The sequence below is a fragment of the Chryseobacterium sp. KMC2 genome (assembly GCF_016756935.1).
Lineage (GTDB): Bacteria > Bacteroidota > Bacteroidia > Flavobacteriales > Weeksellaceae > Chryseobacterium > Chryseobacterium rhizosphaerae.
Window position 1 is genome coordinate 1 of sequence record NZ_JAESIT010000029.1, and the last position, 56,450, is coordinate 56,450.

The window sequence follows — 56,450 nt, forward strand, 5'->3', positions numbered from 1 at the left end:
AAAGCAGAGCGCATCTTTTTACTTGGAACCAACGCATCTTTCCGGAATAAAAGACCATCATGCAGCTCATACAGTAAAAAATCTGGAAACTGATGAATTTCCGAAGCTATAACCTGTTCATCGGTAAAACCTTTGAGCCAAATCGTTTCGTCGTCCACTGCAATCAGTACATTTTTCCAGTCTCTGATTGACCCCAGAAAATCTTCATCCCTTCTGGGAAGTTCTGCCCAAAATTCTTTTATACACTTTGAAGGATCTTCTGCCATAAGCTTTCAATTTCTTGCCGGATATATTCTTTCTGTTCGGGATTTCTGATCCAGTCGCAACGGGTCTGGAGGTATCTCAGTTTATCTTTAATCACATTCTGTTCTTCAAAACTCAGTGTTCCACCATTCCATTTATCAGTAAGGATCTTCACATCCTTCATTACTTCTTCCGGATTGGGTGTTTTGTTGTGCATCGCCTGTGGATGGGAATTCGGGTGGTCATCTTTTTCAATGGTCCTGTTGATTATTCCTTCCAGGATCTCAATCTGCTCTTCTGTATCCCAAATATGTTTCAGAACCCAGAGATCGGAGAGAATGGCTTCATTTCTTCCACAGATCAGGGCACTTGCAGCAATCAGGTTTTGAAGCTTCACGGCTCTACGGTCTGAAATGGCAATTCCGGTATTTCGTAGGTTTATAATAGTATTCAGATAGACTTCATAAATGGGTCTAAGATCAATTGTTTTACACAAATTCTGAAGCTCTCTGATCTCATGTACATGAATTTCGGGAGTTTCAGTTTCTTCTTCATTTTCAAGTTTTCTTCCGGCTAAAAGAACCTGATGTAATAATTCGGGATTCACATAATCTACGTTGATTCTCACCAGGAAACGGTCAAATAATGCATTTAATGCTTCATCTTCGGGAAGAACATTACTTGCACCTACAAACATCAGTGCCGGTAAATGTTTAGTTTCTTTCCCTCTTTTGAATATTTTTTCATTAAGGGCCATCAACAGCGAGTTCAGGATAGCGGAATTGGCATTGAAGATCTCATCCAGGAATACCATGGACGCTTCAGGCATCATTCCTTCTGTATTGGTAAGAAGCTCTCCTTCTTTTAATTTTCTGATATCAAAAGGTCCGAAGATTTCATTGGGTTCTGTAAAACGGGTCAATAAATATTCAAAGTTTTTCCCATCTTTTACCGTTTTGGACAATGTTCTGACAATGGCTGATTTTGCAGTTCCCGGAGGACCATATAAAAAAGCATTTTCTCTCGCCAAAAGACAGATTCCCAGTAGATCTACTACATCATTTTTACCTACAAAAGTATCTTTTACGTAGGTAAGGACTGTATTAAGTTTATTGATATTCTGAGTCATTAGTTTTCTTCAGTTATTATTTTTAGTTCTCTCCAGAATGCGTCTTTATGCATTCCCAATTCTGAAATAAGCATTTTATTGATCGTTGGAATTTCCGCCAGTTTATAATCTCTTTTTTCAAGAATTCTTTCGAGATACAATTTCCGGTATGTACTGTCTTTTAATTCTTCTTCCCAGTTTATACCCTTCAAATCAAGATCATATCCTATTCCCGAATAATGAAATTCTGTCAGAATATCTTCAAGCATCCCAATCAAAACATCTTCCGGATCCAGTGTATTCAATGCTACAATGATCTGTGGCAGGAATCTCAAAGACAAATCCGCAGATAGTACAGAAGAGATATCTTTTTTTTCTTTAAACCTGAAAATAAGGCGATCTATATTTTTTGCTGTATTTTCTCTGATCAGATAAAGCTGAGCACTGTGATACAGTATTTTTCCTGCCCACACTGCTGCTGCTCTGTCACATGGCATTCTTCCAGATAAAAATTCAAGCCTTTCCTTTTCAAATTCTGTCTCAAAATAATCCCCTGCCTCTGCTTCTTCTTTCGAAGAAATCTCCTGGAAGTTTGAGAAAAGGGTAATGCATTCAGTTTTCCTGAGCAAAAAGATCGTATCTAAGAATGGTGACCTGGTTTCCATCATCTAACAAAAATAGAATTATTTCGTTGAGAATAAAACTTTTGAATAGGGGATTGATGTTAAATGTTGCTTTCTCTATTTCAGTCCCCATATAACAATATCAGGCTACTATTTCAACAATATTGTTTTCCGGATCAAGAATAACACTTTCATAGTAACCGTCACCTGTAGTTCTGGGTTCTCCGGCGATGGTATAACCATCTTTTCTCAGGACTTCTGTAAGTTCATTTACATTTTCTTTAGTTTTGACAGCAAATGCCAGATGGACAATCCCAAACTGTTGAGAATCATAAGAGCCTGTATTTTCTTTAATACCGGAACGGGTCATAATTTCAAGACGGCTGCCACTATCAAAACTCAGAAAATAGGACTCAAAATTTTTAACAGGATTATGGTATTTTTTGTTGGAAACGGCTCCAAAATATTTCTGATAGAATTCTCTGGTTTTTTCAAGATCTTTTACCCAGATGGCAATATGTTCAATTTTCATTTTTCTCTATTTTACTATTGTATAGCAAAGTTAGCAGGCTTCACTTTGCAATATCCGCTCTCTGTTATTCTATTCTTGTTCTGTATTTACCAAAAATACGGGTTGAAAATCATTTAAAAGTTCAGGTTTGCAATGAATACAGGCTCTCTCAATATGAAGTTTTCAACAGACGGTATACAAAACCGTATTTAAAATACTTATATATACCATTTTATGCATTATCTTTTCATGAGGTGGCTTCGTTATTCACTCCCTGTAATGTCACAGACAATCTAAAAGTTATTATCTTTGCATCTGTCAAAATAAAATTATGAGTATTCACATCAGTGCAAACAAAGGAGAAATTGCTAAAGTAGTATTGCAGCCGGGGGATCCGCTTCGTGCACAGTATATTGCTGAAAATTATTTAGAAAATGCAAAACTGGTAAGCAAAACCAGAGGTATATTTTATTATACAGGTCTTTATAAGGGTAAAGAAATCACAGTAGGGGCAAGTGGAATGGGCTTTCCAAGTATTGGGATCTATTCTTTTGAACTGTTTACAGAATATGAGGTAGATACTATCATCAGAATTGGAACTTGTGGTGCTTATAATACAGATCTTAAGCTTTTTGATATTTTGAATATTGAAAATGCAGCCAGCGAAAGTACATATGCTAAATATGCATGGGGAATTGAAGATGAGATTCTTCCTCACCAGGGAAATATCTTCAACACCATTAATGAAACTTCTAAAGAATTATCATTACACGCAAAAGCAATCAATATACACAGTAGTGATATTTTCTACAGAAAAGATCCTGAAACTCCTGCTATTGCTACAAAATACAATTGTCCTGCAGTAGAAATGGAAGCTTTCGGATTGTTTGCGAATGCTCAGCATTTAGGAAAAAATGCTGCTACTATCCTTACGGTAACTGACATTATTCCAACGCATGAAAAAATTTCTGCTGACGAAAGAGAGAAAGCCCTGAATCCAATGATGGAGCTGGCTTTGGAATCAGCATTGAAAAGTCTATAAAAGCGAATTCGCTTAAGAAATAAAAAAAGAGCTTTACTGTATCAGTAGAGCTCTTTTTTATAGCCTGAAAAATTTCCTGGCAACTTCTGTAGTTTCATCTGCAACTTCGGAAATACTCATCTTCTTCAAATAGGCAATGGATTGCGCAACATACGGTAAAAATGAGGGTTCGTTCCGCCTGTTCTGCATTCTCGGCATATTCTTCGGAAGCATGAAAGGAGCATCTGTTTCAATCATCATCCTGTCTAAAGGTGTGTATCTGATGACGTCTTCCAGGTGTTTAAACCTTTTCTCATCACTGATCGCTCCGGTAAAGCCCAGGTAAAACCCTTTATCCAGATATGTTTTTGCTTCATCCAGTGTTCCGGTAAAGCAATGAACTACTGCTTCCGGTAATTGGGAAAGATATTCGTCTGTAATATCATTAAACCTTTTAAATGCCGATCTTTCATGAAGGAAAAGAGGTTTATTCACGTCTATGGCCAACTCAAGCTGAGCCTTATAGCATTTTTCCTGAACGGGTCTTGGGGAGAAATCACGATCAAAATCCAACCCGCACTCTCCTACTGAGATCACATGTTCCTGTTGTAAAAGTTTTCTAAGTTCGCTGATGCTTTCGTTATTAAAAGATTTGGCATCATGGGGATGGATTCCTGCTGTAGAAAATAAAATGTCCGGATAGTCTTCTGCTATTTCTGCAGATTCTTTACTTCCACGTACGCTTGTTCCTGTGAGAATCATATGTTCTACTCCGTTATCCAAAGCGCGGTTAATGATTTCTTCGTGTTCATTGTAGAACTGTTTATTGGTCAGATTAATGCCAATATCAATGTAGGTATTCATTTCTTTTTTGTTTTATTATTTTTCATATAAAAATATCTTGTTACATATTGGTTTTTCACAGCATCTTTCAATTCTTTTTCTGTATAAAACCTTTTATAATCAGAGCGCTTCAATCCGTTAATTTCTTTTGTTATTTTGACCCATATGGTTTTCCTACGGGCTTTTTTAGTTTTCAGGAAACGTACTTCTTCTTTCAACTGATCTTCGATAGCAGAATTTTCGGTCCTCCGCCATTTTTTATTCCCATATTTCTGTAATTCACAGGAAATCTTACCCTCTTCTCCGGCTCTGAAATCTCCTTTGTTGTAAATATTCCTCATGGTTATTGAATAAAAATGATCATCAACAGGTATAATCGCTATTTAATTTCCGCAAAATTATCCGTTAACAGCGCAACCTTTTTACGCAGTAAAAATTATTCATTGATAAATTTTTCCAGAAAACCTATCAGTTTGGTTCCGCCATGGCTCCATCGTATTCCGTGGCCTTCTTTTTCCCTGACTTCAAAGACCAAACCGTGTTTATAATGAAAAAATACATTCCACCAGGTTTGGTTTTCGAGAATATAACAGATTCTCTTCATTACCTTCTCCTGTTTCTGTTGGTTATTGCCTTTGACTTCGCCCCAAAAATGATCATCCATTCTTCCGGTATGTTTTTCCCAGGCTCTCTGGGCAATGGTTATTTCATTGTTGAATGGTTCTTCGCATGCATTAATTAATACATGCTGAAGAGGAGGAATAGCATTCTCATCACGGATACTTGCCGGGGTAAGCCTTTGCCCCAACATAATAAGCCAGTCCTCAAAAGGAGTTTCTTCTAATTTTATTGCTTTAACCTCATCAGAATTATTGCTTTCCAATAAGCGAATAATCCTATCAAAAATGTCATGGCGGTTTATTTTTATTTCTTCAGTAAAATAAGGCAAATCCCAATCCAGCTTATTTTCTTTATAGGCCCGGATATTTCCTTCCAGGTTTTTCACATGTTCTTTTTCTAAAATAGCCTGGTGTTTTTCTTTCCAGGAATCAGAAATAAAGGGAATATACTTTTCAAAGCCATCCATTCTTCACCATGTTTTTATAAGATTGACGGAAAGAGACTCTTCTTGAATCAGATGTCCAATAAGATTAAACCATTGTTTACAGTGATCCAAAATCCATGCATCGGAAGAAATAATAATTTCTGAACTTTCTGCCAGAAATTTATCTGGATTAAACTGGAGCTCACTCTCCCAATTCAGGTTGTTTTCTGAAGCAAATGCAAGGACCATCTGTTTTACTCTTCCACTGTTGGAAACCGGTTGGTCAAAAACCCAGACCAGCTTTTGGATTTTATTTTTTTTAAAGAAAGAAGCTACCAATTCTACAGCTTTCAACGTCTGATTAACTCTTTTATAAGTTCCGTGAATTCCGGAAAGGTCGCGAAAACAACCGTCTGCACCTTCAAAAATATAAGCTTCGGAAAGCAGACTTTCCAACAAAATCAATACATTAAAACCATCAAGATAAATTATTCTGTCTTTTAATTCTGAACTCTTCAGTTGTTTTAAATTTCTCTCATGGATCTGCATATCGGAAGCTGATGCACCGCGTAAAGCCTGTATTTGTCTGGTCTTTAATCTATATCTGTTACCTACAAGTTCTGATCCTGCTTTTTCCGCATAACCTCTTGTCAGCAAATACTGCATATCCTGAACAGCCAGTTTCAGCTTACCGAGTTGCTTTTCTGAACCGAACAAGTTATCATCACCTGTATTTTTTCCACGGTTTCTGTTATTCATACTCAAAAATAGAATTTTTAAAGGTTTTTCACCTATAAACTTTTCCAAAAGAATCTTTAGCAACACCACAATAATATCATTTTGTTCACTTTATCATCCATCTGTTATATTTCCTACAACAAAAGAGATACTTTATACAATGTTTTGGTGTTGATTAGGGATAAGTTTGCAAAGACTTAAAAAATACCCTTATGAATACACTGAAAAAACTATGTTATCTGTGTGCAGCTATGCTTTTAACAGCATCTTTTGTATCATGTTCTGATAATGATGACGAAATTATTATAGAACAGCAGACTCCCTCACAGGTTCTGTCTTCTACTCCATGGGAAACTACAGGAGCTAAAGATAAAAATGGAAATAATATAGCATTAACTGATGCCAGCGTAGCCGGATATGTAGGTTTTGCTTACTTCAAAGCAGATGGAAAATTTGCTATTTACGGGCTGGATGATATCTTGAGATCAAGAGGAACCTGGTCTGTAGATGCGCAAGGTAAAAAAAGAACTATTGCAGCACTTAATCCGGACGGCTCTACTATTTTCACCCGTGATGTTGATATTCTTGTCCTTAATAAGAATGAATTCACCTATAGAATCTATCCTAGTTCAGCGGATCCATCGCTTTATTATGACATCATTCATACAAGAACTTCTCATGCCGAACCGGGCAACGGACAGCTTACTTTAGCTTCTACTCCGTGGGAAACTACCGGTGCTAAAGATAAAGACGGAAATAATGTAGCATTAACCAATGCCAGCGTAACCGGATATGTAGGATACTCTTATTTCAGAGCCAATGGAACATTCAAAATTGTAGGATTGGATGATGTTTTCAGATCTCAGGGGAAATGGTCTATTTCTGCTGACGGAAAGAAGAGAACCCTTATTGGGATCAACCCTGCTACCGGAGCAGTTACTTTTACAAGAGTGGTAGATATTCTTACCCTGAATGAGACTACTTTCACCTACAGAATTATTCCTGATGCAGCTAATCCGGCAGTATTCTATGACATTATACACACTAAGGTTACCCATAGTGAACCTCAGTAGTGATTATTTTTTTGATAATTAAGGAAGAACCTGCTCAATATCGGCAGGTTTTTATTTTAATTAATGATGTATAGAAAAGATCAGATATAGTCTTCCCACCATTTCTTCCAATCTGTTTTATCCAGGTTGTTTAAATTCACTTTCTCACCCATAACAGGTAGGGTAATAGGCTGCCGGTTTTCTTCTGCATATTTTGAAACCTGCTCAAGTGGTTCGTACCAGGTATGCTGTGCTAATTTAAATTTTGAATTATGAACAGGAATGAAGTTTTTTGCTTTCAGCTCTTTCACTTCTGTAATAATCTGTTCGGGTAAAGAGTGAATATAAGGCCATTTTTCATTGTACTGTCCACATTCCATTACCGCTAAATCGAATGGTCCATATTTTTCTCCAATTTCTGTAAAATGGTTACCATAGCCACTGTCTCCTCCTAAAAACAGTTTCATAGTGGGGGTTTTTAATACAAAGGAAGTCCAGAGTGAGATATTCCTGTTCAGCAGTCTTCCGGAGAAATGCCTTGCCGGCGTGAGAGTAATCCTGAAGCCTTCCGCCACATCAATACTTTCCCACCAGTTTTTTTCCACAATTTTCTCCGGTGCCCAACCCCAATATTCAAAATGCTGGCCGGTTCCCAAACCACAGATTACCTTTCCTACTTTATTTTTTAAAGCCTGAACCGTTTTATAATCCAGGTGATCCCAATGATCATGGGAAATAATAAGGAAGTCTATATCCGGCATATGTTCCGGTTTATAATAATCTGCTCCCGGAAATGCTTTTATAGATCCGGGCATGGGAGAAGCATTTCCACTGAAAACAGGATCTATCAAAAACTTTTTGCCATCAATCTGTATGAAATAAGAACTGTGTCCAAACCACACGAGAATATTTTCGTCAGGTTGAAGATTTTTAAGATCTGTTACTACAAACGGAAGCGCAGTTCCGGGTGATGTATTTTCTATTTTACACAGGCTTCCCAGAAGTGCTTTGGTCATACTTTCCCCTTCTAACAAAGCCGGTGTTACCAACATATTTTGAAACTTCCCATGGGTATAATTGGAAAGTGTACTGAAATATTCTTTTCTTTTTTCATCAGGGAATTGCCCCAGTTGTTTTACTAAATTCATTGTATTTTTTTTTTACATCCTAAGTCTCTCCTCTTCCATATCCAATCTTGTCAGATAATGTCTTATATATTCTTCGTTAATATTCGGGTTACGTCTGTTTTCTTCCCGAAGCCAAATTCGCTGTTGCTCCAAAGTCTCAAAATAGATTTCTTTAGCTTCCCCGGAAAGCTTATGAACAGAATCTTCTTTGTCTTCCTGTTCCCAACGGTCCATCAGTTTGTTGAAGTATTCATTTTCATTTCTCCTCTCTTTATAGTTTTCATCCAGATACCTGAAAGCAACCCTGCGCATTTCTTTTTTCAAAAAACGTTCTGATTCGTCTTCAGACATATATCCTCCATTGGAGTCGGATAAATTCAGTTTCTTTATCAATGCCGGCAAGGTCAATCCCTGAAGAATCAAAGTAACTAAAATGACCACAAATGTAATAAACAGGATAAGGTCACGATGAGGAAAAGGCTGCCCGTTCTCCATGACAACGGGAATAGATAATGCCGCCGCCAGTGAAACCACACCCCGCATACCGGTCCAGCCCATTAGAAATGGGGCTTTCATACCGGGATCCCGGTCTGCTACATTGATGAAATTCCGCATAATCAATGTTGTAAATACAGCACCAAAAGAAGCCAGAAAACGGACAATAATCAGTACTGCTGTAACCAACAATCCATAGCTTACTGCTTCGGACAGGCTTATTCCTTCTTTGTTCAGTCCTACCATAATTTCGGGAAGATCCAGCCCTATCAGAAGGAAAACAATTCCGTTGATCAGGAATACAAAGCTTTCCCATACGTTGGAGCCTCTCAGTCTGGATTCTGAAGTTCTGAAAATTTCATGCCTTCTTACGGAAAGAAAGAGTCCGCCACTTACGACTGCCAGCACACCGGAAGAATGAACTTCTTCAGCAGCAATATACATGACATAAGGTGCTACTAAACTGAGTATGGCATCCATATTAACATCGGTGGGGAATATTTTTTCAATTTTAAGAAAGATAAAAGCCAGTACAACCCCTATTCCAAGGCCTCCAAACACCATCCATCCAAAACTTAGTACAGCATCCTGCCAGATAAACTGTCCTGTTGCTACGGCTACCATGGCAAATCTAAAAATAATCAGAGAGGAAGCGTCGTTGAATAAACTTTCGCCTTCTAAAACAGTGGATACATTTTTAGGGGCCTTTACAAATTTTAAAATAGCTCCTGCACTTACGGCATCAGGTGGTGACACTATTCCTCCCAACACAAAACCCAGGGCTAATGAAAATCCCGGAATATAGGAATTGGCTACAAAAGCCACAGATATTGCAGTAAGGAAAACAACAATAAAGGCAAAACTGGTAATGATGCGCCTCAGTTTCCATATTTCCTTCCACGAAACCGCAAACGCAGCTTCATATAAAAGCGGAGGTAGAAAAATTATAAATATAAGCTCCGGATCAATCTTTATAGCAGGCAATCCAGGAATGAAACTGATCAGTAATCCTGCAATCACCAATATAATAGGATAGGCAACTTTTAAACGATTGGCCAGCATTATCGAACCGATAATCACCAGAACCAATCCTAAGTAATAAATAAAATCTTCCAACATTGTTTTTTGAATTATTTGTAAACCAAATTATATTATTTCTGAAAAAAAAATGTCTCCAATTTGATTTTTAAAATAAATATAAGCATTCAATGTGGAAATTTCATACTGCTATACAAAGAAATGTACAGCAGTATTTTTTCAAACCAGTTTTTCCTGAAAGAACGGAATCAGTTGTTCTACAGCTTCATCTACATAATTTTTTCTGTCATATAAGGACATATTCCCCTATATATTATAGTCTATAATTTTTTATTGGTTTCGGAATACTTTGGGTGACAATCCGGTTTTTTTACGGAAGAATCTGGCAAAATAATTGGGATAGTCGAAGCCAAGGCTATAAGATATTTCACTTACAGAAAGTGTCGTATTTTTTAATTTGTCTTTAGCCAGTTTTACTACATGGTCATGGATGTGATCTAATGGAGATTTACCGGTAAAATGTTTAATGAGATCACCGAAATAATTGGGTGAAAGATTACTTTTTTGGGCAAAAAAAGCGACAGAAGGCAGTCCTGCTATATTTTCGTTTTCTCGGAAATAGTTTTCCAGGTTTTTATAAAACTCGTCTATGACTTTGTGATAGATAGTGCTTCTGGTATCAAACTGCCTGTCGTAAAAATCTTTAACATAGGTCAGTATTAAATTAACATAGGAGATGATTACTGTTCTTGAATAATGTTCTTTTTGAAATTCATTGTTTGCTTTTCTGAAAAGATCCCATAAAATTGTTTCCTCATCTTTGGTGAGAAAAAGAGCTTCGTGATTATTATAATGAACAAAGCTGTAGTCCTTTGCATATCTTTCAAGGTATTTAGCATTTATCATAATGCAAAGCCCTGAAAACGGAGGGGCAATTTCCCACTCCAATGTATTCTGAGGGCAGTCTACATACATATAAGAAGAGTCTGACTGATCTTCCAGCAATGGATAGGAAACAAACTTAACCTCCATAGGCGGTTTGATTGCTAAGAGATAAAAATCTATTGTAACAGGATCAGACTTTAGCCTGATATCTTTTTTATCCTGAAAATCTACAATATGAAGCTCATCACTTTTTAACCCGTCAACATTCAGGTAACGGCTAAACTCCGGTATGCTAAGTATTTTTGTTTTCATTTTTACAGGGCTTCAATAATGGGGTGAAATTAGATTTTTTAAGCTATCCCATCAGGATACAAATTCAGGAAAAACGGATACATTTTACTGTTTCTCTATGTAGAATATTTATTTTTAAGTTACTAATTTATAGAGTACCAAACCAGATACCAGACATACAAGCATCAATACACCTCCCACTTTGAGCATGGAAGTCCAATACTCCTTTCTATCGAATGTAAAATCTACAGGATTGATACTGTATACAGAATAAATCCAGGGATTTATACGCAAGTCCGGTCTGAAGTGTGCAATTCCCTGTAAATACCTTCTCCGCAAAGCTTTCAGATTTTTTATATAGTAAGTATAGCCGGCATCCATTCCTTCAAAATCAACATCTACTACATATCCTCTGTCATTCACCTGCAACATATATTGTTTGTTTCTGGGGCTGAGACCTACATCATATTCATCTGAAAAACAGTATTTTTCTAAATTAGCATACAAAACCTCATCTACACTGCCGTCAAACCTTTCATAATGAACTCCTTTATCATCAACCACAATTTTCTTCACTTCTCTCTTTCTTATTTTTTTCTGATAGCGAAGAAAACGGTAAAGCAGAAACGCTACAACAGGATAATACAGTATTCCCACTGCTACCAACACCATTACGTGATTACAGAGTATAGCAGGCAATGCCAGAATTGCCAGAAACACGATCAGTAATATAAGTACCCCAAAAATTCTGGTCAGCCAGGTCATGAACCACGAAGGTTTAGAAATAAGGGGTGAAAATTCTTTCATTATATCCTCTTGCATCTGTTCAAGATACAAAAAAATATTAATATAAAAGAGCCACAGTAGCGTGCTGCAGCTCTTAATACAAAATTGAAAATAAGATTTGTTCTACTAAAAACTATGATTAAAATTATACGATTGTATATGTTTTTTCTGTAACGGTATTATATGTATCGGAAATTATATTGTCTACAAATCTCCATTCTGCCAGAGAACTTCCGGAAGTAAATTTCACATGCAGATATCCTCTTTTATAAAGGTTGGCATAATCCAGATCGTCGATCAACATTGAAAATGCCTGAGCCAATTCTATAGCTTTCGTAGGGTCGGATGAAATTCCCAGATATCCTTCAAGTCCCGGAGAAGATACGGAACTGCAGGCAAGCTCTGTCCCGATGTGATTTCCCTGGGCATCTTTCAGTGTTCCCAGCCACGCATTATGAGTATCCCCTGCCAGTACCACTACTTTTTTCCCGGCAAGAAGAGAATACAAGTGTTCCCTTTCCATAAAATAACCATCCCAGGCATCTAAGTTATAAGGTAATGTTGTTGTAATTCTTGCAATTTCCTGTGGGGTAAGGGTTGGGTCCTGTTGTTTGTATCTTGTTTTCAGAACAATCAATTGGGTAATGGTAGTCTGAAGTGCCAGCATGGTAGCCGGCTGTGCACTTCCGTGCTGTTTTATTTCTGCAAGAATCTGATTAAGCAACATCAGGAGTTCAGCTGGGACCATCATTTTTGTCATGAGGATCTGCTGCCCCAATACCTGCCATTTTGCAGTGCTCCCATTGATCTGAGAGCTCAGCCATGACATCTGCTCGCTTCCGACCAGTTTTCTGTTGGTGCTCAAAAAATCTGCTGTAAACTGTGCCTGATTAAAGTTTCCGGCGTTATCCAGATAATCTGAATATTCCATTTGTTTATCTCTTGCGATCACCCTTGTATCCATCATGTGAAGGGAAACAATATTACCGAACTGGAAACTTCTATAGATCTTCAGATCTTTTCCTGTTTTCAAAGGGATATATTCACTATAAGCCTGGAAGGCAGCCATCTTTCTGGCCTGGAAATCTCCTTCATTAGGCTGATGATTTTCCGCTCCGGATTTGTAGGTATCATTCGCAAATTCATGATCATCCCACACGCAGATAAAAGGTTTTTTCTGGTGAAGAAGCTGAAGATTTTTATCTCCTCTGTACTGTCTGTATCTTTCCCTGTAATCATTAAGACTAAGGATTTCCTTAGCCGGTTTATGGGCTCTGCCAAGCTGGTTGGTATAAGGGTTTGTTCCATATTGTCCCGGAGCGTATTCATAGATATAATCTCCAAGGTGTACCACTACATCGGCTTCAGATTGGGCAATAGCACCATATACATTAAAAAGCCCGGCAGGAAAGTTAGAACAGGAAACCACAGCCATTTTCACTTCGTTTACGGTATCTGTTTTTGAGGGTAATGTAAGGGTCTCTCCAACAACAGAAGCTTCTTTGGTAGTAATATTATAAAATCTATAGTAGAATTTAGTATTTGATGGAATATTCTGTACATCAACGGCTACGGTAAAATCATTAACAGATGTAGCTGCTGCCTTGCCTCTTCTCAATACTTCTGAGAAATTGCTGTTTTTACTTATCTCCCAGGTAATTTCAGCATCAATACCTGTAGAGTATCTTGTCCAGATAATAATTCCCCCTGCTGTAGGATCGAAACTCGCTACTCCGGATTCAAAACCTGCATTTTTAAGGTCAGAGGGAGCATTTTCATTAGCATCATTAAAATCATTATCTGTACAGCTTTCAATTAAAGGAGCAATAAAAATCCCTCCTGCCGCCAGTAATGAATTTTTAAGAAATCTCCTTCTGTTAATCGGGTTGTTGTTTTCCATCATTATTTTTTCTGCAAAACAACGTTATCTGATCAAGAAGGCTGTTAACTCAATTTTAATTATTCTTTATGGTTCTTTAAACATCTGTTTAATTCGAATTTTACCTGTTTCCGGAAACGATATTATCTCGAACATTATTTTTCCACACCTATAATTGAAAATAGGATTATTTAAGATTTTGTGAGTTTTAATTGGATCTGAAATTCATTAACCATTTTATCAAATACAATTTCCAATGAGCCTATCTGAAGATTCGAGGTATTTTTTATGATAATCAATGGGTTTTTACGGTCATCAACAGTAGAAGTATATTTTAGATCTTCATTATGGTCAATCTCCTTAATTATGTTCTGCAGGTACTTCTTCACTACACTTATATCAGCATCCGAATAGAGCGTAATTTTAAAAATAGATTTTGCAGGATACACCAGCATTTCGAAGGGCCTTCCCCTCAAAAACACACCATAAGAAATATAATCCTGATCTGCATACTGAAAGCCTATACCATTGATAAAGTCTTCCGGCTCTCCATTCTCAATTCTGTCATGAATCACTGCAAGATTGGCTATCAGGTCTTCAACAGACTGATCACATTTATAGCAGTCTGTTACTTCATTTTCCTTTCTATCGGCATAATATTCTTTTGAATTTTTAGTATTCAATAATGCAGTATAATACAAAGAACCTATCTGCCCCGGAAAAACAATCTGATTCTGAAATTCCTCTTTTACCTCCTGAAATATTTCTATCATACCTATGTCCAATGATTCTGATATAAGCTTTGTTTCTCCCGGTTTTAATCTTACCATTGAGTTTACTGCACCAAAAATTATAAAACTCACATAGTCTTTAGGCTTAGATTTAAATAAGACTGAATAATTAATTAAAATGGAATCTTTTGTATTGGAATTGGTTATACTCGTTTTATAATTAACTTTATGATTCTTAACATCTTCAGAAGACTCAATAAGTTTAAAATGGATATATTTATTAAGTTCTTTGGAAAAATTTAAAATTTTACGGGCAGTCCAAAAACTCCAACTATCATAAAAATAATCCAATTTTTTTGATTCTACATAGGCAAAATCGATATCGTTTCGCAATTTAGAAATGACCTGATCATAGGATTCTTTTTCTATATCAGAAAGAGGTCCATGGTTTTTTAAATAAGTAACTAATCGGTTAATATAAGCTGCCTTCATTCCCATTTCAATGGCAATTGTCCTTTGGTAGGAATTAGCACCCCTTGCCAGATAATTTCCATTTTCCCCTAATGAAAAAAAAAGTTTCAGTGCATTTATTTCATTATTTTTTAACTGCTGATCAAAATTTATGTCTTTTTCAGTGAATTCAGATATACTGTCAAATCCATTTATTGAAACTTTTCTCACAATATTGAAAAAAATTTCAATATCCTTATAATTGTTTACATCCATAGCATTGTAACCCGCCACTAGATCGGCCTGGGTCTCATCTACTAAGAGCTGTTCCTTAGAAACAAGCGAAGAGTATCGTTTAAAGGTTTCTTTTCCCCATTTAAAATACTGTTTTGCATGCATTTTTTCATGAGCAATAATCAGACGTATTAGAAACCTTTTGTCAACATGATCGAAATTTTTAATTTTTTCCAGAATTTCATTTTTGTTGATAATAACTCCATAATCGTAATCATATTGAATGCCACTGATATCACTTATCCAGATATCTGTTTTGTACAGCGTTTCGTTCAGTTTAGCATTTTCCTGAAATACCAATATTTCAAAATCATCTTTTACGTTGGGTTTTCTAATTTTACCGGGGTCTATCTGTCCGAACACAAAATTCTCACAGAATAGTAAAAAAAGAATACAGAAAAGTTTCATGGCTATTCATTTTTCATGTTTTTACATTTAAGGGCTTGCAATCCGCATATTAAGGCAATACTTGCAAGGGAAATCAAAATGCAATATCCAATATTTAAAACCTGCATATTCTTTTTAATTTCCTTTTCAGGCCATATTTTATATAACTGAGTGACATCAGTAATATTTTCACAACTCTTAATAATCTCAAGATCCGGGATATCAGGATTCTTTTTTCTGATCGATTCGGCACAACCTCTTATCGCAACAGCAAATTGATCCCCTTTTACAAATCTGGAGGCCTCTACCCCATCTGAAGAAAAGATGACTGTCTTTTTTTCTATCAGGTGATTATAATAAAAGAAACTCCCGATAAAAAGAATACCGAATACAATAAACATTATAAACCAGTTTCGGGCAAATATCCCTTTTGAGTAGGTATACCCCAGAAATAAAAAAATGATTGAAATAAAAATCAGAATGAAGTTGTAGATATTTCCACCGGCAAACAACTCAGTTTCTCCCTGATAATTAAATATACCAGGTTTTAAAACAAAAAGTCCAATGATCTGGAGTAATACTGCCGCAAACTGGACAATATTTTCTAATGTGGTTTTAAATTCAGTTGTCATAAATCAGGTATTTTTTGTCCAGTACAATAGGAAGTATACAAATATCATTGGCCGATCTCCCGGCCGTCAGAATAAATTCTTTACGGTATTTCTTTTCTTCAAAAAATATTTCAATGATATTCTTTCCATAAGAACCACTTAATGACAGTTCTCTAATATCATCACAGGGGAAAGAATTAAACTCTGTTTCACTAAGCTTTCTATTTTGGAATCCTACTTTCGTATATTTCAAAACAGCACATTTCAACGTATCTATTTTATTATTTTCTGATTTTAAAACAATGAATTTAACTTTACGGGAAATCGCACATTTAGGACATGGTTCCAACCCTTTTATGCTCTTTAACGAATCTAAATTGGCATTGTAGATCTCAAAATCATTTACCGTGCCTTTAATATATCCGGAAACATATGCCTTATTAATATAATTAGCTTTCAGCATTGATAATTCTCTTGTTTCTTCAGCCATGATCCGTTTTCTTTCTACCGTATCTTTAATCTGAGAAATGAATTCGTATTCGTTTTGCTTTAAAGCAATTACATTCTTTAGATCATAATTCGAAATGGTATTGTCTTTTAGGATATCTGATTTCTTTCCAATAAGAAAGCCTATATGATCATAATACATTTTCTTTAGCTGCTTATTGGATATAGTGTCGGTTTGGGCAAGGCTGGGAAGAGAAACTCCCAACATGATCATTATTATAAGAGTTTTCATCGGTTTTATTTTAGTTTTTAGTTTTTTTCAAAAGTGATTCTGTAATCACAACATGATACTCTAATTTACACTTTTTTGTATATATAAAACAATAACCCTTTGATTTTTAATGAAATAATTTCATAGAAAGAAACAGAAAATTGCCCTGTTGATTGGATGCTTACATAAAAAGCAAATAACAAAGCACTCACATTATTCTGCAAGTGCTTATTTCTTTGGGTTAGTTCTTCAATATATATTCCCCGGAAAAGTGTACTCTGTAAACTTTACACCGTGGCCTACTGTATTTATAGGAGATATTGTATAGCAGTACAATTGAAAAAGTACATGCCAGTTACATCCATATCTTATAGTACTTCCGGATGATCATTCGCTGCGCTTACTGTCTTTTCAATTTCCTTTAAGTAGATGGAAAGAGGAGTTCCTGTTCTTTTTTTGAAAGCCAGTGTGAAAGCCTGCTCATTATTATATCCTAATTCTTCTGCAATAAAAGGTATTTTATAAGACCGAAATCTTCTATCCCTTGCCAATCTGCTGATCGCATAGTCAATACGAAGATCATTGAGATAAGCTGCAAAGTTTTTCCCTTTATGGGTATTGATTACTTCTGACAAGTATTTAGAATTTGTTTTTACTTTTTTCGCCAAAGTTCCCAACGTAATTCCCCTGTTTAAAAACTGTTCTTTATTCTCAAAAGCATCAAGCTCCTTCAGAATACTTTGCGTTATATCTTCCGAAATCGTTTTCGTTGCTTTATCTTCTGTGTTTTCTATATTTTGAGGTAAGACAATATCCGGTAATACTTCTTCTTTTTGTATTTCAACCTCTGGTTCCTTCTTATTTTCATTAACAGACTGAATTAAGTCCTGAGCAATCTTTCGGTATTTTTTTTCAGCGTTTTTATATTTAAAATAAAAATTTATAAATAATAAAAGAACTATTAATAAGGCTCCCAGCACTATATAAAGGAATATCTTTCGTTGTTTGAGTTCTTTGGTAATGCTCTCTTTTTCCTGTAACAGATTAGGAGTGTCATATCTTCTCGGTAACTCTCTTGATATATACCTGAAACGGGTATCCAATACTTTATCGACATCTAAAAATCTTTCAACATAATAAAGCTGTTTTTCTTTATCTTTTTTCTCTTTATAGTAATCAATAAGGTAAGTATATACTTCTCTGAGCTCAGGAAAAACATAATTTGTTTTAAGCACCATAGAATCTATTTTAGCAAAATTCTCTATGGCTTTATTGCTTTCCTGTAATCCCGCATAAGCCTTTCCTAAATTTAAAAGAGTATAATTTTGATTTCTTTTGCTTGGATAACTTGCGGTGAAAAAGAAGTTTTTACACTTCTGTAAATTTTCAATAGCTACATTATATTTTTTTAATTTTAAATTATAATAGCCCAATAATCCCAAATTCTGATGGTAAGCATATACGTTTTTGCTTTTCTTAGCAGCCAGTAATCCATCCTGGATCAATATATATGCAGAATCCATTTTATTGATTTCTATATAGGCATCTGCTAAATTTAGTTTAAGAATAGTATGCTCACTCTCATTCATATAATCAGCATTATACAAATAATATCTAAGGGTTTTAGCTGTTTCGGCATGCTTTCCAATATAATTCTTCAAATAGGCAATACTGATCTCAGCCATCGCAATCTGTCTTTTATATCCCTTCTCTTTCGCATATTTCAGACCCAGTACATAATTATTCAATGCGGCCTGCAGATTGTCAGATTTAAAATATAAATTCCCTCTTAATAAATAGGTCCGGGCGGGATAATAAATTTCTTTGGAATTTTTGGTAATAGTCTGTAAACTGTCCAGATACTTTAATGCATTGGGTAAAGATTCATCAACGTGGAGCATGACATACGCCTCCGCAATCTGAACTTCATCTTTTTCTTCTTTCGCTTTTTGGAGATAGTATTTTGCGATATCTCTTTTACTTTTTACATCTTCAGGTTTAGTCTCATAGAATTTTTTCTCCAATTCCTGATAGGTATACTCTTTTAAAACACTCTTCTGAATATTTTCTACATTACCTGTCTGTGCATACAATAGATTACACACCACACTTAACAATAAAAGCAGCTTTATTTTCAACATCTGCATCTCATTTTTTACAAAAATATTATTTAAAAACGAGAGTCTTATAAAAATTTAAAAAAATCATTATAAAATACTATATATCAGGTAATTAAAATAAGTGTACAAATTATAAATTCATGAATTTATACATACTTTTTCCCAACATAGAGAAAAAATAGCTTTATTTGTAAACAGCTACTTAAAACATTTTAAAATGAAAAATAAGAACGAAACAAAAAAGAAACTATCTTTAAAAAAATTACAGATGGCAAAAATTGACAATCTCAACAAGGTACACGGCGGCGGTGGCGGCGGCAAGCACATGCAATACATTGATGGTTGTGTAAATGGCGATGATGGAAGCATCATTGATGATAGCCTGGGGATACCACCACCTGTTCTTACTAAATAATTTCTTATGCAGTATAAAATATTTCTCACTTCTATTCTTTTAACAGCATCTTTCAAAGCACAATTAAGTAATCTGGCTCCTTCTGTTCCTGCTACGGATCATTATTTTGGCACCAAAATAATAGATGAATACAGGAATTTAGAAAATTTACAGGATCCTAAAGTAATTAACTGGATGAAATCCCAGTCGGATTTCACGGCTTCAGTATTAAGCTCTATTCCTAATAGAAATTATTATTTAAATAAAAGGTTAGAGTTTGATAAGAGAGAAGGATATTCCTTGTATGATTTAAAAGTAACTGAAAATGATAAATATTTTTATTTGAAAAGAAATGTTGGAGAAAAAACCGCCAAGGTTTATTACAGAAATGGATTTAACGGGAAAGAAAATTTACTTTACGATCCCGCCAATTTTGTATCCTCCAAGAAAACAACAGATACTCCCAAAACCGGCAATTTTATAATCAATCTTGTAAGTCCCAGTGGGGATGGAAGTAAAGTGGCCATTTCTTTAACCCAGGGAGGTAAAGAATTATCTGAAGTTATTGTGATGGATGTGGATAAAAAAAGTATTTATCCACAAACCATCATTAATACCAATCCTGCCTCTATTGGAGGTATAAAATGGCTTGATGACAACAGTGGTTTTTTCTATACCTATTATCCGGTTGTAGATCTGCAGGCTAAAGAGTTCAGGAAAAACACCCGCGCTATGCTTTATAGAATAGGAGAAGATCCTAAAAAGCTTAATGATGTCTTTTCAAGTACCCATAATCCTGATCTGAAAATAAGCAACACGGATTATCCTGCCATTCTGGCTTTCAACCCTGAAGATCAACACTACATCGGAATATTGGTAGATGCAGAGAACTTCAGAAAAACATTTTTTATTGAAAAGAAAGAACTATTAGAGGGGAAAAATAACTGGAAACCTTTGTATGATAAGGAAAGCAAAGCGTTTTCCATAAGGTTGTCAGGAAATGACATTTATTTTTTATCAGGATATAACTCATCCAATTATAAGTTATGCAAAACCAATATGACCACCAGAGATTTTAAAAATCCTGAAATACTGGTTCCTGAAAAAAAAGATGAAGTTATCAAGCAGTACACTATAACAAAAGACGGGATCTATTATGTGACTGCCAAAAACGGTGTGGAAGCTAAATTATATTTGTATCAAAACGGGAAAGATATTCCCATCAAACTACCTTATGTTTCCGGCAGCATAGATTTACAATCAAAAGGAAAGAACTTTTCTGATATATGGATCAGTTGTTCGGGATGGGCCAATGAAGAAGAGCGTTTTAGATATACTTTATCTACCAACACTTTCACCCAGGAAAATCTTGTCCCAAACATCGATTTCCCGGAATTTAAAGATATTACTGTAGAAGAAGTTTCTATAAAATCTTACGACGGAACAGAAGTTCCTTTATCCTTAATTTATAATAAAAACACTAAGAAAAACGGCAAAAATCCGGTACTTATGGATTGCTATGGGGCTTTTGGAGAATCTTCAATACCATTTTTCGCTAAGAGTTATCTATTATGGGTCAATCAGGGAGGTATTGTGGCTATTCCCCATGTAAGAGGAGGTGGAGAAAAAGGAGCACAATGGCATACTGACGGACAGAAAGATAAAAAACCTAATACCTGGAAGGATCTAATTGCCAGTGCAGAATATCTTATTGATCAGAAGTTCACGTCACCGGAAAAAATCGCGATCTGGGGAGCCAGTGCGGGAGGTATTGCAATAGGAAGAGCAATGACCGAAAGGCCAGAGCTATTCAAGGCTGCAATTATAGAATCCGGGGTATTAAATACAATCCGGTTCGAGAACAATGGGATTCAGGCAACCAGCATCAAAGAATATGGAAATCCGAGTGATCCGGCTGAGTTTAAAGGATTATTAGAAATGGACTCTTATGAACATATTAAAAAGGGGAAAAAGTATCCTGCTGTTTTACTTTGTGCCGGAATTAATGATCCAAGAGTTTCACCGTGGCAATCTACAAAATTCGCATCGAAACTATTAGCGAGCAGTACTTCAAAAAGACCTGTTTTATTAAATATCGATTATGAAGGAGGCCATGGCGCAAATATTCCGGTAGCCCAACGGTATTCTAACCTGTCAGATATCTTTGCATTTGCATTCTGGCAATTGGGACATCCCGATTACCAGCCTCAAAAAGATAATAAGAAATAGATGTCTCGTTTTCCTTACCATTTTTTTGATGAGTATGTTTTTCGTACTCCCCTGTTTTCACGGAAGCAATTCCATGAAATGACAGGTAATGATGAAATTCAAAAAACGGCATTGAAGTCCATATATGCAGATCCTGTTTTTCAGGAAGCTATTTATTTGGCATCTCCTTATCTTCATAAAAAACTGAATGACTGGCTCAATCTCAGCCTCCATGGATCCAAGAAAGAAAATCAGAAACTGGAAAACAGTTTTCTAAAATATTACAGCCGTATGAGCACCCGGTCTATTCCTTTTGGTTTGTTTACTGAAGTGGGAGTAGGAAAATTTGGAACAGCCCCAAATCCATTTTACGGGAAAGAGAAATTTACCCATGAGCATCTTGTGAGGGAAACTCAACTGGATATGCACTTTCTGGTTGGTCTATCCAATCATTTGGTAAAAACTCCTGAGATAAGAAATAAATTATTATTTTATCCTAATAACAGTATTTATACGGTCAGGAATAGAATCCGCTACGTTGAATACCAATACACCCAAGGGCAAAGAGAATATATCATCTCATCAGCTCCACTTTCTGAAGAATTACAAAACATCTTAGATTTTTCAAAAAAAGGGAAAACCATACAGCAGCTTTCAGCTCTCCTGATTGATGAAGAGATCAGCCGGGAAGAAGCTACGGAATTCATCAATGAATTAATAGACAATCAGGTTCTTGTAAGTGAACTGGAACCTAATGTATCCGGAAAAGACTTCTTAGATATTATCATCGGATCTTTACAAAAAACAGGAATCAGCAATGAATCTGAAATCCTGACTTCTATAAAAACCAAACTGGACACCATAGATACCACTATTGGAAATCCTGTTTCTTTATATGCTGAAATTGAGGATTTAATTACATTATTCAATACAGAATATGATCAGAAATACCTGTTTCAAACTGATCTTTATTTCAAAGAAAAATTCATTTTACCTCCGTACTGGAAAAAAGAATTAAAAGAAGCGGTAAGCTTTTTAAATAAAATTACACTTCCTCAAAAGGATAACCACCTGGAGAGGTTTAAAAAAGCATTTCACGAAAGGTTTGAAAAGCAGGAAATGCCACTGGCTTATGTATTGGATACAGAAATAGGAATTGGCTACAGACAAGATATTCCTACCAAAGGATTGCATCCTTATATTGAAAACCTGGATTATTCATCATCTCATCATCAATCAACCCTAAGAATTGAACTGGATCCTATCCAGCAAATTCTCAATGAAAAAGTGCAGGAAGCCTTACTCGACAATCAGTACAAAATAAAGCTGTCTGAAAAGGATTTTGAAGAATTTGAGGAAAACTGGAATGATCTGCCTGATACTATTTCTTTTGTCACGGAAATTATCTCTGAAAATAATGAGGAAAAGCTTTCTCTAAGCAGCGGAGGCGGAGGCAGTGCAGCCAATATTCTGGCAAGATTTTGTTCTGAGAAATCTGAGGTCCAAAATTTAACAAAATGCATTGCACAAAAAGAACAGGAACTTAATACCGGTTATATTTCGGCGGAAATTATCCATCTTCCTGAAGCAAGAATAGGAAATGTTATCAGAAGACCTACGCTGCGCCCTTATGAAATCCCTTTTCTCGCACAATCCATTCTGCCGGAAGAAAATCAGATAAGTATTGATGATTTATACATTTCCCTAAAAAATAATAGAATTGTTTTACGTTCTAAAAAACTGGACAAAGAGATTAAACCTTACCTGACCAACTCACATAATTATTCCGCCAATCCGTTGCCGGTGTATCATTTCTTATGTGATCTTAATCGTCAAAATATCAGACCATTCATTAATTTTAACTGGCGAGATTTACAAAACATCTATCAGTTTTTACCAAGAGTGGAATATAAAAATTTAATTCTTTCAAAAGCCTGGTGGAAAATTACAGAAAAAGAGCTTACTCAGTTTTCAATATTGAGCAGCTATGAAGCAGGGAATAAAGAACAGTTATTATCCGGTATACAATCCTGGAGAAATAAAAGACAAATCCCATCGTGGATTCAGTGGGTCCAGTTTGATAATAAACTCACCATTAATCTGGATAACTATGATCTGGTGAAAGTTTTTATTGATACCGTAAAAAAGTTAAAATCAATCGTCATTGAGGAGTTCCTGTATAACGAAAATACTGACTTTATGCATCAGTTTATTTTTTCAATGTATAGAGAGGTTGAGGGGCAAGAACCAAGAGTTAAGAGTTAAGGTAAAATATGTAAGATAAGGGATGATGATAAAAAGAAAGTTTGTTCCGGGAAGTGAATGGCTGTATTTTAAAATATATACAGGAATAAAGACTGCAGACATTATTTTGGAGGAGTCTATTGAACCGCTAGTGGCCTACTTCAAAGAAAATAATTTAATTTCACAATGGTTTTTTATCCGTTATAGTGATCCAAATCCTCATCTCAGGCTTAGGTTTAAGCTTACGCAAACAGAAAACTATACTGACGTTCTCCAAAAGGTCAATACTACCCTCACTGAATATACCAACAGTGGAGAAATTTCAAATATCCTTATCGACATTTATAACCGGGAAATAGAAAGATATGGCAGCAATACAATAGAAGAAGCCGAAACCTTATTCTGGAACAACAGTGAGTTTACATTACAATGCCTGCATTATACCGATGAGGAGAAACTCATGATCAGTTTTTTTTATATTGATGAACTTCTAAATCAGCTCAATCTTCCGATTCAGGAAAAACTGAACTGGATAAAAGACTTCAATGAAGTATTTAAAAAGGAATTTAATGCCGATAAAAAACTTAACAGTCAGCTGGATAAGAAATATCGGGAATTTAATCCCCAATTATTAGATTTTATCCAATCTGAAGAATTTTCTGAGGAAAGGAATACCATAATTTCCACCATCAGTGAAAGTGCTTCTGTATTACAAACGATCCTCAACCATCATGAAAATGAGTCTTCAGAATCCTCACCACAAACATTCTTTCAAAGTATTTTTCATATGAATATCAACAGGATGTTTATCTCCAATCAACGCCTCTTTGAAATGATTGTTTATGATTATTTATTCAGATATTATAAAACGGTTGCGTTCCGGGCTTTGTAGGAGGGCCATGAAATCTAAAGAAATGTAATATTCTAGGCCTTTTGTTTCTAACTAATACATCTACATTTTAATTTACTACAACCTCTTTCCAACTTGTTTTACAACTATCTTTCCATTGTTTTGGAAAATCTTCATCATTTAATATACTTTTAGGTATTAGTACATATGTAAGCTTTTTTCTCTTCGCTCCTTCTTCTTTGATATAAAAAAAGGAGAATTCTTTTCTTTTAAAATAATATCACCAACATTTACACGATCAACACTTTCTCCTAACAAAATCAAAGTATCAGATTTATTATATCTTGAGATTTTTGCATGTGTTATAAGTCCTTCCCTAACTGCAACTTTCTTTTTTACTTTTCCTTCTATTGCAACTTTAATATCTGCAATAGTAAACTTATTACCATTGCTTGGTGAATAAACAAATAAAAATAGAACAAAAACAGGAAATAAAAAAGGTTGATTTGGTTGAGCAAAAGAAAGAAGCTCAAACCGACATTGAAATTAAGGGTAAAGCTGAAACTGATAATCCGATTGAGTTATATAACATTGAAAACGGTGACACTTTGCAAACTATTAAAGTTACCGGGAATGCCGATGTATCGATCAGAACGAAAACTAATGAATCGGATCAGGTGAAAAAAGAAAACACTTCTGAAACCTTAATTGAAAAGTTCAAAGAATTCTCTGAAAATATAGTCAAAGAAAATAATCTCAAGGAGAGATTAAAGACATTAAAAACAAATCAAAGGAAGCTACGAGACGAACCGGAACAGCTTGGAGTTTTAGATTGATTAGTGGATTGTGGCATTTGCACTATTACTTTTAGCAATATTTATTTACTTTAAAAAATTATAGAAAGAAATGAAAAACACTTACAGAACAAGATTATAAAAACGCAGCAGAGGAATTAAAATGTGAAGTCGCAGAAGTTGAGAGTAGAGGATCTGGTTTTCTTCCAACAGGAGAACCTAAAATACTTTTCCAAAGGCATAGATTTTACAAATATACTAATAGAGCTTATGCAAAGTCTAACCTGGATATCTGTAATAAAATCTCCGGAGGTTATGACAAAGAATCAGAACAACATTCAAAATTACAGAAAACTTCAATCTTAAACCGTGAAGCTGCTTTGATGTCTTGTTCTTGGAGAAAGTTCCAAGTTATGGGCGATAATTGCCATAAATTGGGCTACAAATTATTACAAGAATTTATCAATAAAATGTATGATTCAGAGGCGGGGTAACTTGATGCATTTGTACGATATATTAAGAATTTTGGATTACTGTAGTATATACGGAATAAAAATTGGGCAAAATTTGCTGAATTGTACAATGGGAAGAAATTACAAAATTAACAATTATGATGTGAAACTGATGATAGCATATAACAAGTACTATAAATTTTAGTAAATTAAAATGTTAAAAAATTTTTACCTGGTAATTCACCAAATGCATAAGATTGTAACTCATCACGAATTATGTTCCAATTATGAAGAACTTGTTTGTAATATTTAATATATTCAGGATTAAAATAAACATCCTTCACATTTTCTAATTGATCATCTAAAAAAGTTACTGAAACAACATCTGTTTCTGCCCTTTTTAACATATGTATACTATTACTCATAATATCATCAATATTATCAACATTTAATGCATCTAAAATAGTTGCTATATTACTCATTATTAAAGAAATTCTTATTGCTGGTTCTGGATGAGTAAAAGTTTTTATTTTCGATATGGGAAGGCTGGAAAATCCAAAAATTCTAATGGTTGTATAAATCGAATAGGCGAAATTAGGAATAAATGTCTCCCAGTTTTTATATATTGTATTTTCTGTTAATTCCGTTTTTAAAGTAAAACGCCTGAAATCCCCAATCACCCAACTAGTTGCAAAACTATCGGCATCCATTTCTAAAGTCTGTATAAAATTGATATTCAGATCTGAATATTCTTTAAAATTTCCCTGTAATTCTGATATTTTTTTGCTTTGTTTAAATGCAATATGTCCCCTTAAAATATGACAGATTTCATGGTAGATTAAAAATTCAAAAATAAGTCTATACCGATCTAATGCGATAATATCAACATTAGAAATAGATTCTGAAAATCCCTTGCTATGATCAAATTCTAAAGTGCTTTTAGTACTGGTAATTGATAATTTGACCTCTTCATTTAAATCAAGTTCACGTACTATATTAGTTTTAGTAAATACATCAAACAAAATATTTATTAGCCCGGCATATACACCTATGTAATAAATATTACCATTTTTCACATCTAAAGCTGCCTTTGCATTAAATGTATTGTTGTCAATAATATTAAAATATATTTCAGGTAATAGGGGATATTGGGTTCTTACTCGACGTATTATTATATTTGCTAATTCTATTATTTCTTTAATCTGAGTGCTTTCAGATCTATAAATACCACCCTCAGATAAAAAATAAGAATTAAATAATTCCTCCATATAATAAGTTTCCACGAATATAGAAATATTTCCTAACCTCAGATTCAATTTGTGTGTTTATTGTGGATAACTTTTTAATGCGTAAAGTTTTGTCGTATAATGGTTTCATTTTCGCTTTACAATTTTTAAAATATAAGTATGAATCGGTATAAAAAATGGAATATGAGAGTAAAAAATCTTATGAATTTACTTACTTCTTACTGGAGTTTTTCTCCATCTCCGATTCCTAAATCTTTCAAGAAAAGATCAAATTCTACAATAAAATCATTATCAATATCTGAAACTGAAATTTTGGGACAAAAGTTTTTTAACCTTCTCCTCAGAACTCAATATTTATATCGAGTATCTTCACTAAGTTTAGTTTTTTGCTGAAGTACTAAATCATAAAGTCATTGTTCTTGAACCCTTTTAAAAAAATATCAGTATCATTGTTTGATATTGGTTTACTTGCAAGAATACATTGCGTAAAAAACTCATTTAAAGTACTTCTTCGTTTATCAATAAGATCGTTTATATACCCAAAGCCCTTTCCCTTGACTCTTCCTAGACTCTTATCCCAATTTACAGGATATATTTTTTCTCCGATCGAAATTCTTTTTTTTATCACTATTAATTCTAATCTGAAAACAAATAGGACATTGCCCTGGTCTTTTATCAGCTTTGTCGGTTCTGATTATTGCTTTGACAATTGGCTTTTTCATTTTTTATATTTGAATTATTACTAATACATTCATACATCGGTAACAATTAAAAAATCAGAAAAGATATATGAAAATCAATCAATTACATTTTAGTTAAAGTTTATTAACTTCACGTTAATGTGATTAAATAATTGATTTTTTGAAAAAAAAATTATCAAAAATTAATTATAGATTATTTGCGCTGGTACAATTTATTGAAAGAGAGAGGACGAAAAAGGGAACGATTTTATGACGAACCACGACGAAACAGGGCATAAAAAAAGCCCCTAAAATAGAGGCTTTGTAATTTTTGAAGAAAATCTATTCTTCATCGTTGTGGTCCCACCTGGGCTCGAACCAGGGACCACCTGATTATGAGTCAGGTGCTCTAACCAACTGAGCTATAGGACCTCAAAACTTGGTTAAATTTTGTGTTTGCAAAAATAGTAAAAATTCTTTCACTACAAAATTTTTTATTGCTTTTCTTGACAAAGTTCTACCAGCACGCCGTTTGTAGACTTTGGATGGAGGAATACAACTAATTTGTTATCAGCACCTTCTTTCGGTTCTTCAGAGATAAACTGAAATCCTTCTTTTTTTAATCTTTTTACTTCTTCCAGGATATTTTCAACACCAAATGCCAGGTGATGGATGCCTTCGCCCTTTTTTTCGATGAATTTTGAGATGGGACTTTCAGGATTACTGGCTTCCAGCAGCTCAATTTTACTTTCTCCTGTTTCGTAGAAAGAAGTAACGACACCCTCCCTTTCCACAGTTTCTTTTTTATAGGATTCCTTTCCTAATAGTTTGGTAAAAAGCTCGTCAGAGATTCCTAAAGATTTTACGGCAATACCGATATGTTCTAGCTTCATAAATACAAATAAAATATAATTAAATCGTAAATTTGATACTGCAGCTGAATTTGAAAGTATCAATTCAAACAAAAGTACTAAATTTGCATAAATTATGGAAAGTAACAGACAAAGAAAAGTAGCACAGATTATTCAGGAAGACTTCGCAGAGCTTTTCCGCAAACAGGCTTCAGAAAGCAAGCAAAGTATATTGGTATCCGTATCAGATGTAAAGGTAACTGCTGACTTAGGAATTGCTAAAATTTATTTAAGCATTTTCCCTCAGGAATTCCGTACTGCAGTAATGAAGGAGATTGAAGAAAATAAACCTCAATACAGAAACTTCATTGGCCAGAAAATGGCAAAACAGGTACGTATCATCCCACAGCTTAACTTTTATCTGGACACCGCTCTTGATGATGTTGAAAAATTGGAAAGAGAATTAAGAGGCGAAGGCGACAATCCTGTTTTATAGATCTTGAAGAATATTGCATTTTACATAGCATCCAGATACCTTTTGGCTAAAAAAGGAAGTACTGCCGTTACGTTTATTACGTGGCTTTCGGCAGGGGCTATGACGGTTGCGGTAACTGCAATGTTCGTCATTATTTCTGTTTTTTCAGGCCTTGAAGACCTGAATAAAGATCTTATTTCCAATCTCCATGCTGATCTCACCTTAAAAAGTGTTTCAGGAAAGACCATTAAAAACCTTGATAAGGTTAATAAGACATTAAGCAGTAATAAGGAAGTCAGCAGCTTTTCCCGTGTTATTGAAGAAAAAATATACATCAGTTTCAATGGAAAAGGTGATATCGCTTACTTAAGAGGGGTTGATTCCGCTTATGTAAAAGTTAATCCGATCAATAAAGATGTCTTCTACGGAACTTATCCTAGTTTCAAGTATTCTAATGAGGTATTAATGGAAAACAGTTTGGACAACAGGCTTTCCATTCCGGTAGATTCATCCAATCATTATGCAACGGTATTTATGCCAAAGCCGGGAACGGGGATCATCAATAAGGAAGAAGATATTTATAATAAAAAAGACATTCTGGTAACGGGAGTTTTTCCTGGAAAGGATCAACTGGACAATTATATTATTTCTCCTATTGAACTTACTGAGGAACTGCTTAGCCTGCCTAAAAAATCTGCGTACCAAATTGTTATTAAACTAAAAAATCCGGAAAATGCAGATGCCGTAAAGCAAAATCTTCTTTCTACTCTCGGAAAAAGTATTGAAATAAAAACCAAAGAAGAAGAAAATGCAGCCTTCTGGAAGATGATCAACACGGAAAAAATGTTCATCTATTTAATTTTCGCACTGGTTATTTTCATTACCACCTTTAATCTTGCAGGGGCCATTATTATCCTGCAGCTTGATAAAAAAGAACAGGCAAAATCATTGATATCACTGGGCTTTCCTTTAAGCCATTTAAGAAGAACTTATTTCTACACCGGAATTCTCATTGTCCTTTCAGGGGTCTTCACCGGATTGATCGTTGGAACAGCACTTTGCTATTTCCAGCTTTATACAGAATTCTTCAGAGCCAATGAAGTACTTCCTTTCCCGGTGAAAATTGTAGGAAAGAATTATTTCATCGTAGCACTTACCGCTTCCCTCTTTGGAATTGCTATTTCGTGGTTTTTCTCAAAAATCAGCAAAGAGTATATTACTAAAAATTAATATATTAAGTCTACAAATTTAATAACACCAATCTTTTCGGATTTCATTTTTTCATACCTTTACGCCCCAATTTAAAAAAAATGAAACGAATTCTATCTTTTTTTCTGTTAAGCCTGGTATTCATCAGCGCTCTAGCACAACCACCTGCCAATTATTACAATGCAGCGGCAGGTTTAACAAATGCACCTCTTAAATCAGCACTGAAGCAAATCATTACCACCGGACACGCCTCCAATCTCTCTTATAATGATTTGTGGACCGCATATCAAACCACTGACCGTGATTATGACTACGATAATGATGGAACTATATTAGACATTTACTCTGAATTCCCTATTGGTCCAGATAATTATAGCTATCCTTACGGATCTTCGCAATGTAGTGGAACCAGTGGTCCTGAAGGGCATTGCTACAACAGAGAACACATCGTTCCTCAAAGTTTATTTAATCAGGGGTTACCTATGAGATCTGATGCTCACTTCGTAAGAGCTACAGACGGAAAAGTAAATGGAGAGAGAGGAGATTTACCTTTTGGAAAAGTAGCAACTGCCAATTATAATTCACAAAATGGATCTAAAAGAGGAAATTCTGCATCACCAGGCTTTACAGGAGTAGTATTTGAACCAATTGACGAGTTTAAAGGAGATGTAGCCCGAATGATTTTCTACTTTGTAACAAGATATGAAACTCAACTTTCCGCATTTGGTACAGGAAATATGCTGGGCGGCTCTGCTTATCCTGGACTTCAGAACTGGGAGCTTAATCAACTTATCATATGGCATACACAAGACCCTGTATCATCAGCTGAAATCAGAAGAAATAATGCTACCTATACATTTCAGGGAAATAGAAACCCATATATTGATCATCCGGAATATGTAAATATGGTTTGGGGAACTCCGGTTCTTGATACGGAAGCTCCTACCATTCCTACCAACTTAGCAGCCACCAATCCTACCTCAAGCACTGTTGCATTGAACTGGACGGCTTCTACAGACAATATTGGAGTAATAGGCTATGACATTTATGCCAACGGAGTTCTTAAAACAACTGTATCCGGCACCTCTACAACTGTTACAGGATTGTCTCCGCTTACAGCATACAATTTCTATGTAATTGCTAAAGATGCTTCCGGAAATGCTTCTACACAAAGTAATATAGCATCAGCAACTACCCTTGACGGACCTGTAGGTGGAAGCTGTGGAACTGAAGACTTCACCAACATTCCAACTTCTACTACTCCAGCCTACGATACAAGAGTATGGACTAATAATAGTATAACATGGACTGCAACAGACGCAAGAATTGATCAAACAATTAACGGTAAAGCTATTACAATAAGAAATGGGACTTTAACCAGCTCTACTGTTTCTGGAGGAATCCAAAGCTTAACCTTAACAACTCAGTTAAAGTTCTCAGGAAATGCAGGTACTATAAATGTTTTTGTAAACGACGTTAACGTAGGAGCAATTCCTTACAGCTCAACAGCTACAACCACTACGATAAACAATATTAATGTAAGTGGGAATGTTACCATTAAATTTACAAACTCCTCTACAACTGACAGACCTGCTTTAGATGACTTAAGCTGGACATGCTTCAATACTTTGGCAACTTCTGAAATCAAAAAAGACAAGTCAGAATTCACCATCTACCCTAACCCGGTAAGAAATAACGAATTATTTGTAAAAGGAGAAAATCTTACTAAAATTTCAAAAGCTGAAATTTATGATCTTTCAGGAAAACTGATTGAAACGATTGTAAGTCCTTTCAAAAATTCAAATAAGATCAATCTTAAAGGATTGGTAAAAGGAAATTACATTCTGAAAACAGATCATTTTACCACAAAATTCATAGTAGAATAAATAATAAAAATATTTCAAATCAAAGGCCGGATTTATCCGGTCTTTTTTTTATTTTTGATCAATGGATTCCAACAAAAAATTAGGATTGATAGGACGGAATATTTCCTATTCTTTTTCTAAAAAATTCTTCGAAAACAAGTTCCAAAAGCTTATGCTTAAAGGCTTTACTTACGACATATTTGATCTGAACGAAATTGATGAAGTAGAACATCTTTTTTCTTCTCCTGAACTTTTAGGATTCAACGTTACGATTCCTTACAAAGAAAAAATCATCGATTATCTGGATGAACTCAGTGATGAAGCCGAGAAAATTGGAGCAGTAAACTGTGTTCTTATTCGGGACGGAAAAAAGACAGGTTACAATACTGATGCTTTTGGTTTTGAAAAAACCCTTTTCCTACATAAGCAATCTACCCAGGATAAAGCTTTAATTTTAGGAAACGGAGGGGCTGCCAAAGCTGTCAAATACGTCCTTGATAAAAACAATATTCCTTCCAAAATAATCTCCCGAAATACAGAAATTAATTTTGAAAACCTGGATCAGGAAACAGTTAAGGAACACAAAATTATTATTCAATGTACTCCTGTAGGTACATTTCCCAATGTTGAAGACTGCCTGAGCTTTCCATTCGATGCAATCTCTTCGGATCACCTGGTAATTGATTTAATATATAATCCGAATTATACGAAGTTTATTATCAATGCCGCAGAAAAAGGAGCAAAAACAGTCAACGGTTATTATATGCTTGAACAACAAGCAGAAAAAGCCTGGGAAATTTGGAATTTTCAAAAAAAATAACATAAATTAGTGCTTTAATTGGCTTTATAGCTATATTCAAAGGATATTATTAACGCCACTCACATAAAAGATTTGCTATGACTACAGAAAACAATCTTTCTGAAAACGAAGAAAAGAAAAGTCCGAACGAAGTATCTCAGGAAACATCAGAAAATAAAGATTCTCATGATGTAATTCCCCATGAGGATGATGCTGAGCACCTGGAGGACCATGATGCTGTTGAAATTTCCCTGACAGACGCTCTGAAGGAAATGGAAAAAATCATCAACACTCCCAATGCCGGTGAAAACTTCAAAAGATTCAATCTGCTGAAGGAAAAAGCAAGTCATTACATTCATGATGAAGTGGAAGATAAAAAACATGAATACACAGAAGGTGGAAATCCCTCTGAAAATTTCAGTTACGAACACCCTTCACAAGCTAAATTCTCTGCTTTAGTCAATATTTTCAGAGAAAAGCATGATGATTTCCAAAAAGGACAGGAAGAAGAGCAGAAAAAAAATCTGGAACACCGTCAGAATATTATTGAAAGACTTAAAAATCTCTATACCAATTCTGAACCGGGAGTTAATCTTTTCAAATCCATCCGCGAGATCAAGGAAGAATGGACGAAGGCAGGCCAGGTTGCAAAATCTGAGTTTAAAATCCTTAACAACAATTATTTCCACCATTTAAACCAGTTTTATCAAATGCTGGATCTTAATAAGGAATTTTTGGAGCAGGAATACAGCCATAATTTAGAAAAGAGACAACACATCATTGCCCGTGCTCAGGAGCTTGAAAATGAACCTGTCATTCAGAAAGCTTTAAATGAACTGCAGTATCTTCATAAACTTTGGAAAGAAGAAGCAGAGCCTGTAGCAGAAGAATTCCGTGAAAAAACATGGGAAGAATTCAAAGAAATCTCCAATAAAATTCACGAAAGAAAATCTGAACTTTCTGCAGTGATCGAACAGGAACAAAATGTTAATCTTGAAAAGAAAAATCAGATTATTGCTGAAATCAAGAAACTGTCTGAACCTGCTGAAACCCCTAATCACAACTATTGGCAAAACTCTATCAAAAGAGTCGAAGACCTTCGTTCTGATTTCTTAAAAACAGGAAGTGTTCCAAGAAAACTTTCCAACCAGAACTGGAATGATTTCAAAACCATACTGAGAGGTTTCAATACAACAAAAAACAACTATTATAAGTCTTTAAAAGGTTCTCAACAGGCTAATCTTGAAGAGAAATTAAAACTGATACAGACCGCCAAAGACAATATGAATAATGAGGAATGGGATATTGTAGTTCCATTATTCAAAAAACTTCAGGAAGACTGGAAAAAAGTAGGCCATGTTCCTAAAAGCATGACCAATAAGATCTGGGATGAATTCCGTGATGCATGTAATGCTTTCTTTAATAATTACAGAGAAAAAAGCAATACTTCTACAGACAACTGGAAGGAAAATTATAAAAATAAAAAAGCTCTTCTTGATGAACTGAAAATGGTGACTGATGAAGACGGAAGTATTGAGAAAATAGAGCAGATCAAAACGTCATGGAATAATATCGGAAAAGTACCGAGAGATAAAATTTCAATCAACTCTGAATTCAATAAGACCTTAAGAGAAAAATTAAAAATCAATAAGATCAATGAGCTTGAGTTGAAAGAAGAAGGATTATCTGAAAACCAGCTTACCGACAAAGCAAGAAAGATCAAAAATCAGATTTCAGATCTTGAAGCAGAAATCGTTAAACTGGAAAACAACCTTGCCTTCTTTACTAAGCCATCAAGAGAGAACCCTCTTTTAAGAGATACGTACAATACGATTGATGAAAAGAAAGCTCATCTGGAAACATTAAAACAGAATCTTCACAACATCATTACAGGAGATTAAATTCTAATACAATACATAAAGGCGGAGCAAAGCAATTTGTCTTCGCCTTTTCTTTTCTACACCTATGAATAAATACGAACTTTATATTAAGAGATGCATTGAACTGGCACAAAAAGCACTGGGTAAAACCTATCCTAACCCCCTGGTGGGAAGTGTCATTGTTCATAATGGTGAAATTATTGGTGAAGGCTACCATCATAAAGCAGGAGAAAACCATGCTGAGATCAATGCAATCAATGCAGTTAAAAATAAAGACCTTATTCCGGAATCTACCATTTATGTTTCCCTGGAACCTTGTGCCCATTACGGAAAAACACCTCCCTGTGCTTTAAAGATTAAAGAATTGGGCTTTAAAAAGGTAGTTATCGGAGCTATGGATTCCCATGATAAAGTCAACGGAAAAGGAAAGAAAATTATTCAGGATGCCGGCATCGAAGCCGTTTCAGGAATTCTGGAAAAAGAATGCATTGACCTGAATAAAAGATTTTTCACATATCATGAAAAGAAAAGACCCTACATTATTTTAAAATGGGCAGAATCGGGTGATGGTTTTCTGGATAAAGACTTCAAACCGACTGCTGTTTCAAATTCTTTAGTGAATCAGTTTGTCCATCAGCTGAGAGCTGATGAACATGCTATCCTGGTAGGAACCCAAACAGCTTTGAATGACAACCCCAGTCTTACGGTAAGGAATACAGAAGGTATAAATCCTGTAAGAATATTAATTGATTTTGATCTGAAAGTTCCGGATACCTTCAAAATTTACAATAAGGAAGCCAGAACATTGGTTTTAAATTCTATTAAAGAAGGAACTGAAGAGCATATTCAATTCATCAGAATTGAAAAAGAGAATTTCCTACAGGAACTCATGGAGGCACTCTACAAAGAACAGATCCAATCTGTTATTATAGAAGGAGGACGTTTTACTTTACAGCAGTTCATTGATGCCAATCTTTGGGATGAATCCATTGTGATTAAAAATGAGAATTTGAAATTAGAAAACGGGACTAAGGCACCGATCTTTAATCATACAGCCACTAGAATTGAAAGTTATAGAGATAATACAGTTTCTTTTTTTAAATTAAAATAAAGTATTTTATCACGTAGAAATGAAATAATTCCCTATATTAGTTTCTACAAATAAATATTATATGAAAAATTTAAAGAAAATCTCAAGACAGAGTTTAAAAAAACTAGCGGGAGGTAGCGCACCTGAATGTTGCTCTTATTATCCGCCTTCATTACAACATTGTTGCCCTACTCCTTCCAGCATGAGCTGTCCACCACCATGGCTTGACGGATCTTTCCCATGCTAGAATACGGAAACAATATATAAGATTAAAAGAGCGGAAACGCTCTTTTTTCATTTATTAAATTTTTCGTTGATATTACATACATAGTGAATTTTAAAGTTTTAAATTTGCACCAGCAATTGTTGAGAGGATGACGTTTGAATACAAAACCATAGAAAAACCCATAGAAAACACTTTAATAAAAGAGAAAGGAAGTAAATTCATAGGATTTGCATACCCTGTAAATAATGAAAGTGAACTGAAAACTGCATTGGAAAAAGTTAGGGAAGAACACCCAAAAGCAACCCACCATTGCTATGCATTCAGAATGGGAATGAATGGAGAAAATTATCGGGCCAATGATGACGGTGAGCCTTCAGGAAGCGCAGGATTACCTATTTACAATCAGCTATTAGCTCACGAAATCACCAACGTACTTGTTATTGTCGTGCGCTACTATGGAGGAACCAAACTGGGGGTGTCCGGATTGGTGAAAACTTATAAAGAATCAGCCAAGATGACTTTAGAAGAAGCCAGTATTATCACCAAGGAACTGGAAACTCAGATCGAGATTCAATTTAATTTTAATCAGCAAAATACCATATTTACCCTTCTTTCAAGATTTGATGCTAAAGTGTTGAACTTTGATGCTAATGAAAACTGTATCCTTACTGCTTCGTTGAAACTCATTCAAAAAGAAAACATCTCGGAAAAACTATCCGAGATGCAATATGTTACATTTGAATTTAAAGATTAATCCCTTCTTCCACCAAGAAGTAAGGAGCCCCAATAAAGAAGCTGCGCCAGGGAACCTAAAGCAGCCACTACATAAGTTCTTGCTGCCCATTTCAAACTATCCTGCACCCCAACGAATTCTTCCGTGGTTACAGTTCCCGTATCTTTAAGCCATTTCATAGCTCTGTTACTCGCATCATATTCCACAGGGAGTGTTACAAAAGCAAAAAGCGTTGTCATGGCAAACATAGCCACACCAATCGCCAAAACTGTCGTATTTCCGTTTGGATTCTCAATACTTCTTGATGCTGCCATTACCGCAATACCTGCAATAAGTACAAACTGCATCAGATTAGAACTTATATTAACGATAGGAACAAGCTTTGAACGTAAATTCAACATTGAATATCCTACAGCATGCTGCACGGCATGTCCACATTCGTGAGCGGCTACTGCCGCAGCCGCAGCATTTCTCTGCATATAAACCCCTTCAGAGAGGTTTACGGTTTTATCTGCCGGATTATAGTGGTCCGTCAACTGCCCGGGAACAGATATTACCTGAACATCATTAATCCCGTTATCTCTCAACATTTTTTCCGCTACTTCTTTCCCCGAAAGACCATTTCGAAGATGTACATTGGAATAATATTCAAATTTAGATTTCAACCTTGAGGAAACCCACCAGCTCACCAACATTGAAATACCAATAATGATATAATAACCCGTCATTTTATATAGATTTTGTGTTTAATTTTTATTCATAATGATATAAAAACTGTGCCAAAGTATACGATATTATTATTTATATTTGTCCTTAAATTACCATCAAAAATTATGTCTAAGGTTTCAATTATTGAAGTAAAAACAGCCGGTCAACTCAAGCAATTCGTAAGATTTCCTATGGATCTGTACAAAAATAATCCGTACTATGTTCCATCCTTTATTAAAGACGAAATGAAAATCTGGGATGCAAAAGAAAATCCGGCCTTACAATATTCAGAATCCAAACAATTTCTCGCAGTAAAGGATAGCAAAGTGGTTGGAAGAATTGCTGTAATGATTAATCATAAAGAAGAAAAAGAATTAGGCATTAAAAAAGTACGTTTTGGATGGATAGATTTCATTGACGACACTGAAGTTTCAAAAGCTTTAATTCAGACAGCTACCGATTACGCCAGAGAACATAAAATTGATATGATCGAAGGACCAATGGGCTTCACCAATCTTGACAAAGCAGGAATGCTGACCATGGGATTTGATAAACTGGCGACAATGATTGGAATTTATAATCATGCCTACTATCCGAAACACCTTGAAAACCTTGGATTGACTAAGGAAAAGGAATGGGTAGAGTACGAAATGAACTTCCCGAAAGTACTTCCTGAAAAAGTAGAAAAATTCAGTGGTTTAATTGCTCAGAAATACAAACTTAGTGTTCTTAATTTCAAATCAAAAGAAGAAATTCTTCCTTATGTAGAACCTATGTTTAAACTATTAGATGAAACCTATAAACATCTATCCACCTATACGCCGATTTCGGATGAGCAGATTAAAACATATAAAGAAAAATACTTCCCATTTATCGATAAAAACTACGTAATCTGCGTAGTAGATGAAAATAAACAACTGGTTTCTTTTGCTATTACAATGCCTTCCTATTCAAAAGCTTTACAAAAGTCAAAAGGGAAGCTGTTTCCTTTCGGATGGTGGCATTTCTTACAGGCCGGCAAAAAAAATGACCGTGCCAACTTTTATCTTATCGGAATTCACCCTGAATATCAGAGACGTGGTGTAACGGCAATTATATTCAAAGAAATTTTCGTACGATTTACAAGCATGGGAATTAATTTCGCAGAAACCAATCCTGAGTTGGAAGAAAATAAAAGCGTTCAGCTTCTTTGGCAGGATTACAACCCGGTCAATCATAAAAGGAGAAGAACCTATTCTCTACAGGTAAATAATGAGTAATACGATGCAAAAAGTATACTGCATCAATCGTTTATAAGTATTGAGTCTGAAGGGTAGAATTATAATGACTCTATCCTTTCACTCACTTATCCCCAAACTCTCCCACCCTCAAACCAACCCTCCTCAAAAATCCGGAACTTCCTAACTAATTTTCTTATCTTTATCCTATGAAACCGCAACTTATTATTTTTGCTATTCTCATCTCCGGCTTTATTGCTTACAACTTCTTTTTCCAGTCGCAGGATGACAGAACAAACACAATAATTAATATCGTGTTTGCCAGCGTTCTTTTTGGATATATTTCATTCATGGCATATGCTCTTCTTAAAAAAATGAAGAAATAACTCCTTATTTTTATTGATTCTAAATTGTATTTTTTCTCCATTTTAATCCGACTTTTAAGCTGATTAATTTCATGCTTTCTTGTTTATTCGCTAAATTTGCAAATTGAGATAATAATGCAAAAATGAATTTACCTGAAAGTTATATTCCAATCCTTATCCAGGCAGGTGTAGCAGTAGCATTCGTAGCTGTTTCCTTACTTGGAGCACATTTCTTAGGTCCAAAACAGAAAAAAGGAGATTCTGTGAAAAACCAAAGCTGGGAATGTGGAGTTCCTAGTGAGGGAAATGCGAGAACACCGTTTTCTATCAAGTACTTCCTGACTGCGGTATTGTTCGTACTATTCGATATTGAAATCGTATTCTTTTATCCTTATGCAGTAAACTTCAGAGAATTCGGCTTAGAAGGATTCTTGGCTGTACTTACATTCGTTGCGATTTTCTTCGTGGCGTTTTTCTATGTTTGGAAGCGTGGTGCACTAGATTGGGATAAATAAATTTTAACATTAAAAGGTTGAATGGTTTAATCATCAAAAAAATCAGGAATGATTTTAAATTTTTAAATGCTTTAATCTTTAAATATTTAATCAAAGAAAATGTCAGATAAAAAACCAGTAATAAGAACAGATGCACCTGCTCCCGAAGGATATGAAGGAGAAGGGTTTTTCGCAACAAAACTGAGCAGTGTAATCGGTATGGCTAGAAAGTTTTCACTTTGGCCGTTACCATTTGCAACCTCTTGTTGTGGTATCGAGTTTATGGCTACCCTGAACCCTACTTATGATGCTTCAAGATTTGGTATGGAAAGAAACTCTTTCTCTCCAAGACAAGCAGATATGCTGATGGTTTGTGGAACTATATCAAAGAAATTAGGACCAGTCCTAAAAGAAGTATATACTCAGATGGCTGAGCCTAAATGGGTAGTGGCAGTGGGAGCTTGCGCTTCCAGCGGTGGTATTTTTGATACGTATTCCGTGCTTCAGGGAATTGATAAAATTATTCCGGTTGACGTTTATGTTCCTGGATGTCCTCCAAGACCAGAACAGATTATTGAAGGGGTAATGCAGGTACAGGCTCTTGCAGAAAGCGAAAGCATCAGAAGAAGAGACATGCCTGAATATCAGAAATTATTAGATTCTTACAACATAAGCAACTAAACGGAAATGACAAACGAATTTGTATTAGAAGCGATCACCAGAGAATTTCCGGAATCTGTTATTTCAAGTTCAGAGCCGTATGGAATGCTGACCATTGAGGTAAAGAAAGAAGATATCAAGAAGATTATCCACTATCTTAAAGATTCATCATTAGAAATTAACTTCCTTACTGATATCTGTGGAATTCATTATCCTGAATTCCCGGACAAGGAAATAGGTGTCGTATATCATTTACATAATATGATGGCCAACTTCAGATTACGTCTGAAAATCTTCATGTCCAGGGAAAATATCGAAGTGGATTCTCTTGTAGAATTATATGCCGGAGCTAACTGGATGGAAAGAGAAACTTTTGATTTCTATGGAATTAAATTTAAAGGACATCCTGATCTTAGACCTATCCTGAATATGGAAGATCTTGGATACCACCCCATGTTGAAAGAATATCGACTTGAAGATGGTACAAGAACCGACAAGGACGATAATATGTTTGGAAGATAAAAAGCGAATGGCCAGTGGCATCCAGCCAATAGCCTGAGCAAATAGCTAAAAGCAATCATTATGAAAGATAACTCATTATCTAATATACTAAACCAGTACGAAAGTAAGGAACAAATTGACGGACAACTGTATACCCTCAATTTAGGACCTACTCACCCTGCGACTCACGGGATTTTTCAGAATATCCTAACAATGGATGGAGAAAGAATTCTTCATGCTGAGCAAACGGTAGGTTATATCCACAGAGCATTTGAGAAAATTTCTGAAAGAAGAAACTATTCTCAGATTACGACCCTTACTGACCGTATGAATTACTGTTCTGCCCCTATCAATAACTTAGGTTGGCACATGACAGTAGAGAAGCTGATTGGTGTAGAAGTTCCAAAGCGTGTAGACTATATGCGTGTTATCCTAATGGAATTAGCCAGAATCGGTGATCACCTGATTTGTAATGGGGTAACCGGAATGGACTCCGGAGCTATTACAGGTCTTACGTATATGTTCATCGAAAGAGAACGTATTTACGATATGTACGAGCAGATCTGTGGAGCAAGGATGACTACCAACATGGGAAGAATCGGAGGATTTGAAAGAGATTTCACTCCAAAATTCCATGAGCTATTGCAGGATTTCTTAAAAACCTTCCCGGCAAGATTTAAAGAATTCGGTACTTTATTAGAAAGAAACAGAATTTTCATGGACAGAACCATCGGTACAGGAGCTATTTCTGCTGAGAGAGCTTTAAGCTACGGTTTCACAGGTCCAAACTTACGTGCAGCAGGTGTAGATTATGATGTAAGAGTTGCACAACCTTATTCTTCCTACGAAGATTTCGACTTTATTATTCCTGTAGGAACTTCAGGAGATACTTACGACCGTTTCATGGTTCGTCAGCAGGAAATCTGGGAATCCCTTAAAATTATCAAACAAGCATACGAAAATCTTCCTGAAGGGCCATTCCATGCGGATGTTCCTGATTTTTATCTTCCGGAAAAGGCAGATGTATATCAAAAGATGGAAGCATTGATCTACCATTTCAAAATCGTAATGGGAGAAACTGATGTACCGAAAGGAGAAGTTTACCATGCTGTAGAAGGTGGAAACGGAGAATTAGGGTTCTATCTTGTGAGTGACGGAGGAAGAAGCCCTTACAGACTTCACTTTAGAAGACCATGTTTCATCTACTATCAGGCATATCCTGAAATGATTACAGGTTCTGTAATTTCAGATGCCATTGTAACGATGTGTAGTATGAATATTATTGCGGGAGAATTAGACGCATAAAAAGAAGATGTCAGACATCAGATTTCAGATGTTAGACTCTTCGCTTTGTATATAAATTTAAAATCTGATGTCTGAAATCTGACATCTGAAATCTTAGATAAAAAATGAGCGAAACAATAGCTTTTAAACCGGAAAGTTTAGCACAGGTACATAAAATTATCGCAAGATATCCTGAAGGAAGACAGAAATCTGCTCTTCTTCCTGTACTTCACTTAGCACAGAAAGAATTCGGAGGATGGTTAGATGTTCCTGTGATGGATTATGTTGCCGAACTATTAAGTATCCAGCCGATTGAAGTATATGAAGTGGCTACTTTCTATACCATGTTTAATATGAAGCCGGTAGGTAAATATGTTTTGGAAGTTTGCAGAACCGGACCTTGCATGGTTTGTGGAAGCGAAAAAATCCTTGATCATATCAGAACCAAACTGAATATTAAGGATGGAGAAACTACCGAAGATGGTATGTTTACATTAAAGCCTGCTGAATGTCTTGGAGCATGTGGATATGCACCAATGTTACAACTGGGGAAATTCTTTCATGAAAATTTAACGATAGAAAAAGTAGATGAAATCCTTGATCTTTGCAGACAGGGACAGGTTGCTTTAGACTAAATAAATTTTAACAAATTAAAAATAGCCATAAGCTAAAAGCCATAGGCCAATAGCTGACCGCTAAAAGCATAATAAACAATGAGTAAAAAACTTTTACTTAAAGACGCACATATAGAAGGTATTCGCTACTTTGAAACATACCGTAAACAGGGAGGTTACACGGCAGCTGAAAAAGCCTTGAAGATGACTCCTGACGAAATTCTTGAAGAAGTAAAAGCTTCAGGATTAAGAGGACGTGGTGGAGCTGGATTCCCAACAGGAATGAAATGGAGCTTTTTGGCAAAACCTGAAGGTGTTCCAAGACACCTTGTTGTGAATGCGGATGAATCTGAACCTGGAACATTCAAGGACAGATATTTAATGGAGTTTCTTCCTCATCTATTGATTGAGGGAATGTTGATTTCATCTTACTGTTTGGGTTCCAATGTTTCTTATATCTACATCCGTGGAGAGTATTCATGGATTCCTGATATTTTAGAAGAAGCTATTGAAGAAGCTAAAGCAGCAGGATTTTTAGGTAAAAACATCCTGGGAACAGGTTTCGATTGTGAAATTTATGTTCAAAGAGGTGGTGGAGCATACATCTGTGGTGAAGAAACTGCATTGCTTGAATCTCTTGAAGGAAAAAGAGGTAACCCAAGACTAAAACCACCTTTCCCGGCTGTAAAAGGACTTTGGGAAAGACCAACAGTGGTAAACAACGTTGAGTCTATTGCAGCTATCGTTCCAATCATTGATATTACAGGTGCTGAATATGCTAAAATTGGAGTGGGAAGATCTACGGGTACGAAATTGATTTCAGCTTGTGGAAATATTAATAAACCTGGTGTATACGAAATAGATATGACGATTACAGTAGAAGAATTCATCTACTCTGACGAATATTGTGGAGGTATAGCCAACGGAAAAAAATTAAAAGCATGTATCCCTGGGGGAAGCTCTGTTCCGATTGTTCCTGCTAATTTATTACTGAGAACAGTAAACGGAGAACCAAGATATATGAACTATGAATCATTGGCAGATGGTGGCTTTGCTACCGGAACGATGATGGGTTCAGGAGGTTTCATCGTTTTGGATGAAGACCAGTGTATTGTAGATCACACCATGACTTTGGCAAGATTCTACAACCATGAAAGCTGTGGACAATGTACGCCTTGCCGTGAAGGAACGGGATGGATGTACAAGATTTTGAAGAAAATCGAGAAAGGAGAAGGAAAAATGGAAGACATCGATCTTCTTTGGGATATCCAGAGAAAAATCGAAGGAAACACAATCTGTCCATTGGGTGATGCAGCAGCTTGGCCGGTTGCAGCAGCAATCCGTCATTTCAGAGATGAATTCGAGTGGCATGTAAAAAACCCTGAATTGTCTCAGACACAAAATTATGGATTGGCACATTATGCAGATCCTATTCCGGCTGTAGAAAAAAATGCATAGTTAAAATGAAGAAGTTATTAGTTGTTGGTTTAATGATGTCGGAACTTGCTTTTGGGCAGGTTAAAAAAGATACATTAGAGAAAGAATATAAACTGGAAATAGCTCCTGCTGATCAAGTAGAAAAAAAACAGAAGCCTAATCCATTAAGTAAGAAAGGTCAGGTTTTCGTTTTCTATGGTTGGAACAGAGGCGCGTTCAGTAATTCTGACATCCATTTTACGGGAAACGGGTACGATTTTCAATTGAATAACGTATCAGCACAAGACAGACCTACAAAATTTGGAATTGTTTATTTTGATCCAAGTTGGTTTACCGTAACGCAGTATAATTTCAGAATAGGATATTTTATTAAAGATAATTTAGCACTTGTTTTAGGGATTGACCACATGAAATATGTGATGGATCAAAATCAAACTGTTAACTTTAAAGGACATATTTCAGATCCTGAATATGCAGCAATGGTGCAAAACGGACAGGTAAATCTGGCAGATGAGAAGTTCCTTACTTTTGAACATACAGACGGATTAAATTATGAAAATTTAGGTCTTGAGAAATACAAAAATCTTATTCATAAGAAAAATATAGATTTAGTATGGTCTTATGGTGCCGGGATTGGGTTTATGTTTCCTAAAAGTAATGTCAAACTTTTTGGAAATGAAAGAAGTGACCGTTTTCACGTAGCAGGTATGGGAACCGATATCAGATCCAGTCTTAACTTAGTTTTCTGGAAAAACTGGATGCTAAGAGTAGAAGGAAAAGCCGGTTATATTAATATGTGGGATATCAAAACTACATTAAATAATAAACCTGATAAGGCACGACAGGATTTTGTTTTCGGACAGGTCCTTGCGGGAATTGGATATACATTTAATACGAAAAAATATAAATAACAAAGCCTATTGCTGAATGCATAAAGCTTAAAGCATACAATATGAGCGAAGAAGTTAAAAAATTCACAATAACTATAGACGGACAAACTACTGAAGTTTTGCCAGGTACTTCTATTTTGGAAGCTGCAAGACAAATCGGTGGAAAATCTGTACCTCCAGCGATGTGTTATTACAGCAAACTGGAAACCAGTGGAGGGAGATGCAGAACTTGTCTTGTGGAAGTATCTAAAGGATCTGAAGCCGATCCTCGTCCTATGCCAAAATTAGTGGCAAGCTGCAGAACCAATGTAATGGACGGTATGGAAGTAAAAAACCTTACTTCTGAGAAAGCTCAGGAAGGAAGAAAAGCGGTTACTGAATTCCTATTGGTTAATCACCCGCTGGACTGCCCTATCTGTGACCAGGCAGGAGAGTGTCACCTTCAGGACTTAGGTTATGAACATGGTGTAGACAGTACAAGAACAGAATTCGAAAGAAATACTTATGAAGCTGATGATCTTGGACCCAACATCAAGCTGAACATGAACCGTTGTATTCTTTGTGCCAGATGTGTGCTTACAGCAAACCAGCTTACAGAAACAAGAGAACACGGTATTCTTTTCAGAGGAGATCATGCTGAAATTTCTACCTATTTAAATAAAGCCTTAGACAATGACTTCATCGGAAACATTATCGACGTATGTCCTGTAGGAGCATTAACAGACAGAACAGCCCGTTTTGCAAGCAGAGTATGGTTTACAAAACCAATGAACGCTTCTTGTAAATGTGATAAATGTTCAGGAAAAGCTGTGGTATGGATGAAAGGTGACGAAATTGTAAGAGTAACAGCAAGAAAAGACCAGTGGGGAGAAGTTGAAGAATTTATCTGTGATACCTGCCGTTTCGAAAGAAAAGCATTATCAGACTGGAACATCGAAGGTCCTAGACATATCGACAGACACTCCGTAATTTCATTGAACCACTACGAAAAGCCTAAAGATGAGCTGAGAGTTTTAGACAATCCAATGGCTAAAGAAATCAGTGAAAAAGACGAAAAATAATTTTAATTAAAAGACATCAGATTTCAGATTCCATACTTCAGACCATCTGATATATAGTATCTGACATCTAAATATCTAAATAAAAATGGATTTAATAACATTTAAACTTATACTTGTACTAGCGCTTTTCCTGCTATCGCTAACGATTGCAGCCTACTCTACATGGGCAGAAAGAAAAGTTGCCTCTATCATGCAGGATAGAATTGGTCCTAACAGAGCCGGACCTTTCGGACTATTACAGCCTCTTGCTGACGGTGGAAAGTTTTTCTTTAAAGAAGACTTTACTCCGGCCAATGCAGAAAGATTCCTTTTCGTATTGGGACCTGCCTTGGTAATGTTTATTTCATTAATCACGGGAGCTGTTATTCCTTGGGGTAAAAGTTTAAATATTGCAGGTACTTCTTTTGATCTTCAGGTAGCCAACATCGATGTGGGGGTACTTTTCATCATCGGAATGGCCTCAATTGGTGTTTACGGAATTATGATCGGAGGTTGGGCTTCGAATAACAAATATTCATTATTAGGTGCTATCCGTGCTTCTTCTCAGATGATTTCTTATGAATTGGCAATGGGATTAGCACTTCTTTCCATCATTATGATGTCAGGAAGTTTAGATCTTAAAGAAATTACTGAAAGTCAAACTACTGGAAAATTATGGGGAATAATTCCTTGGGGTTCTGGTATGAACTGGAATATTTTCTACCAGCCAATTGCCTTCCTTGTTTTCTTTGTAGCAGCCTTAGCAGAAACCAACAGACACCCATTCGATTTACCTGAGTGTGAATCTGAATTGGTAACAGGATACTCTACAGAATACTCTTCCATGAAGTTAGGATTATATATGTTTGGAGAATATGTGAACATGTTTATCTCCAATGCTTTCATGGTAGTTCTTTTCTTCGGAGGTTATAACTATCCTGGTATTGAATGGGTAACTCAGAACTGGGGTGAAAACATTGCAGGTATCTTGAGTATCGTAGCATTCTTAACGAAGACTGTAATTGGAATTCTGATCTTTATGTGGATCAGATGGACACTTCCAAGATTCAGATATGACCAGTTAATGCACTTAGGGTGGAAAACATTGATCCCAATGGCATTAGTAAACCTATTGATTACAGGAGCTGTAATTTTAGCATTTGCAAACTAAGAAATTTGAAAATGAGCTGATTTGAAAATTTGATAATGAAATCAAAGCTTTATCTTTAGCGTATCATATTCAATCATCAATATTAAATAATTAAGATAACAGACAAGATTAGTCTAAAATCTAATGTCTAACATCTAATATCTATAATTAAATGAAACTTACAAACAGATCAAAAGTTGTTTCCAATAAAGAAATGACCCTTGCTGAAAAAATCTACCTTCCTGCTATTTTTACAGGAATGGGGATTACATTTAAGCATGCTGTAAGAACCGTGATAAAGGGTGCTCCCGCAGTATATTCGTATCCGGAAGTACAGAAGCCAAGAACTACCATCTGGAGAGGTCAGCACGTTTTGAAAAGAGACGAGGAAGGCAGAGAAAGATGTACGGCCTGTGGACTTTGTGCGGTAGCCTGTCCTGCAGAAGCCATTACGATGACTGCTGCTGAAAGAACCAAAGAGGAAAAAGGCCTTTACAGAGAAGAAAAATATGCTTCAGTATATGAAATCAATATGCTGAGATGTATCTTCTGTGGAATGTGTGAAGAAGCTTGTCCTAAATCTGCCATCTATCTTACAGACAGATTGGTAGACGTGGAAACCAACAGAGGTTCTTTTATCTATGGAAAGGATAAATTAGTTGAAAAAATAAATGAAAGGATTGACATCACAACAAGACAATCCGAGAAACAAAAAAATGCGGTAAAATAATGGATCAGTTTTTATTTTTCTTGGTGGCGTTTTTAGCAGTGGCAAGTGCTGTTTATTTTGTATTTGCAAGAAATCCTTTATATGCTATTTTGTCATTAATCGTCACGATGTTTTCAATTGCAGGAATGTACATTCTTTTGAATGCACAGTTCTTAGCTATTATCCAGATTATAGTGTACGCAGGTGCCATTATGGTACTTTTCCTTTACATCCTAATGATGCTTAACCTTAATAAAGGAGACGAAAGTAAGAAGAACAATACTTTAAAATTTGTTGGAGTTTTTACAGCAGGTCTTCTTTTAGTGGGAGTATTAGGGGTTTTCAGAGGAGTACAAGACAACCACATCGTGGTGGAAAATGTAGACAGAGGAGTGGGTCTTACTAAAAATCTGGGTAGACTTTTGTTTAATGAATATGTTTTACCGTTTGAGCTTGCTTCCATCCTAATTTTGGCAGGTATTGTAGGCGCGGTATTAATCGGTAAAAAAGATTTATAAATTATGGGAGAAGTAAATACATTTATACAAAGCATCCCTTTGGAGTACTTCATCATCCTTTCTTCGGTATTGTTTTGCCTGGGAGTGATGGGAGTATTGCTAAGAAAAAATGCTATTGTGATTCTGGGCTGTGTAGAGCTTATGCTGAATTCTGTAAACCTTTTGTTGGCAGCTTTTTCAGCATATAAAGGCAACGGCGACGGACAGCTTTTAGTTTTCTTCATTATGGTAGTGGCTGCTGCTGAAGTAGCAGTAGGTTTGGCAATTATTGCTATGCTATATAGAAATACCCGTTCTGTAGATGTGAGTATATTTAATAAATTAAGAGGATAAGAATGGAGAATTTAGTATATGCAATAGTACTTTTACCACTTTTAGGGTTTCTTATTAACGGTTTATTCGGGAAAAATCTTCCCAAAATATTGGTTGGATCTTTGGCCACTGCAGCAGTGTTCGGATCTTTCTGTATTGCTGTAAGTCTTTTCATGAATTTCAATTCTGAAAGCCAGCCTGTAATCGTAAAAGCTTTTGAATGGTTTAGAGTAAATGGGGTACAAATTAATTTTGGATTCCAGATTGATCAGCTTTCTTTAATGATGGTGATGATCATCACGGGTATCGGATCCCTGATCCACCTATACTCTATCGGATATATGAGTCATGATAAAGGATTCTATAAGTTCTTTACTTACCTGAATCTTTTCATCTTCTCGATGTTACTTTTAGTAATGGGAAGCAACTACCTTATCCTATTCATCGGATGGGAAGGTGTAGGTCTTTGTTCTTACCTGTTGATCGGATTCTGGTATACCAACGAAGAATACGGTAAAGCAGCAAGAAAAGCTTTCATTATGAACAGAATTGGTGACCTTGCATTATTGATCGGTATCTTTATGATTGCTGCTCAGACCAATGCTGTAGATTACCTTTCCGTAGCAGAAAATGCTTCAAAATTTGAATTAGACGGAACAGTGATTATCTTTATCACCGCCAGTTTATTTATCGGTGCTACCGGTAAATCTGCTCAGGTTCCTTTATATACATGGTTACCGGACGCAATGGCCGGTCCTACTCCTGTATCAGCGTTGATCCACGCGGCAACGATGGTTACGGCAGGGATCTATTTGGTAGTAAGATCAAACTTCTTATTTACTTTAGCTCCTACTGTACAGGGAGGAATTTTATTAATCGGATTCTTAACGGCAGCTTTAGCAGGATTCTATGCACTTCGTCAGAACGATATTAAAAAAGTATTGGCATACTCTACAGTTTCACAGCTTGGATTTATGTTTATTGCTTTAGGTCTTGGAGCTTATACAACAGCTATGTTCCACGTAATGACGCACGCATTCTTTAAAGCTTTACTGTTCTTAGGGGCAGGTTCTGTAATCCATGCTATGAGTAACGAGCAGGATATGCGTTTCATGGGAGGTCTTAAAAAATACATTCCTCTTACCCACGCTACATTCCTTATCGGAACATTAGCCATCTCAGGTTTCCCTTTATTATCAGGGATGATCTCTAAAGACGAAATTTTAGTAGCAGCTTTCGCTAAAAATCCGGTTTACTGGGTAATTTTATTTGTTTTAGCGGCAATGACTGCAACCTATATGTTCAGATTATACTATTTGACATTCCACGGAGAGTTCAGAGGTACTGAAGAGCAAAAACACCACTTGCACGAAAGCCCGTCAAATATGACATTACCATTGATCGTATTGGCTATTCTTTCTGTAATCGGAGGTTTTATCAACCTGCCACACTTCATCGGTCACGGTCATTATGCTAAACTGATGGAATGGTTGAAGCCGGTTCTTACGGAACAGAGCTACAACCAGATGGAAGCTACTCTTTCAGGAGTACCTTTTAATACTGAAATGATCTTACTGGCAGCTACAGTGGTGATGTTCTTTACTGTATGGTTCATCGTTAGAAATACTTATGTAAGTAAGAAAAAGATGGCTGTTGCAGAGGAAAACTATACCGGATGGGAAAAGCTTTCTGCTAAGAAATTATACGTTGACGAACTTTACAACGCATTGATTGTAAAAACTGTTGAAGGATTAGGACGCGGAGGAAAGATGTTTGATAAGGGTATCTTAGACCGTTTTGTAAACTTTGTAGGTGATGGTGCTGAAGACAGCGGAAAAGCTATGAAGCGTGTTCAAAACGGAAATGTAGAGACGTATATTCTTATCATGTCTTTAGCTGTGGGAATTATATTAATTGTTAACTTTTTATTACAATAATAATGTCTTGTTTATTATTAACATTATTACTTTTACCTCTAGTAGGTTCGGGATTAGTTTTTGCATGGAAGAGTAATTCCAGCAAATATTTGGCACTGGGAATTGCATTGGTACAAATGCTTCTTACATTTTATATACTTTCGGATTTCGATTTTACTCCGACAGTAGATAGTGTATTGCAGCATGAAATCAATTATCCCTGGTCACAATTTATGAAGAGTTCTCTTCACTTCGGTATCGATGGGATGAGTATGCTTCTGCTATTGCTGACTAATATTTTAGCGCCAATTATCATTTTATCTTCTTTCAATGAAAGTGTAAACTACAGAAATAGATTCTACGGTTTGATTCTGTTGATGCAATTTGGTCTTGTAGGAGTTTTTACTTCTTTAGACGGATTGTTGTTCTACATTTTCTGGGAAGTAACATTGATTCCAATTTGGTTTATCGCCGGACTTTGGGGACAGGAAAATAAAAGGTTCGAATTCACTACGAAGTTTTTCGTATATACATTCGTTGGATCTTTGTTTATGCTGGCTGGATTGATCTATGTGTACAACCACTCTGCATCATTCGCCCTAACAGATCTATACAATGCACAACTTAACGAAGTACAGCAGACTGTGGTATTCTGGTTCATTTTCTTTGCATTTGCAGTGAAATTACCGGTATTCCCTTTCCATACATGGCAGCCTGATACCTATACCTACTCTCCTACTCAAGGATCCATGTTGTTATCAGGGATCATGCTTAAGATGGCAGTGTACGGGGTAATGCGTTATTTACTTCCAATTACTCCACTTCCTATTGCTGGAATTTCAGGACAGATTGTGATCATTCTTGCTATTGTAGGTATTGTTCATGGAGCACTGATTGCTATCATCCAGACGGATATGAAGAGAATCATTGCGTATTCCTCTTTTTCTCACGTAGGATTAATGGTGGCCGGGATCTTTGCTTCAGCAGTGGTTACTTTAAGAGGAAACTTCAATGTTGAAGGTGCTGAAGGAGCTTTGGTACAGACTTTTGCTCACGGTATCAACGTGGTAGGATTATTCTACTGTTGTGATATTTTATACAAGAGATTTAAATCAAGAGATATCAGACAGATGGGAGGTTTAGCAAAAGTAGCTCCTAAATTTGCAGTGTTATTCTTGATCATTATATTAGGTTCAATGGGAGTTCCATTAACCAATGGATTTATCGGAGAATTTATTCTATTGAAATCAGTATATGATTTTAACGGAACAGCAGCGGTAATTGCTGGTCTTACGGTAATTCTTTGTGCTGTATATTTATTGAGGTTCTACGGAAAAGCAATGTTTGGAGAAGGAGATGAAGCAGTTCTAAGCACAGCAAAAGATTTATCAGGTGTAGAGTTTTCTGTATTGGCAAGTTTAGCGGTTTTTGTGATTTTACTTGGTATTTTCCCACAACCGGTAATAGACATGGTGAGCAGTTCAGTGAAGTTTATCTACACGGCGATGGCCAACTAAAAATTAAAAGATTTAAAAATTAAAAAATTAGGAGATTAGAAGAGCGTAAGAGGCAGGAGACTGAGAGATTAGAGACAGGACATCAAACCTTGAACCTTATCCCTTACATCTTGAATTTTAAACTTCAAATCTCACATCTCAAATCTATATTATGAGTGTTTTAATTATTGTTTTCCTAACGGCAGTTATTGCGTTATTTTCAGGAGTTTTTGAACAAGGAAAATTCGCAAGATACATTGGGATTTTGGGATTAATCATTGCATTGTACGTAAGTTTTATGCCGGAATGTTCGTTCTTCGACCATTACAAGCATATGTATGAGTACAGTGCCAATACAGCATTATTCACAAAAATATCCATTGTAACAACCTTATTGTTATTCTTCCTTGGAGGTTTTGCATTCAGCAATCACAGAAGCCACCAGTCAGAATTATATGCTTTGATGCTATTTGCATTATGTGGAGGGATCATCCTTTTCGGATACCAAAACCTGGTGACTATGTTCCTGGGTGTGGAGATTCTTTCTATACCACTCTATGTAATGGCCGGAGCCAACAAAACTGATTTAAGATCAAACGAAGCTTCAATCAAATATTTCTTAATGGGTGCATTCGCGACAGGTTTCTTACTTTTCGGAATTGCATTCATCTATGGAAGTGCAGGAAGTTTTGATCTCTATAAAATCCATGATTTTGGAGTAGCAAATACTGGGAATGTAATGTTCATCTTAGGGGTATTACTCATCCTTTGTGCATTGGCATTCAAAGTCGCTTTGGCACCTTTCCATATGTGGAGCCCTGATGTATATGCAGGTTCTCCTTCATTAATCACGGCTTTCATGGCAAGTGTAGTAAAAATCTCAGGATTCTTCGCACTATTCAGATTAATGACCATTGGTTTTGCTGGGGTTACCCACGAATGGATCAATGTTTTAGGAGTATTCTTAATTATTACTTTGCTTTTGGCAAACGTTATGGGTCTTGCCCAGACCAATGCCAAAAGAATGCTGGCTTACTCTTCAGTTTCTCACGCCGGATACATCGGATTGGTATTCTTCGGAATGACCAGCCTTTCTACTTATAATTTAGCATTTTATTTATTTGCGTACTCATTATCTACAGTAGGAGTTTTTATGTGCTTAATCTGGGTAGAGAAATTAAAGAGAGAAACTTCTTTCGGAGCATTCAAAGGATTGGCAAAAACAGAACCTTTATTGGCTACTGCAGCAGCAATCTCTATGCTTTCCATGGCAGGGGTTCCATTAACAGCTGGTTTCATGGGAAAATTTGCTTTATTCTCCCAGGCTATGAACGGTGCGGCTTTCCTTGTATTGGTAGCAGTACTAGGTTCTGCCCTATCTATCGCTTATTATTTAAGACTGATTGTAGCTATGTTCTTCTTTAAAGAATCAACATTCAAGTCATCAGAGAAAGTAACACTTACTTATAATATCATTGCAGTAGTTGTTATTGCGTTGATTATCGTTTTGGGAATTTTCCCGGATCTGTTTGCAAGAATATTCGGACTGTAAAAAGTTATCCACATTATATTAAAAACCTTCCAGAGATCTGGAAGGTTTTTTTTGTCAAAATTTTTATAAATTTCATACAGTAAAATAAATTTTATTCTCTATTATTATAACCATCATCACACATTATTAAACACACCAATCATATGATCACGTATATGACTCTTCCAGGCGATACTCTAGAGAAAATTGCGTCTGACCTGAAAGTAGAAAATCCCAACTATATCAAAGAGGTACATAATAAATACTGTGCCTTGCAAAACAGACTGGTAGAACCTGTGCAACTGAAACCCGGAACACTCCTTCATATTCCGTTTGGGGACGAAATAAAGGATCTCAATACTAAAATTAATGAAAATGGGGACAGCCTCTACTATCATCCGCCCCATGGAAAGATTCCGTTTCAAGTCCCTTTATTGGATGGCAGCTATAAGATTAGGCATCAGAAATACCGGGACCTCAACATAGAGGCAGATTATCAGTATCAAGTGGAACTTAAATATCTGAGAACGGAAAACGACCAGCACTTTTTTTCAATGCAGGTATTGGGTTCCCAAAAAGACGGCCAAGAATCAGACAGCAAAATTTCCAGCCTGGCGAAAGCCTGCGCAGCAATCATATATCCATTGCAAATCAAAATAGATACAACAGCCAAACTTTTAAGTGCAGAGTTTATGCATACTGAAACAGTCATTACAGAGGAACTGGAAGCGCTGAAAAACTATTTTACAGACGAAATTTCAGCTACTTATATCGATCAAATGAAAAAAAAGGCAGGAGATGAAAAACAGATCCTTGGAGCTATAAAGCATACACTTCCTATACAGTTTTTGTTTGGATCCTTTTACAGAGCAAAATATGGAGACTGGACCGACTCCAAAATCTATCATGAGTTTCTTCCTTGGATTGCCAATGCTTCGCCCATACGTTTTGAGCTTTATAACCGGATCTTACCGAAAGATTCTGTTACAGATAATGAAGTTCTGAAAATCATTCAGACTGGCAGTTGCTGTGACTACCGGAATCTCAATCAGCTTTATGATAAAAACTATATTTATCTCGAACAAACTCCCATTAATGAAAATTCTGTAAGCTGCCGCCATGAAGCAGAATATATCTTTACCCGGAATGACCTGGCGGTTCAAAAAATATCCGGAAGTTTTGAAATTCAGATTGGTGATGTAGCTGAAAAAGATGTTTTTGTGATCGAAAAGCAATTAAAATAAATTAGTATCTTTGAGACAACACCATCAAAAACGCAAAATATGTCCGAATCCGCATCACCACATGACGGAAAACACTTTGTCATACAGAAAGGAAAAGCCCAGTGTAATCAAGGTGATCTCTTTCCACAATTTAAAGTCACTTCCCACCAGAAACATTACTGGAATAATGAAGAAGGTAAGGCAGATTATCTGGCCGTTACCGAAGATGATCTTCAGTTTAATCCTCAAGGCCCAAGTTTCGGAAAATGTAAACTGAAACCGACCCCCGGAGGATATCTTCCCTGCGCATATGCTCCTGCAGGAAAATGGCAAAAAACTTACGAAAAAGTAAAGGTAATGGGTAAAAGCTGCGTTACAGAAATCTCAGAACTTATGTGCTCTACAGGTGGAAAGATTACCATCATGGAACATGGACAGACTGCTGCTATGACTCAGCAGAATGTTAAACATGCAGACCCTCAGGAACAGCATCATATTAATCCTTTTGTTGATTTCAAAGAATTCCAGAAGGAAACGGATGCCAATGAAGTAGATGCCTATTAACCATACACTTTTCGGCCATGTCAAAACAAGGAATTTATAAAATATCGGGAAATACAAAACCAAAGGTTGGCGAACAGGTTACCTACAAAATTGACGAATGGTATCCCGCCACTCCCAGAGAAAAAAGGAATCCGGCGCTCGTTACCTGGCACCTTTTCAAAAAGGTGAACGGTAAATTTGTTCCCACCACCATTAAGAAAAAAGGAATAGGCAGCTTTACCTTTAATACAACAGCCTATAAAGATACTTTCAGGATTGAAGCCTATCTTCATAATCCGGAAGGGAAAACACCTATGGCGCTTGAGATACAGCCCCAGCCCAGCGATGTTCCCCGGATCAACAAAGTTGAACTAAAATATATAGACGATACTCCCGGAACAGTTTTCAGCTTCACAGAAAAACTCGTGGCCGAAGCCAGATGCATGAATCTGGAAGCCCAGTATCTGCAATTCACTCTTTGGGAAGATGATTCCAGAGATTCAGGACATAATGCTCAAAATACCCCTATAGATACTAAAAAAGAAAAGGTAAAAAACGGAACTGCCAGGGCAGAATTTATGCTGACAAAAGCGCTTATGCGAAAAGCAATGCAAGGCGAAACAAACCCTCAGCAGCTTGAATTCTATGTAACCGTAGAATACTACGCCCATAAAAAACATGCAACAGATAATGTAAATATCAATACCCCTCCAGAGTTACGCCCTGCACCGGGTCAACCTCAACAACAACAACAACAACAACAACAACAACAACAACAACAACAACAACAACAACAACAACAACAACAACAACAACAACAACAACAACAACAACAACAACAACAACAAC

55 protein-coding genes, 1 tRNA gene and 2 pseudogenes are annotated in these 56,450 nt (G+C 35.9%); 36 read left to right on the forward strand and 22 right to left on the reverse strand.

Going from position 1 to position 56,450, the window contains the following annotated elements:
* The 4 genes and pseudogenes from JML65_RS22185 to JML65_RS22200 all read right to left on the reverse strand — a co-directional run.
* Positions 1–266: pseudogene (locus JML65_RS22185) on the reverse strand (hypothetical protein); the annotation flags it as partial.
* On the reverse strand, positions 239–1,372 hold the full coding sequence (locus tag JML65_RS22190) for an AAA family ATPase (RefSeq protein WP_202272262.1): 1,134 nt from the start codon (positions 1,370–1,372) through the stop codon (positions 239–241). The gene JML65_RS22190 and the pseudogene JML65_RS22185, both read right to left, overlap by 28 nt.
* A complete protein-coding gene (locus tag JML65_RS22195; RefSeq protein ID WP_237390968.1) occupies positions 1,372–2,019 on the reverse strand; it encodes a hypothetical protein in 648 nt (215 codons plus the stop codon). Before JML65_RS22195 ends, JML65_RS22190 begins: the two co-directional genes overlap by 1 nt.
* A 97-nt stretch (positions 2,020–2,116) precedes the next feature.
* On the reverse strand, positions 2,117–2,506 hold the full coding sequence (locus JML65_RS22200; RefSeq protein ID WP_202272264.1) for a VOC family protein: 390 nt from the start codon (positions 2,504–2,506) through the stop codon (positions 2,117–2,119).
* A gap of 310 nt (positions 2,507–2,816) precedes the next feature.
* On the opposite strand from JML65_RS22200, the gene deoD reads away from it, so the two are divergent.
* On the forward strand, positions 2,817–3,527 hold the full coding sequence (gene deoD, locus JML65_RS22205) for a purine-nucleoside phosphorylase (RefSeq protein ID WP_047489445.1): 711 nt from the start codon (positions 2,817–2,819) through the stop codon (positions 3,525–3,527).
* Positions 3,528–3,584: 57 nt separating this feature from the next.
* Here deoD and JML65_RS22210 read toward each other — a convergent pair whose 3' ends face one another.
* The 4 genes from JML65_RS22210 to JML65_RS22225 form a co-directional block, all read right to left on the reverse strand.
* Complete coding sequence (locus JML65_RS22210; protein ID WP_202272266.1) at positions 3,585–4,370, reverse strand: TatD family hydrolase; 786 nt, start codon at positions 4,368–4,370, stop codon at positions 3,585–3,587.
* Positions 4,367–4,690 carry a hypothetical protein gene (locus JML65_RS22215; protein ID WP_202272268.1) on the reverse strand — a complete coding sequence of 108 codons (324 nt, stop codon included), beginning with the start codon at positions 4,688–4,690 and terminating at the stop codon, positions 4,367–4,369. The genes JML65_RS22210 and JML65_RS22215 overlap by 4 nt, the downstream gene beginning before the upstream one ends.
* Positions 4,691–4,785: 95 nt before the next feature.
* Positions 4,786–5,436: a hypothetical protein gene (locus JML65_RS22220; RefSeq protein ID WP_202272270.1), complete on the reverse strand. Its 651-nt coding sequence runs from the start codon at positions 5,434–5,436 to the stop codon at positions 4,786–4,788.
* Positions 5,437–5,439: 3 nt separating this feature from the next.
* On the reverse strand, positions 5,440–6,153 hold the full coding sequence (locus JML65_RS22225) for a DUF434 domain-containing protein (protein WP_202272272.1): 714 nt from the start codon (positions 6,151–6,153) through the stop codon (positions 5,440–5,442).
* A gap of 191 nt (positions 6,154–6,344) precedes the next feature.
* On the opposite strand from JML65_RS22225, the gene JML65_RS22230 reads away from it, so the two are divergent.
* The gene (locus JML65_RS22230; RefSeq protein WP_202272274.1) at positions 6,345–7,205 is read left to right on the forward strand and encodes a DUF4822 domain-containing protein; all 861 of its coding nucleotides are present in this window, start codon (positions 6,345–6,347) and stop codon (positions 7,203–7,205) included.
* Positions 7,206–7,285: 80 nt separating this feature from the next.
* Here the strand turns inward: JML65_RS22230 and JML65_RS22235 are convergent, their stop codons facing one another.
* The 9 genes from JML65_RS22235 to JML65_RS22275 form a co-directional block, all read right to left on the reverse strand.
* Positions 7,286–8,332 carry an MBL fold metallo-hydrolase gene (locus JML65_RS22235; RefSeq protein WP_202272276.1) on the reverse strand — a complete coding sequence of 349 codons (1,047 nt, stop codon included), beginning with the start codon at positions 8,330–8,332 and terminating at the stop codon, positions 7,286–7,288.
* A 12-nt stretch (positions 8,333–8,344) separates the two neighbouring features.
* A complete protein-coding gene (locus JML65_RS22240) occupies positions 8,345–9,925 on the reverse strand; it encodes a Na+/H+ antiporter (RefSeq protein ID WP_202272278.1) in 1,581 nt (526 codons plus the stop codon).
* A gap of 249 nt (positions 9,926–10,174) precedes the next feature.
* Complete coding sequence (locus tag JML65_RS22245; RefSeq protein ID WP_084086776.1) at positions 10,175–11,041, reverse strand: helix-turn-helix domain-containing protein; 867 nt, start codon at positions 11,039–11,041, stop codon at positions 10,175–10,177.
* Between the two features lie 114 nt (positions 11,042–11,155).
* Entirely contained in the window at positions 11,156–11,827 is a 672-nt protein-coding gene (locus tag JML65_RS22250) for a hypothetical protein (protein ID WP_202272280.1), read from the reverse strand.
* A gap of 124 nt (positions 11,828–11,951) precedes the next feature.
* Positions 11,952–13,709, reverse strand: coding sequence for an alkaline phosphatase D family protein (locus JML65_RS22255; protein WP_202272282.1), 1,758 nt, complete (start codon positions 13,707–13,709; stop codon positions 11,952–11,954).
* 167 nt (positions 13,710–13,876) lie between these two features.
* A complete protein-coding gene (locus tag JML65_RS22260) occupies positions 13,877–15,568 on the reverse strand; it encodes a hypothetical protein (RefSeq protein ID WP_202272284.1) in 1,692 nt (563 codons plus the stop codon).
* 2 nt (positions 15,569–15,570) lie between these two features.
* A complete protein-coding gene (locus JML65_RS22265; protein ID WP_084086780.1) occupies positions 15,571–16,179 on the reverse strand; it encodes a hypothetical protein in 609 nt (202 codons plus the stop codon).
* A complete protein-coding gene (locus JML65_RS22270) occupies positions 16,169–16,897 on the reverse strand; it encodes a hypothetical protein (protein ID WP_047489477.1) in 729 nt (242 codons plus the stop codon). Before JML65_RS22270 ends, JML65_RS22265 begins: the two co-directional genes overlap by 11 nt.
* A gap of 347 nt (positions 16,898–17,244) precedes the next feature.
* Positions 17,245–19,017, reverse strand: coding sequence for a helix-turn-helix domain-containing protein (locus tag JML65_RS22275; RefSeq protein ID WP_202272286.1), 1,773 nt, complete (start codon positions 19,015–19,017; stop codon positions 17,245–17,247).
* A 196-nt stretch (positions 19,018–19,213) separates the two neighbouring features.
* Between JML65_RS22275 and JML65_RS22280 the strand changes: the two genes are divergently transcribed.
* From JML65_RS22280 to JML65_RS24150, 6 genes and pseudogenes are all read left to right on the forward strand, one after another.
* A complete protein-coding gene (locus JML65_RS22280) occupies positions 19,214–19,411 on the forward strand; it encodes a hypothetical protein (protein WP_084086783.1) in 198 nt (65 codons plus the stop codon).
* Positions 19,412–19,417: 6 nt separating this feature from the next.
* A complete protein-coding gene (locus JML65_RS22285; RefSeq protein ID WP_202272288.1) occupies positions 19,418–21,619 on the forward strand; it encodes a prolyl oligopeptidase family serine peptidase in 2,202 nt (733 codons plus the stop codon).
* Complete coding sequence (locus JML65_RS22290; RefSeq protein WP_202272290.1) at positions 21,620–23,863, forward strand: lantibiotic dehydratase family protein; 2,244 nt, start codon at positions 21,620–21,622, stop codon at positions 23,861–23,863.
* A gap of 22 nt (positions 23,864–23,885) precedes the next feature.
* Positions 23,886–24,734 carry a thiopeptide-type bacteriocin biosynthesis protein gene (locus JML65_RS22295; protein ID WP_202272292.1) on the forward strand — a complete coding sequence of 283 codons (849 nt, stop codon included), beginning with the start codon at positions 23,886–23,888 and terminating at the stop codon, positions 24,732–24,734.
* Positions 24,735–25,147: 413 nt separating this feature from the next.
* Positions 25,148–25,528, forward strand: a complete 381-nt coding sequence (locus JML65_RS22300; protein ID WP_202272294.1) for a hypothetical protein — start codon at positions 25,148–25,150, stop codon at positions 25,526–25,528.
* Positions 25,529–25,668: 140 nt separating this feature from the next.
* Positions 25,669–25,980: pseudogene (locus JML65_RS24150) on the forward strand (N-acetylmuramidase domain-containing protein); the annotation flags it as partial.
* Positions 25,981–26,147: 167 nt separating this feature from the next.
* Here the strand turns inward: JML65_RS24150 and JML65_RS22310 are convergent.
* The 4 genes from JML65_RS22310 to mce all read right to left on the reverse strand — a co-directional run bounded on the left by JML65_RS22310 (position 26,148) and on the right by mce (position 28,758).
* Positions 26,148–27,206, reverse strand: coding sequence for a hypothetical protein (locus tag JML65_RS22310; protein WP_202272296.1), 1,059 nt, complete (start codon positions 27,204–27,206; stop codon positions 26,148–26,150).
* Between the two features lie 197 nt (positions 27,207–27,403).
* Positions 27,404–27,529 carry a phage integrase SAM-like domain-containing protein gene (locus JML65_RS24155; RefSeq protein WP_202272318.1) on the reverse strand — a complete coding sequence of 42 codons (126 nt, stop codon included), beginning with the start codon at positions 27,527–27,529 and terminating at the stop codon, positions 27,404–27,406.
* Positions 27,530–28,223: 694 nt separating this feature from the next.
* A tRNA-Ile gene (locus tag JML65_RS22320) sits at positions 28,224–28,297 on the reverse strand.
* A gap of 62 nt (positions 28,298–28,359) precedes the next feature.
* Positions 28,360–28,758, reverse strand: coding sequence for a methylmalonyl-CoA epimerase (gene mce / locus JML65_RS22325; protein ID WP_047494405.1), 399 nt, complete (start codon positions 28,756–28,758; stop codon positions 28,360–28,362).
* Positions 28,759–28,852: 94 nt separating this feature from the next.
* On the opposite strand from mce, the gene rbfA reads away from it, so the two are divergent.
* From rbfA to JML65_RS22360, 8 genes are all read left to right on the forward strand, one after another.
* Positions 28,853–29,212: a 30S ribosome-binding factor RbfA gene (rbfA, locus tag JML65_RS22330; protein ID WP_027373534.1), complete on the forward strand. Its 360-nt coding sequence runs from the start codon at positions 28,853–28,855 to the stop codon at positions 29,210–29,212.
* Positions 29,213–29,215: 3 nt separating this feature from the next.
* Positions 29,216–30,421, forward strand: a complete 1,206-nt coding sequence (locus tag JML65_RS22335; RefSeq protein ID WP_202272298.1) for an ABC transporter permease — start codon at positions 29,216–29,218, stop codon at positions 30,419–30,421.
* 80 nt (positions 30,422–30,501) lie between these two features.
* Positions 30,502–32,286 (forward strand): endonuclease, encoded by a 1,785-nt coding sequence (locus tag JML65_RS22340; RefSeq protein WP_202272300.1) that lies wholly within the window; start codon positions 30,502–30,504, stop codon positions 32,284–32,286.
* Positions 32,287–32,347: 61 nt separating this feature from the next.
* Positions 32,348–33,085 (forward strand): shikimate dehydrogenase family protein, encoded by a 738-nt coding sequence (locus JML65_RS22345; protein ID WP_202272302.1) that lies wholly within the window; start codon positions 32,348–32,350, stop codon positions 33,083–33,085.
* A 77-nt stretch (positions 33,086–33,162) separates the two neighbouring features.
* Positions 33,163–34,965 (forward strand): DUF349 domain-containing protein, encoded by a 1,803-nt coding sequence (locus JML65_RS22350; RefSeq protein WP_047494392.1) that lies wholly within the window; start codon positions 33,163–33,165, stop codon positions 34,963–34,965.
* Between the two features lie 64 nt (positions 34,966–35,029).
* Positions 35,030–36,055 (forward strand): bifunctional diaminohydroxyphosphoribosylaminopyrimidine deaminase/5-amino-6-(5-phosphoribosylamino)uracil reductase RibD, encoded by a 1,026-nt coding sequence (ribD, locus tag JML65_RS22355; protein ID WP_202272304.1) that lies wholly within the window; start codon positions 35,030–35,032, stop codon positions 36,053–36,055.
* 61 nt (positions 36,056–36,116) lie between these two features.
* Positions 36,117–36,281 carry a bacteriocin-like protein gene (locus JML65_RS24160; protein ID WP_157969882.1) on the forward strand — a complete coding sequence of 55 codons (165 nt, stop codon included), beginning with the start codon at positions 36,117–36,119 and terminating at the stop codon, positions 36,279–36,281.
* A gap of 127 nt (positions 36,282–36,408) precedes the next feature.
* Positions 36,409–37,014, forward strand: a complete 606-nt coding sequence (locus tag JML65_RS22360; RefSeq protein WP_047494386.1) for an IMPACT family protein — start codon at positions 36,409–36,411, stop codon at positions 37,012–37,014.
* Here JML65_RS22360 and JML65_RS22365 read toward each other — a convergent pair.
* The gene (locus JML65_RS22365; RefSeq protein ID WP_047494381.1) at positions 37,011–37,721 is read right to left on the reverse strand and encodes a zinc metallopeptidase; all 711 of its coding nucleotides are present in this window, start codon (positions 37,719–37,721) and stop codon (positions 37,011–37,013) included. The genes JML65_RS22360 and JML65_RS22365 overlap by 4 nt on opposite strands.
* 105 nt (positions 37,722–37,826) lie before the next feature.
* Between JML65_RS22365 and JML65_RS22370 the strand changes: the two genes are divergently transcribed.
* The 20 genes from JML65_RS22370 to JML65_RS22465 all read left to right on the forward strand — a co-directional run.
* On the forward strand, positions 37,827–38,960 hold the full coding sequence (locus JML65_RS22370; RefSeq protein WP_047494379.1) for a GTP cyclohydrolase: 1,134 nt from the start codon (positions 37,827–37,829) through the stop codon (positions 38,958–38,960).
* A 167-nt stretch (positions 38,961–39,127) separates the two neighbouring features.
* Positions 39,128–39,304 carry a hypothetical protein gene (locus tag JML65_RS22375; RefSeq protein WP_167449357.1) on the forward strand — a complete coding sequence of 59 codons (177 nt, stop codon included), beginning with the start codon at positions 39,128–39,130 and terminating at the stop codon, positions 39,302–39,304.
* Between the two features lie 122 nt (positions 39,305–39,426).
* Positions 39,427–39,798 carry an NADH-quinone oxidoreductase subunit A gene (locus JML65_RS22380; protein WP_047494375.1) on the forward strand — a complete coding sequence of 124 codons (372 nt, stop codon included), beginning with the start codon at positions 39,427–39,429 and terminating at the stop codon, positions 39,796–39,798.
* Positions 39,799–39,897: 99 nt separating this feature from the next.
* Positions 39,898–40,458: an NADH-quinone oxidoreductase subunit B gene (locus JML65_RS22385; RefSeq protein ID WP_002983540.1), complete on the forward strand. Its 561-nt coding sequence runs from the start codon at positions 39,898–39,900 to the stop codon at positions 40,456–40,458.
* Positions 40,459–40,464: 6 nt separating this feature from the next.
* Positions 40,465–40,959, forward strand: a complete 495-nt coding sequence (locus JML65_RS22390) for an NADH-quinone oxidoreductase subunit C (protein WP_084086804.1) — start codon at positions 40,465–40,467, stop codon at positions 40,957–40,959.
* 60 nt (positions 40,960–41,019) lie between these two features.
* Positions 41,020–42,243 (forward strand): NADH dehydrogenase (quinone) subunit D, encoded by a 1,224-nt coding sequence (gene nuoD / locus JML65_RS22395; RefSeq protein WP_047494369.1) that lies wholly within the window; start codon positions 41,020–41,022, stop codon positions 42,241–42,243.
* Between the two features lie 104 nt (positions 42,244–42,347).
* On the forward strand, positions 42,348–42,857 hold the full coding sequence (gene nuoE / locus JML65_RS22400) for a complex I 24 kDa subunit family protein (RefSeq protein WP_047494364.1): 510 nt from the start codon (positions 42,348–42,350) through the stop codon (positions 42,855–42,857).
* Between the two features lie 78 nt (positions 42,858–42,935).
* The gene (gene nuoF / locus JML65_RS22405) at positions 42,936–44,294 is read left to right on the forward strand and encodes an NADH-quinone oxidoreductase subunit NuoF (RefSeq protein ID WP_047494361.1); all 1,359 of its coding nucleotides are present in this window, start codon (positions 42,936–42,938) and stop codon (positions 44,292–44,294) included.
* A gap of 5 nt (positions 44,295–44,299) precedes the next feature.
* A complete protein-coding gene (locus JML65_RS22410; protein ID WP_202272306.1) occupies positions 44,300–45,184 on the forward strand; it encodes a hypothetical protein in 885 nt (294 codons plus the stop codon).
* A 41-nt stretch (positions 45,185–45,225) separates the two neighbouring features.
* A complete protein-coding gene (locus JML65_RS22415; protein ID WP_047494355.1) occupies positions 45,226–46,224 on the forward strand; it encodes a 2Fe-2S iron-sulfur cluster-binding protein in 999 nt (332 codons plus the stop codon).
* Positions 46,225–46,309: 85 nt separating this feature from the next.
* Positions 46,310–47,374: an NADH-quinone oxidoreductase subunit NuoH gene (nuoH, locus tag JML65_RS22420; protein ID WP_047494352.1), complete on the forward strand. Its 1,065-nt coding sequence runs from the start codon at positions 46,310–46,312 to the stop codon at positions 47,372–47,374.
* A gap of 151 nt (positions 47,375–47,525) precedes the next feature.
* On the forward strand, positions 47,526–48,083 hold the full coding sequence (locus tag JML65_RS22425; protein ID WP_040996950.1) for a NuoI/complex I 23 kDa subunit family protein: 558 nt from the start codon (positions 47,526–47,528) through the stop codon (positions 48,081–48,083).
* Positions 48,083–48,580, forward strand: a complete 498-nt coding sequence (locus JML65_RS22430) for an NADH-quinone oxidoreductase subunit J (RefSeq protein ID WP_047494349.1) — start codon at positions 48,083–48,085, stop codon at positions 48,578–48,580. The genes JML65_RS22425 and JML65_RS22430 overlap by 1 nt, the downstream gene beginning before the upstream one ends.
* A gap of 3 nt (positions 48,581–48,583) precedes the next feature.
* A complete protein-coding gene (nuoK, locus tag JML65_RS22435) occupies positions 48,584–48,913 on the forward strand; it encodes an NADH-quinone oxidoreductase subunit NuoK (protein WP_047494345.1) in 330 nt (109 codons plus the stop codon).
* Positions 48,914–48,915: 2 nt separating this feature from the next.
* Positions 48,916–50,829: an NADH-quinone oxidoreductase subunit L gene (gene nuoL / locus JML65_RS22440; RefSeq protein WP_084086807.1), complete on the forward strand. Its 1,914-nt coding sequence runs from the start codon at positions 48,916–48,918 to the stop codon at positions 50,827–50,829.
* Positions 50,830–50,831: 2 nt separating this feature from the next.
* Positions 50,832–52,325, forward strand: coding sequence for a NuoM family protein (locus JML65_RS22445; RefSeq protein ID WP_202272308.1), 1,494 nt, complete (start codon positions 50,832–50,834; stop codon positions 52,323–52,325).
* Positions 52,326–52,476: 151 nt separating this feature from the next.
* On the forward strand, positions 52,477–53,856 hold the full coding sequence (locus JML65_RS22450) for an NADH-quinone oxidoreductase subunit N (RefSeq protein ID WP_047494337.1): 1,380 nt from the start codon (positions 52,477–52,479) through the stop codon (positions 53,854–53,856).
* 143 nt (positions 53,857–53,999) lie between these two features.
* The gene (locus tag JML65_RS22455) at positions 54,000–55,079 is read left to right on the forward strand and encodes a hypothetical protein (RefSeq protein ID WP_202272310.1); all 1,080 of its coding nucleotides are present in this window, start codon (positions 54,000–54,002) and stop codon (positions 55,077–55,079) included.
* A gap of 39 nt (positions 55,080–55,118) precedes the next feature.
* Complete coding sequence (locus JML65_RS22460) at positions 55,119–55,622, forward strand: DUF4280 domain-containing protein (RefSeq protein WP_202272312.1); 504 nt, start codon at positions 55,119–55,121, stop codon at positions 55,620–55,622.
* Positions 55,623–55,639: 17 nt separating this feature from the next.
* Positions 55,640–56,450, forward strand: an 811-nt coding sequence (locus JML65_RS22465) for a hypothetical protein (RefSeq protein WP_202272314.1), incomplete at its 3' end; no start/stop codon positions are given.

Bases quoted from the DNA above. Each gene is read 5' to 3' on its own strand.
- JML65_RS22195 (WP_237390968.1), bottom strand. From the start codon at position 2,019: ATGATGGAAACCAGGTCACCATTCTTAGATACGATCTTTTTGCTCAGG.
- JML65_RS22365 (WP_047494381.1), bottom strand. From the start codon at position 37,721: ATGACGGGTTATTATATCATTATTGGTATTTCAATGTTGGTGAGCTGG.
- JML65_RS22380 (WP_047494375.1), top strand. From the start codon at position 39,427: ATGAATTTACCTGAAAGTTATATTCCAATCCTTATCCAGGCAGGTGTA.
- nuoD (WP_047494369.1), top strand. From the start codon at position 41,020: ATGAAAGATAACTCATTATCTAATATACTAAACCAGTACGAAAGTAAG.
- JML65_RS22385 (WP_002983540.1), top strand. From the start codon at position 39,898: ATGTCAGATAAAAAACCAGTAATAAGAACAGATGCACCTGCTCCCGAA.
- JML65_RS22255 (WP_202272282.1), bottom strand. From the start codon at position 13,709: ATGATGGAAAACAACAACCCGATTAACAGAAGGAGATTTCTTAAAAAT.
- JML65_RS22225 (WP_202272272.1), bottom strand. From the start codon at position 6,153: ATGAATAACAGAAACCGTGGAAAAAATACAGGTGATGATAACTTGTTC.
- JML65_RS22280 (WP_084086783.1), top strand. From the start codon at position 19,214: ATGAAAAATAAGAACGAAACAAAAAAGAAACTATCTTTAAAAAAATTA.
- JML65_RS22425 (WP_040996950.1), top strand. From the start codon at position 47,526: ATGAAACTTACAAACAGATCAAAAGTTGTTTCCAATAAAGAAATGACC.
- JML65_RS22265 (WP_084086780.1), bottom strand. From the start codon at position 16,179: ATGACAACTGAATTTAAAACCACATTAGAAAATATTGTCCAGTTTGCG.
- JML65_RS22375 (WP_167449357.1), top strand. From the start codon at position 39,128: ATGAAACCGCAACTTATTATTTTTGCTATTCTCATCTCCGGCTTTATT.
- JML65_RS24160 (WP_157969882.1), top strand. From the start codon at position 36,117: ATGAAAAATTTAAAGAAAATCTCAAGACAGAGTTTAAAAAAACTAGCG.
- JML65_RS22450 (WP_047494337.1), top strand. From the start codon at position 52,477: ATGAGTGTTTTAATTATTGTTTTCCTAACGGCAGTTATTGCGTTATTT.
- JML65_RS22260 (WP_202272284.1), bottom strand. From the start codon at position 15,568: ATGAAACTTTTCTGTATTCTTTTTTTACTATTCTGTGAGAATTTTGTG.
- rbfA (WP_027373534.1), top strand. From the start codon at position 28,853: ATGGAAAGTAACAGACAAAGAAAAGTAGCACAGATTATTCAGGAAGAC.
- JML65_RS22430 (WP_047494349.1), top strand. From the start codon at position 48,083: ATGGATCAGTTTTTATTTTTCTTGGTGGCGTTTTTAGCAGTGGCAAGT.
- JML65_RS22270 (WP_047489477.1), bottom strand. From the start codon at position 16,897: ATGAAAACTCTTATAATAATGATCATGTTGGGAGTTTCTCTTCCCAGC.
- JML65_RS22295 (WP_202272292.1), top strand. From the start codon at position 23,886: ATGATGATAAAAAGAAAGTTTGTTCCGGGAAGTGAATGGCTGTATTTT.
- JML65_RS22200 (WP_202272264.1), bottom strand. From the start codon at position 2,506: ATGAAAATTGAACATATTGCCATCTGGGTAAAAGATCTTGAAAAAACC.
- JML65_RS22460 (WP_202272312.1), top strand. From the start codon at position 55,119: ATGTCCGAATCCGCATCACCACATGACGGAAAACACTTTGTCATACAG.
- nuoE (WP_047494364.1), top strand. From the start codon at position 42,348: ATGAGCGAAACAATAGCTTTTAAACCGGAAAGTTTAGCACAGGTACAT.
- JML65_RS22235 (WP_202272276.1), bottom strand. From the start codon at position 8,332: ATGAATTTAGTAAAACAACTGGGGCAATTCCCTGATGAAAAAAGAAAA.
- nuoK (WP_047494345.1), top strand. From the start codon at position 48,584: ATGGGAGAAGTAAATACATTTATACAAAGCATCCCTTTGGAGTACTTC.
- JML65_RS22350 (WP_047494392.1), top strand. From the start codon at position 33,163: ATGACTACAGAAAACAATCTTTCTGAAAACGAAGAAAAGAAAAGTCCG.
- nuoL (WP_084086807.1), top strand. From the start codon at position 48,916: ATGGAGAATTTAGTATATGCAATAGTACTTTTACCACTTTTAGGGTTT.
- JML65_RS22360 (WP_047494386.1), top strand. From the start codon at position 36,409: ATGACGTTTGAATACAAAACCATAGAAAAACCCATAGAAAACACTTTA.
- JML65_RS22245 (WP_084086776.1), bottom strand. From the start codon at position 11,041: ATGAAAACAAAAATACTTAGCATACCGGAGTTTAGCCGTTACCTGAAT.
- JML65_RS22445 (WP_202272308.1), top strand. From the start codon at position 50,832: ATGTCTTGTTTATTATTAACATTATTACTTTTACCTCTAGTAGGTTCG.
- deoD (WP_047489445.1), top strand. From the start codon at position 2,817: ATGAGTATTCACATCAGTGCAAACAAAGGAGAAATTGCTAAAGTAGTA.
- JML65_RS22250 (WP_202272280.1), bottom strand. From the start codon at position 11,827: ATGAAAGAATTTTCACCCCTTATTTCTAAACCTTCGTGGTTCATGACC.
- nuoF (WP_047494361.1), top strand. From the start codon at position 42,936: ATGAGTAAAAAACTTTTACTTAAAGACGCACATATAGAAGGTATTCGC.
- JML65_RS22240 (WP_202272278.1), bottom strand. From the start codon at position 9,925: ATGTTGGAAGATTTTATTTATTACTTAGGATTGGTTCTGGTGATTATC.
- ribD (WP_202272304.1), top strand. From the start codon at position 35,030: ATGAATAAATACGAACTTTATATTAAGAGATGCATTGAACTGGCACAA.
- JML65_RS22230 (WP_202272274.1), top strand. From the start codon at position 6,345: ATGAATACACTGAAAAAACTATGTTATCTGTGTGCAGCTATGCTTTTA.
- JML65_RS22220 (WP_202272270.1), bottom strand. From the start codon at position 5,436: ATGGATGGCTTTGAAAAGTATATTCCCTTTATTTCTGATTCCTGGAAA.
- mce (WP_047494405.1), bottom strand. From the start codon at position 28,758: ATGAAGCTAGAACATATCGGTATTGCCGTAAAATCTTTAGGAATCTCT.
- JML65_RS22415 (WP_047494355.1), top strand. From the start codon at position 45,226: ATGAGCGAAGAAGTTAAAAAATTCACAATAACTATAGACGGACAAACT.
- JML65_RS22285 (WP_202272288.1), top strand. From the start codon at position 19,418: ATGCAGTATAAAATATTTCTCACTTCTATTCTTTTAACAGCATCTTTC.
- JML65_RS22340 (WP_202272300.1), top strand. From the start codon at position 30,502: ATGAAACGAATTCTATCTTTTTTTCTGTTAAGCCTGGTATTCATCAGC.
- JML65_RS22455 (WP_202272310.1), top strand. From the start codon at position 54,000: ATGATCACGTATATGACTCTTCCAGGCGATACTCTAGAGAAAATTGCG.
- JML65_RS22290 (WP_202272290.1), top strand. From the start codon at position 21,620: ATGTCTCGTTTTCCTTACCATTTTTTTGATGAGTATGTTTTTCGTACT.
- JML65_RS22345 (WP_202272302.1), top strand. From the start codon at position 32,348: ATGGATTCCAACAAAAAATTAGGATTGATAGGACGGAATATTTCCTAT.
- JML65_RS22215 (WP_202272268.1), bottom strand. From the start codon at position 4,690: ATGAGGAATATTTACAACAAAGGAGATTTCAGAGCCGGAGAAGAGGGT.
- JML65_RS22390 (WP_084086804.1), top strand. From the start codon at position 40,465: ATGACAAACGAATTTGTATTAGAAGCGATCACCAGAGAATTTCCGGAA.
- JML65_RS22190 (WP_202272262.1), bottom strand. From the start codon at position 1,372: ATGACTCAGAATATCAATAAACTTAATACAGTCCTTACCTACGTAAAA.
- JML65_RS22410 (WP_202272306.1), top strand. From the start codon at position 44,300: ATGAAGAAGTTATTAGTTGTTGGTTTAATGATGTCGGAACTTGCTTTT.
- nuoH (WP_047494352.1), top strand. From the start codon at position 46,310: ATGGATTTAATAACATTTAAACTTATACTTGTACTAGCGCTTTTCCTG.
- JML65_RS22370 (WP_047494379.1), top strand. From the start codon at position 37,827: ATGTCTAAGGTTTCAATTATTGAAGTAAAAACAGCCGGTCAACTCAAG.
- JML65_RS22310 (WP_202272296.1), bottom strand. From the start codon at position 27,206: ATGGAGGAATTATTTAATTCTTATTTTTTATCTGAGGGTGGTATTTAT.
- JML65_RS22210 (WP_202272266.1), bottom strand. From the start codon at position 4,370: ATGAATACCTACATTGATATTGGCATTAATCTGACCAATAAACAGTTC.
- JML65_RS22275 (WP_202272286.1), bottom strand. From the start codon at position 19,017: ATGTTGAAAATAAAGCTGCTTTTATTGTTAAGTGTGGTGTGTAATCTA.